This window comes from Hymenobacter mucosus (assembly GCF_900188255.1).
Classification (GTDB): Bacteria; Bacteroidota; Bacteroidia; order Cytophagales; family Hymenobacteraceae; genus Hymenobacter; species Hymenobacter mucosus.
This window is the reverse complement of sequence record NZ_FZNS01000002.1, coordinates 690,525-748,195: the sequence shown is the minus strand read 5'-3', so window position 1 is coordinate 748,195 and position 57,671 is coordinate 690,525. Positions and strand designations below refer to the sequence as shown.

50 protein-coding genes and 1 tRNA gene (1 of these 51 only partly in view) are annotated in these 57,671 nt (G+C 55.1%); 33 read left to right on the top strand and 18 right to left on the bottom strand.

The annotated features are described in order from the left end of the window. Positions 1 to 247 precede the first annotated feature (247 nt). Complete coding sequence (locus CHB83_RS07180) at positions 248 to 649, top strand: SPW repeat domain-containing protein (RefSeq protein ID WP_089332123.1); 402 nt, start codon at positions 248 to 250, stop codon at positions 647 to 649. A gap of 150 nt (positions 650 to 799) precedes the next feature. Continuing rightward, positions 800 to 1,174: a hypothetical protein gene (locus CHB83_RS07175; protein ID WP_089332122.1), complete on the top strand. Its 375-nt coding sequence runs from the start codon at positions 800 to 802 to the stop codon at positions 1,172 to 1,174. 90 nt (positions 1,175 to 1,264) lie between these two features. On the opposite strand, the gene CHB83_RS07170 is transcribed toward CHB83_RS07175, so the two are convergent. The 3 genes from CHB83_RS07170 to CHB83_RS07160 all read right to left on the bottom strand — a co-directional run bounded on the left by CHB83_RS07170 (position 1,265) and on the right by CHB83_RS07160 (position 6,185). Next, positions 1,265 to 2,125 (bottom strand): transporter, encoded by an 861-nt coding sequence (locus CHB83_RS07170; protein ID WP_089332121.1) that lies wholly within the window; start codon positions 2,123 to 2,125, stop codon positions 1,265 to 1,267. Between the two features lie 66 nt (positions 2,126 to 2,191). Further along, entirely contained in the window at positions 2,192 to 4,639 is a 2,448-nt protein-coding gene (locus CHB83_RS07165; protein ID WP_245855296.1) for a TonB-dependent receptor, read from the bottom strand. Positions 4,640 to 4,805: 166 nt separating this feature from the next. After that, positions 4,806 to 6,185, bottom strand: coding sequence for an Nramp family divalent metal transporter (locus CHB83_RS07160; protein WP_089332119.1), 1,380 nt, complete (start codon positions 6,183 to 6,185; stop codon positions 4,806 to 4,808). Positions 6,186 to 6,349: 164 nt separating this feature from the next. Here CHB83_RS07160 and CHB83_RS07155 point away from each other — a divergent pair, with 164 nt between their 5' ends. Next, entirely contained in the window at positions 6,350 to 7,360 is a 1,011-nt protein-coding gene (locus CHB83_RS07155) for a cation diffusion facilitator family transporter (protein WP_089332118.1), read from the top strand. 85 nt (positions 7,361 to 7,445) lie between these two features. Here CHB83_RS07155 and CHB83_RS07150 read toward each other — a convergent pair whose 3' ends face one another. Then, the gene (locus CHB83_RS07150; RefSeq protein WP_089332117.1) at positions 7,446 to 8,858 is read right to left on the bottom strand and encodes a PQQ-dependent sugar dehydrogenase; all 1,413 of its coding nucleotides are present in this window, start codon (positions 8,856 to 8,858) and stop codon (positions 7,446 to 7,448) included. Between the two features lie 119 nt (positions 8,859 to 8,977). Here CHB83_RS07150 and CHB83_RS07145 point away from each other — a divergent pair, with 119 nt between their 5' ends. From CHB83_RS07145 to metK, 5 genes are all read left to right on the top strand, one after another. Continuing rightward, positions 8,978 to 9,412, top strand: coding sequence for a GNAT family N-acetyltransferase (locus CHB83_RS07145; RefSeq protein WP_089332116.1), 435 nt, complete (start codon positions 8,978 to 8,980; stop codon positions 9,410 to 9,412). Between the two features lie 118 nt (positions 9,413 to 9,530). Continuing rightward, positions 9,531 to 10,178, top strand: a complete 648-nt coding sequence (locus tag CHB83_RS07140; RefSeq protein ID WP_045689692.1) for an HD domain-containing protein — start codon at positions 9,531 to 9,533, stop codon at positions 10,176 to 10,178. A gap of 221 nt (positions 10,179 to 10,399) precedes the next feature. Further along, positions 10,400 to 12,853: a S9 family peptidase gene (locus tag CHB83_RS07135; RefSeq protein ID WP_045689691.1), complete on the top strand. Its 2,454-nt coding sequence runs from the start codon at positions 10,400 to 10,402 to the stop codon at positions 12,851 to 12,853. Positions 12,854 to 12,856: 3 nt separating this feature from the next. Then, complete coding sequence (locus tag CHB83_RS07130) at positions 12,857 to 14,116, top strand: hypothetical protein (protein ID WP_143437027.1); 1,260 nt, start codon at positions 12,857 to 12,859, stop codon at positions 14,114 to 14,116. A gap of 191 nt (positions 14,117 to 14,307) precedes the next feature. Beyond that, the gene (gene metK, locus CHB83_RS07125) at positions 14,308 to 15,570 is read left to right on the top strand and encodes a methionine adenosyltransferase (protein WP_045689689.1); all 1,263 of its coding nucleotides are present in this window, start codon (positions 14,308 to 14,310) and stop codon (positions 15,568 to 15,570) included. A 105-nt stretch (positions 15,571 to 15,675) separates the two neighbouring features. Here the strand turns inward: metK and hpf are convergent, their stop codons facing one another. The 4 genes from hpf to CHB83_RS07105 form a co-directional block, all read right to left on the bottom strand. After that, complete coding sequence (hpf, locus tag CHB83_RS07120) at positions 15,676 to 15,975, bottom strand: ribosome hibernation-promoting factor, HPF/YfiA family (protein ID WP_045689688.1); 300 nt, start codon at positions 15,973 to 15,975, stop codon at positions 15,676 to 15,678. Positions 15,976 to 16,005: 30 nt separating this feature from the next. Beyond that, positions 16,006 to 16,893, bottom strand: coding sequence for a tyrosine-type recombinase/integrase (locus tag CHB83_RS07115; protein ID WP_055562519.1), 888 nt, complete (start codon positions 16,891 to 16,893; stop codon positions 16,006 to 16,008). 152 nt (positions 16,894 to 17,045) lie between these two features. After that, entirely contained in the window at positions 17,046 to 17,240 is a 195-nt protein-coding gene (gene rpsU / locus CHB83_RS07110) for a 30S ribosomal protein S21 (protein ID WP_045689686.1), read from the bottom strand. A gap of 167 nt (positions 17,241 to 17,407) precedes the next feature. After that, on the bottom strand, positions 17,408 to 18,547 hold the full coding sequence (locus CHB83_RS07105) for an acyl-CoA dehydrogenase (protein WP_089332114.1): 1,140 nt from the start codon (positions 18,545 to 18,547) through the stop codon (positions 17,408 to 17,410). Between the two features lie 244 nt (positions 18,548 to 18,791). Here CHB83_RS07105 and CHB83_RS07100 point away from each other — a divergent pair, with 244 nt between their 5' ends. From CHB83_RS07100 to CHB83_RS07050, 11 genes are all read left to right on the top strand, one after another. After that, positions 18,792 to 19,733, top strand: coding sequence for a polysaccharide biosynthesis/export family protein (locus CHB83_RS07100; protein WP_089332113.1), 942 nt, complete (start codon positions 18,792 to 18,794; stop codon positions 19,731 to 19,733). A gap of 44 nt (positions 19,734 to 19,777) precedes the next feature. Continuing rightward, positions 19,778 to 22,228 (top strand): GumC family protein, encoded by a 2,451-nt coding sequence (locus CHB83_RS07095; RefSeq protein ID WP_089332112.1) that lies wholly within the window; start codon positions 19,778 to 19,780, stop codon positions 22,226 to 22,228. Positions 22,229 to 22,249: 21 nt separating this feature from the next. Beyond that, positions 22,250 to 23,014, top strand: coding sequence for a tyrosine-protein phosphatase (locus tag CHB83_RS07090; RefSeq protein ID WP_089332111.1), 765 nt, complete (start codon positions 22,250 to 22,252; stop codon positions 23,012 to 23,014). Positions 23,015 to 23,097: 83 nt separating this feature from the next. Further along, positions 23,098 to 24,108 (top strand): NAD-dependent epimerase/dehydratase family protein, encoded by a 1,011-nt coding sequence (locus CHB83_RS07085; RefSeq protein ID WP_089332110.1) that lies wholly within the window; start codon positions 23,098 to 23,100, stop codon positions 24,106 to 24,108. 213 nt (positions 24,109 to 24,321) lie between these two features. Further along, positions 24,322 to 25,719: a tetratricopeptide repeat protein gene (locus tag CHB83_RS07080; RefSeq protein WP_045689681.1), complete on the top strand. Its 1,398-nt coding sequence runs from the start codon at positions 24,322 to 24,324 to the stop codon at positions 25,717 to 25,719. A 222-nt stretch (positions 25,720 to 25,941) separates the two neighbouring features. Then, complete coding sequence (locus CHB83_RS07075) at positions 25,942 to 26,772, top strand: phosphosulfolactate synthase (protein ID WP_045689680.1); 831 nt, start codon at positions 25,942 to 25,944, stop codon at positions 26,770 to 26,772. Between the two features lie 196 nt (positions 26,773 to 26,968). Continuing rightward, entirely contained in the window at positions 26,969 to 28,309 is a 1,341-nt protein-coding gene (locus tag CHB83_RS07070; protein ID WP_089332109.1) for a PQQ-dependent sugar dehydrogenase, read from the top strand. 157 nt (positions 28,310 to 28,466) lie between these two features. After that, positions 28,467 to 29,378 carry a TraB/GumN family protein gene (locus CHB83_RS07065; protein WP_179225475.1) on the top strand — a complete coding sequence of 304 codons (912 nt, stop codon included), beginning with the start codon at positions 28,467 to 28,469 and terminating at the stop codon, positions 29,376 to 29,378. A gap of 51 nt (positions 29,379 to 29,429) precedes the next feature. Then, a complete protein-coding gene (locus CHB83_RS07060) occupies positions 29,430 to 30,125 on the top strand; it encodes a spermidine synthase (RefSeq protein ID WP_089332107.1) in 696 nt (231 codons plus the stop codon). 53 nt (positions 30,126 to 30,178) lie between these two features. Continuing rightward, positions 30,179 to 30,826, top strand: coding sequence for a DedA family protein (locus tag CHB83_RS07055; RefSeq protein ID WP_045689676.1), 648 nt, complete (start codon positions 30,179 to 30,181; stop codon positions 30,824 to 30,826). Between the two features lie 111 nt (positions 30,827 to 30,937). After that, entirely contained in the window at positions 30,938 to 31,690 is a 753-nt protein-coding gene (locus tag CHB83_RS07050; protein WP_089332150.1) for a shikimate dehydrogenase family protein, read from the top strand. A gap of 63 nt (positions 31,691 to 31,753) precedes the next feature. On the opposite strand, the gene CHB83_RS07045 is transcribed toward CHB83_RS07050, so the two are convergent. Next, positions 31,754 to 34,243, bottom strand: coding sequence for a TonB-dependent receptor domain-containing protein (locus tag CHB83_RS07045; RefSeq protein ID WP_179225474.1), 2,490 nt, complete (start codon positions 34,241 to 34,243; stop codon positions 31,754 to 31,756). Positions 34,244 to 34,632: 389 nt separating this feature from the next. Here CHB83_RS07045 and CHB83_RS07040 point away from each other — a divergent pair, with 389 nt between their 5' ends. Both CHB83_RS07040 and CHB83_RS07035 read left to right on the top strand, forming a co-directional pair. After that, positions 34,633 to 35,769 carry a sensor histidine kinase gene (locus tag CHB83_RS07040; protein ID WP_089332105.1) on the top strand — a complete coding sequence of 379 codons (1,137 nt, stop codon included), beginning with the start codon at positions 34,633 to 34,635 and terminating at the stop codon, positions 35,767 to 35,769. A gap of 84 nt (positions 35,770 to 35,853) precedes the next feature. Next, positions 35,854 to 36,621 carry a LytR/AlgR family response regulator transcription factor gene (locus CHB83_RS07035; RefSeq protein WP_089332104.1) on the top strand — a complete coding sequence of 256 codons (768 nt, stop codon included), beginning with the start codon at positions 35,854 to 35,856 and terminating at the stop codon, positions 36,619 to 36,621. Positions 36,622 to 36,710: 89 nt separating this feature from the next. Here CHB83_RS07035 and CHB83_RS07030 read toward each other — a convergent pair whose 3' ends face one another. The 3 genes from CHB83_RS07030 to CHB83_RS07020 form a co-directional block, all read right to left on the bottom strand. After that, entirely contained in the window at positions 36,711 to 39,281 is a 2,571-nt protein-coding gene (locus CHB83_RS07030) for a TonB-dependent receptor domain-containing protein (protein WP_089332103.1), read from the bottom strand. 187 nt (positions 39,282 to 39,468) lie between these two features. Then, a complete protein-coding gene (locus CHB83_RS07025) occupies positions 39,469 to 40,299 on the bottom strand; it encodes an ABC transporter permease (RefSeq protein ID WP_089332102.1) in 831 nt (276 codons plus the stop codon). Continuing rightward, entirely contained in the window at positions 40,296 to 41,225 is a 930-nt protein-coding gene (locus CHB83_RS07020) for an ABC transporter ATP-binding protein (protein ID WP_245855295.1), read from the bottom strand. Before CHB83_RS07020 ends, CHB83_RS07025 begins: the two co-directional genes overlap by 4 nt. Before the next feature lie 242 nt (positions 41,226 to 41,467). Here CHB83_RS07020 and CHB83_RS07015 point away from each other — a divergent pair, with 242 nt between their 5' ends. Together CHB83_RS07015 and CHB83_RS07010 are read left to right on the top strand one after the other, a co-directional pair. Then, entirely contained in the window at positions 41,468 to 42,643 is a 1,176-nt protein-coding gene (locus CHB83_RS07015; protein WP_143437026.1) for a sensor histidine kinase, read from the top strand. 51 nt (positions 42,644 to 42,694) lie between these two features. Further along, positions 42,695 to 43,429 (top strand): LytR/AlgR family response regulator transcription factor, encoded by a 735-nt coding sequence (locus tag CHB83_RS07010; protein WP_089332100.1) that lies wholly within the window; start codon positions 42,695 to 42,697, stop codon positions 43,427 to 43,429. A gap of 110 nt (positions 43,430 to 43,539) precedes the next feature. On the opposite strand, the gene wrbA is transcribed toward CHB83_RS07010, so the two are convergent. Continuing rightward, on the bottom strand, positions 43,540 to 44,151 hold the full coding sequence (gene wrbA, locus CHB83_RS07005; protein ID WP_045688408.1) for an NAD(P)H:quinone oxidoreductase: 612 nt from the start codon (positions 44,149 to 44,151) through the stop codon (positions 43,540 to 43,542). A gap of 514 nt (positions 44,152 to 44,665) precedes the next feature. Between wrbA and CHB83_RS07000 the strand changes: the two genes are divergently transcribed. The 5 genes from CHB83_RS07000 (at position 44,666) to uvrB (ending at position 49,959) form a co-directional block, all read left to right on the top strand. Continuing rightward, positions 44,666 to 45,250 (top strand): RNA polymerase sigma factor, encoded by a 585-nt coding sequence (locus tag CHB83_RS07000; protein ID WP_245855294.1) that lies wholly within the window; start codon positions 44,666 to 44,668, stop codon positions 45,248 to 45,250. Further along, the gene (locus CHB83_RS06995; protein WP_089332099.1) at positions 45,231 to 46,892 is read left to right on the top strand and encodes a hypothetical protein; all 1,662 of its coding nucleotides are present in this window, start codon (positions 45,231 to 45,233) and stop codon (positions 46,890 to 46,892) included. The genes CHB83_RS07000 and CHB83_RS06995 overlap by 20 nt, the downstream gene beginning before the upstream one ends. A gap of 48 nt (positions 46,893 to 46,940) precedes the next feature. Next, the gene (locus CHB83_RS06990) at positions 46,941 to 47,306 is read left to right on the top strand and encodes a DUF6970 domain-containing protein (protein ID WP_052695189.1); all 366 of its coding nucleotides are present in this window, start codon (positions 46,941 to 46,943) and stop codon (positions 47,304 to 47,306) included. 46 nt (positions 47,307 to 47,352) lie between these two features. Continuing rightward, the gene (locus tag CHB83_RS06985; protein WP_045688410.1) at positions 47,353 to 47,775 is read left to right on the top strand and encodes a hypothetical protein; all 423 of its coding nucleotides are present in this window, start codon (positions 47,353 to 47,355) and stop codon (positions 47,773 to 47,775) included. A gap of 147 nt (positions 47,776 to 47,922) precedes the next feature. Beyond that, positions 47,923 to 49,959, top strand: coding sequence for an excinuclease ABC subunit UvrB (gene uvrB, locus CHB83_RS06980; protein WP_089332098.1), 2,037 nt, complete (start codon positions 47,923 to 47,925; stop codon positions 49,957 to 49,959). Between the two features lie 96 nt (positions 49,960 to 50,055). Here the strand turns inward: uvrB and CHB83_RS06975 are convergent, their stop codons facing one another. Both CHB83_RS06975 and CHB83_RS06970 read right to left on the bottom strand, forming a co-directional pair. Beyond that, the gene (locus tag CHB83_RS06975; RefSeq protein ID WP_045688412.1) at positions 50,056 to 50,364 is read right to left on the bottom strand and encodes a hypothetical protein; all 309 of its coding nucleotides are present in this window, start codon (positions 50,362 to 50,364) and stop codon (positions 50,056 to 50,058) included. 186 nt (positions 50,365 to 50,550) lie between these two features. Then, positions 50,551 to 50,623: transfer RNA gene (locus tag CHB83_RS06970), tRNA-Gly, on the bottom strand. An 85-nt stretch (positions 50,624 to 50,708) separates the two neighbouring features. On the opposite strand from CHB83_RS06970, the gene CHB83_RS06965 reads away from it, so the two are divergent. From CHB83_RS06965 to CHB83_RS06950, 4 genes are all read left to right on the top strand, one after another. Then, on the top strand, positions 50,709 to 50,957 hold the full coding sequence (locus CHB83_RS06965; RefSeq protein ID WP_089332097.1) for an NAD(P)-dependent oxidoreductase: 249 nt from the start codon (positions 50,709 to 50,711) through the stop codon (positions 50,955 to 50,957). A 113-nt stretch (positions 50,958 to 51,070) separates the two neighbouring features. Continuing rightward, positions 51,071 to 51,313 carry a hypothetical protein gene (locus tag CHB83_RS06960; protein WP_143437024.1) on the top strand — a complete coding sequence of 81 codons (243 nt, stop codon included), beginning with the start codon at positions 51,071 to 51,073 and terminating at the stop codon, positions 51,311 to 51,313. A gap of 39 nt (positions 51,314 to 51,352) precedes the next feature. Beyond that, complete coding sequence (locus CHB83_RS06955) at positions 51,353 to 51,889, top strand: GNAT family N-acetyltransferase (protein ID WP_045688414.1); 537 nt, start codon at positions 51,353 to 51,355, stop codon at positions 51,887 to 51,889. Positions 51,890 to 51,966: 77 nt separating this feature from the next. Further along, complete coding sequence (locus CHB83_RS06950) at positions 51,967 to 53,109, top strand: hypothetical protein (protein WP_089332096.1); 1,143 nt, start codon at positions 51,967 to 51,969, stop codon at positions 53,107 to 53,109. A 30-nt stretch (positions 53,110 to 53,139) separates the two neighbouring features. On the opposite strand, the gene CHB83_RS06945 is transcribed toward CHB83_RS06950, so the two are convergent. Continuing rightward, a complete protein-coding gene (locus CHB83_RS06945) occupies positions 53,140 to 55,431 on the bottom strand; it encodes a B12-binding domain-containing radical SAM protein (RefSeq protein ID WP_089332148.1) in 2,292 nt (763 codons plus the stop codon). Positions 55,432 to 55,751: 320 nt separating this feature from the next. Then, the gene (locus tag CHB83_RS06940; protein ID WP_055562655.1) at positions 55,752 to 56,324 is read right to left on the bottom strand and encodes a helix-turn-helix domain-containing protein; all 573 of its coding nucleotides are present in this window, start codon (positions 56,322 to 56,324) and stop codon (positions 55,752 to 55,754) included. Positions 56,325 to 56,889: 565 nt separating this feature from the next. Between CHB83_RS06940 and CHB83_RS06930 the strand changes: the two genes are divergently transcribed. After that, complete coding sequence (locus tag CHB83_RS06930) at positions 56,890 to 57,165, top strand: hypothetical protein (protein ID WP_045688418.1); 276 nt, start codon at positions 56,890 to 56,892, stop codon at positions 57,163 to 57,165. Between the two features lie 100 nt (positions 57,166 to 57,265). On the opposite strand, the gene CHB83_RS06925 is transcribed toward CHB83_RS06930, so the two are convergent. Next, positions 57,266 to 57,671 carry the final stretch of a YncE family protein gene (locus CHB83_RS06925; protein ID WP_045688419.1) on the bottom strand. The gene runs 686 nt beyond the window's last position, so 406 of the gene's 1,092 nt are visible here — the last part of the coding sequence; the start codon falls outside the window, past its right edge; its stop codon occupies positions 57,266 to 57,268.

Here is a 57,671-nt window from a genome sequence, read left to right as displayed (position 1 = left end):
AGGGGCATTTACGCTACCTGAGTAGGTGCCTGTGCTGTGCCATGTGGCGTGGGTAATTCGCGCTGGCAATACAGCCTTTTTAGCTACAGGTATGCTACTTCTAAAAGTAGGTTAAAAGATAGATACTGCTGAGGTAAACAGCTCAACTATAACTAATTAATTGAGTAAAAAATTGAAACTCAGCAATATCCTTTGTCATGCATGCGCGTAAGGAAAGGCATCATTCTCCACATAATGTCTTTTACCCATGAAAGTAATATCACCCCGCGTGCACGGCATGCTCGACTATGGCACCATTGCCTTGTTTGCCTTAGCTCCTACGCTGTTCAATTTTGATGGTCCGTACGCTACGGCCTGCTACGTGCTGGCTGCCGGCTACCTGCTTATCACCCTGATGACGGATTTTCCTCTTGGTATCTTCCGCATGATTCCCTTCCCCATGCACGGTGGCCTTGAGCTTGTGAGCGGCTTAGCCCTGCTGGCAGTGCCGTTCTTGTTCGGCTTCCACGATGACAACCACGAAGCACGTAACTTCTTCATGGGAATGGGTATTCTGTTTCTGGGTTCGTGGCTGCTGACCGACTGGCGAGCTGATACGCATACCCACACCAACCCTCGCAACTCAATGATGCCAAACCACCAGCACTAAGTGCTGGCAGATAGGCCAACGAAACGCCTGGTAGCTTCGTGCTGCCAGGTGTTTTTTATGAGGTGGAAGTTGCTGATTACGAGAAGGTCGACAGTATCCTTGCTGCGGCTGAGCCGTATCAAAGGATATCCACCTTAACACTGTCTAGCTATGAAATTCCTTTCCCCCGCCGCACATGGCGTTGTTGATGTTCTGTTTATTACCATCTTGGCAATGGCGCCTATCATGTTCGATTTGCAGCCTGCTATAGATGTAGCCTGCTACGTATTGGCCGGCGGCTATTTGGTCATTACTCTGCTTACCGATTTTAAGCTAGGCCTGTTCCGGGTGATTCCGTTTCCCGTGCACGGCTGGCTCGACTTGCTTACTGGTATTGCCCTATTGGCCGCGCCCCTGCTGTTTCAGTTTCCGGCTGCCAGCTCCGAGCGAAACTTGTTCTGGGTGCTCGGGCTGGTTTCGGTAGTCACTTGGTTTATCACCGACTGGAAAAAACAGTCGCGCAGCCTTATGACCGACGAAGGCTAAGCTGACGGCAGTAGCTACCTTACGCGCACGGCCCGCTGTTCACTCTGGAACAGCGGGCCGTGCGGTTTCTGGCGGTACGTGGTCTGAGCCTTACCGTCGGAAGGAAAAACCAATGAAGAATTCCTGGTCCATTTCCTTGCTGAGAGCTAGGTGGGTACCAAAGTCAAACTGCAGGTTCTCCGTGACGGTGAAGATGGGGGCCACGTTGATGGAGGAGCGCCAACCCGTATGCTCGGCATCCCAGCGCGTTACGCCTTCTACCAGGAAGCTGAATACATTGGTAAACTCGTGGTCGATGGCAATGGAAGGCATCACTTGCAGGTAGTGCTTGCCCTGCTCTCGGTCGTAGTTCATATCCGATTCTACCTGCAAATCTAGGTTCCACTTGTGGGGCAGTTCCAAATTCACGGGCACAATCAGGCCGCCTTCCACGGCCCCGCTGCCGGCTTTGCCGCCCGTGGGCAAGCGCGTGTAAGCTACTACGGCCATAGCAATCGGGCCATCTTGGTCGTCGCCGAGGAAGTTGTGCTTCAACCGCACATTCACGTCCCCGAAACCCCGGCTACGCTGCCAGTTGGTCTCGCCCGCTTGGCGTTCCTTGGTTACTTTGTATAGGGGTACTTCCAGCTGCAAATCGGTGCGGCGCGTCAAACCCAGCTTGAAGGTAGTGTAGGCAGCTTTCCACTCTCGATTGTGGGTACCTTCTTCGCGGCTATTAATAAGGCGCAGGGCATCCGATTCCATCTGAAAGTGGCCCGCATCTACGGTAAACGGGCTTTCCGTTACGCCGGGGCGGTCGGGGCGGAGTGGGCGGAGCCGGTTGCGCGGTACTGGATGAAACAAGTCAAAGTGAGCCGAGTCGTAGGGACTAGGCTTGGGGGCATCTTGGGCCGCTAGCTGCAATGGCAGCAGCAAGCACGGCAATAGCAAACGTGCGTAAGAAGGGAGCATAGCATGAGGGGAAAAGGAGAGTAAAAGAGCGTATTTCGCCCCCTACGGAAACGCGCGTAAGCCGGCCTAGAACAGTAGGTTGATTTTTGCGTTGAAGTTGCGCCCTTGGTTGTAAATGCCTCGCCGCCCAGTAGGAGAGCTGGCGTAGTACTCAAAGTATTTCAGCCGGTTAAGGTGAGATTGGTAGGTGGTGTTGAAGGCGTTATCGAGCTGCAAAAAAAGTTGTAGCCACTCGCGCTGGCTGGGGCCTTTCACTAGTCCTACCCCCGTACCTAAGCCCAGCAACGCGTATCCTGCGGTGCGAGTTTCGGTATTGTCTACGGCGTAAAACCGGTTTTGCGGAGCATGGTAGTCGAGCACGGCCCGCACGTAAGGCTGGGTGAAGCGGCGCCACCTGCGTTGGCTGGTCAGGCGCACTTCGGAGCGGGTATGTAAGGGCGGAATCAGAGGCAGGTACTTGGCGGCTGCGCCGTTTGCTTCCAGCAGGGCTGCTTCCTTATTTACCCCCGTTACGTAGGCCAAGCTATTGTTGAACGCCAACGCGGGCCAAGCGCGCGGGTGCAGATTTACGGTGACTTCGGCCCCGTAGAGCTGGGCGCGCCCCTGCTGGTATTGGTAGGTAGCATTGCCGGGCACCACTACCACGGGCTGCCCATCGGGGCCGGTGAGGCGGGCTTGGTAGATGTAATTGTCGATGTTGTTGAGGAAACCACTGACGCTTACTTCCGCATCGGGAAGGTAAGCGCTAAGGCCTAGGTCTTCCTGCAAGCCGAACTCAGGCCCAAACGTGCGGTTGCCGAGGTACACAATGTGGGCGCCGGGGTCCAGGCCATTGGAGCCCACTTCCGTGATGTTGGGGGCCCGGTAGCCGCGGGCTACGTTGGCGCGCAGCAGCAGACGCTCAGAAAGGTTGTAGGTAGCGCCCACGCTGGCGGAGATGCCGCGGTACGTGGTGCGGAAGGCGGCGAACTGCGGGTCGGCTCCTGTGCTAGTCGCCACCTGTTGGGCCCAGCCCGTGGTGGAGTCGAGGCGCACGTAGAAATCGGGCCAGCGTAGCACCCGGGTGTCGTACCGCACTCCTCCCGAGAGGTCCAACTTGCCAAACGTCTTTTTCAGGAACACATAACCACCCACGTCAAATAAGGAGTAGTTGGGGATAGGGAAATCGGTGGCGTCGCGGTTTGTATTGGTTTGATACATTCCATTCAAGCCCACGGTAGTTTCCAGGCCCAGCCACGTGGGCGCGGCGTAGCGCACGTCGTAGGTATAGGTGTTCAGGGCTACTGCCAGGCCCGCTTGCTGCGGTGCCAGCGGGTGGTTGTACTCCCGGCGTAGGTTGTGCTGAATGCCAAACAGCGTGTGCAACTCCCCATTCCCTAAATGCCAGCGCGTGCGGCTTAGGAGGCGGTAGTGTTGGATGTGCTGATGCAACGGATTGATGCGGTACATAGCCAAGTCGGGGGCCGAAACCAGCGGCCGGTTCTTTAGGTCATCCTGGTCGCCTTCGGCTACCTGCCGGGTAAAGCGCCGGCTTAAGGAGTCGCGGCTGCCGTCGGGTATTTCCTGGAGGTTGTCGTAGAGGGTGGCAGTAAGTTGTGTAGACCCCCACCGCTTTTCTACCCCAACTGTGGCCGTGGCATGTAGCTCCCGGAAGGCGGTGCCGTACACCCGGCCTTCCAAGGCATTGCGGTAGGCTTGCGCCAAGCGGTAGGAGCCGCGGGCCCCGTACTGCCAGCCATTGTGCGCATAGCGCAGGCCCACGGAGGTCCCTAGTAAGTGGTTATTGGTTTGGTACTCCATCAGCGCATCGCCGTGCACGTGGCCGTCGGCCTCCGAGGACAGGCGCGGCAACATGTTTATAACTCCCGCCACCGCATCAGAACCGTACATCAGGCTAGCCGGTCCCTTCACCACCTCAATCCGGTCGATGTCGTATTGGTCGATTTCAATGCCGTGCTCATCGCCCCACTGCTGCCCTTCTTGGCGCAGGCCGTTGTAGAGAGTGAGTACGCGGTTGTAGCCCAGCCCCCGAATGAAAGGCTTGGAAATATTGGGGCCCGTGGTAACGGCACTAAGGCCCGGTACACCTTTCACCGCCGCGTCAATCACGTTGCCAGTGCTGTTGAGGTTCACTTCGCGGCGCGTGAGGACGGCAATGGGCACGGGGCTGCGCCGGATTTCTGTCGCCCGCGACACGCCCGTAACCACTACTTCGCTCAGAGCGGCAGGGGTAGCCACTAGGCGGGCGTTGATTTCCGTGGCCTGCCCGGCTCGTACGGCCACGCGTTGCCGCTGAGCTTGGTACCCCATGCTGGAAAACACTAGCTCGTGTGTACCGGCGGGCACTTCCCGCAACTCGAAATAGCCTTGTGCCGTCGTGGCCGTTCCGAGGGCGGTGCCCGGTAGAGCCACCGTCGCTAACTCTAACGGCTTGCCATCGGCCAGCACTTGCCCCCGAATACTACCCGTTGCCGCTACTTGTGCCGAGACAACTAGACTTCTCAGAACCAGCATACATATCACTGCAATACAGTACGTGAGCCTCATGGATAATTGGATTTGGGGTGGAAGACGGAGGACAGAAGCAGAGAGGATTTAAACGAGGAGAAAAAAATATTTAGCCTCATCTAAAAGCATAGCCACAAAAAAGCGCCGCCCAGCTGGGTACGGCGCTTTTTACTTAGCCAAAAAACGTTTGGTACAGCAGATACAGGTTCAGTACGATGATGATGCCGGACACTACCCAGGCCGCCGCTTGCAGCCATGGCTTGTTCACGAACACTCCCATTTTTGCCTTACTACCAGTGAATACTACCAAAGGCACCACGGCAAAGCTAAGCTGCAAAGACAGGATTACTTGGCTGAGCACTAGCAACTCGCCCGTACCCTGCTCTCCGTATTTCAGCGCCACTATAAAGGCTGGAACTACGGCAATACCTCGGGTAATGAGTCGGCGTAGCCAGGGCTTGAGGTGAAGATCTAAGAAGCCTTCCATTACGATCTGGCCGGCAAGAGTGCCCGTGAGGGTAGAGTTCTGACCGGAAGCCAGCAGGGCAATGGCAAACACGGCAGAGGCAGCTCCGGCGCCCAGCACGGGGGCCAACAGCTTATGCGCGTCGCTGATGTCGGCTATATCGTGGTGCCCGTTCTGGTGAAACGCCGCCGCTGATGTTACCAGAATAGCCGCATTCACAAAGAAGGCCAGAAACAGCGCTACCGTGCTGTCGATGGTAGCAAACTTGATAGCCATACGCTTACCCGACTCAGTCTGCTCGATGGCGCGCGTTTGCACAATGCTGGAGTGCAGGTACAGGTTGTGCGGCATCACTGTGGCCCCCAAAATGCCAATGGCAATGTACAGCATGCGGGGCGTGGTAACGATTTCAGGCTGCGGTACTAGCCCACCTAGAATACCAAACCAGTCGGGCTTCGACACAATGATTTCGTATAGAAAGCACCCGAAGATGACCACAATAAGGCCCGCCACAATACTTTCCAGCACCCGGAAGCCCTTGCTTTGGAATAATAGCACCACCAGTACATCTAGGATAGTAAGGGTTACGCCCCAGGTAAGCGGTAGCCCAAACAGTAGATTTAGGGCAATGGCTGAACCGATGACTTCAGCTAGGTCGCAGGCTGCAATGGCTACCTCGCACAGCAACCATAGCACCCGTCCAACGGGCTTGGAGTAATGGTCGCGGCAAGCTTGGGCCAGGTCGCGCCCCGTCACGATGCCCAGCTTGGCTGCCAGGTGCTGGAGTAGCATGGCGAACAAGTTGGAAATCAGAATGACAGAAAGTAGCGTATACCCAAAGCGCGAGCCGCCTTCAAGGTCTGTGGCCCAGTTGCCAGGGTCCATGTAGCCCACGGCCACCATCAGCCCTGGGCCCCAGAAGGCCATCAGCTTGCGCCAAAAGGAAGCCGACTGTGCTGGCACGCGTACGGATGCAAATACTTCTTGTAACGAAGGCGCCGTACGAGCACGACGCCAGCCCGCAGGAGGAGGCGCGTTGGCCTCCGATACGGGAGTAGAAGGAGGTGATTTCAGAGCAGAAGGCATTGATTCAGTAGGAGTAGTATGCACAAGGTACGCAGATTTTAGGCTAGTCTAAATTTATTTTTAACGCAGTTTAACTACTGCGTTTGTTGTAAAAGGTTTCGGCCCCATAGTTGAAAGCCAGTTTTTTACTGGAATTTTGCCCCCCGCATCACGGTTTAGGCCCTATGTTTTCACCTCCCCTCAAAACTCGCTACGGCCTGCTTTCCCTAGTGGTTAGCGTGATACTGGTTGGCATTAAGTTTTACGCCTACCTGCTCACACGCTCCCAGGCCGTGCTTACGGATGCTCTAGAGTCCATTATTAACGTTGTGACCAGCGGGTTCGCCCTCTACAGCATTTACCTGGCTAGCCTTCCTAAGGACGAAAATCATCCATACGGCCACGGCAAGATTGAGTATCTGTCTATTGGCTTCGAAGGCGCTTTAATTTTGTCGGCCGGTGTATTTATTTTCCGTTCGGCAGTTACTGCCCTCATGCACCCGCACACGGTAGAGCGCCCCGACTGGGGTATGGGCTTGCTTGCCTTTACGGCCGTAGTCAACTTGGTGGTAGGCTTTGTGCTGGTGCGGGCTGGTCGCCGGCACAACTCAGTAGCACTGGTGGGCGACGGGCAGCATCTCTATCTAGACTCGGTTAGTACCTTAGTTTCGTGTCTGGCGCTGCTACTGGTAGTGTTTACCAATAACCCCGTGTATGACGCCGGGGCTGCATTGTTTCTGGGGGTATTTATTGTGGTGAATGGGTACCGCATGCTTCGCCGCTCCGTGTCGGGCCTGATGGATGAGTCGGACGTATCGACGGTGCAGCAGGTCATTGGTGAGCTGCAAGCGCACCGGCAGCCCGCGTGGATTGACGTGCACAACCTGCGGGTGCTGCGCTACGGTGCCGATTTGCACGTGGATTGCCACGTGACCATGCCCTACTACTTCACCCTAGAAGAAACCCACAACCAAGTGCATCGCATTGAGGAGTTTGTGCGGGAGCATTTTGAAGTAGTAGAGGTAGAAATGTTTGTGCACGCCGACCCCTGTACCTATGCCGCGTGCTCGCACTGCCACATGCCCGAGTGCCCGGTCCGGCAGCATCCCTTCGCCCAGGAAATCCCCTGGACGCTGGCTAACACCGTCAAGAACGAGCGTCACCTCTTAGTGAGTGAGGAGGTAGGTAGCAGCTAGCAGCCAATGCGAGCGAGTTCACATAGAAAAGGGCCGCTCCATTGGGGCGGCCCTTTTCTATGTGAACTCGCGTTGCCGGTAGGTATTAGTGTTCTAGTACTACGCGCTGCACAAAATGGCCGTCGGTGGTGGCTACTTGGGTGGAGTAGATGCCGGCTGGCAGGTTGGTGAGGGGTAGGGTAGTGGTGGTAGTACCTACTGCCATCTGGGTGGTGTACACTAACCGGCCTAGCGCATCGCGGAGTTCGGCCGTGGCAACTCTGCTGAGTGCCTTGGGTAGTTGGAGCGTTACGCTGTGCTGAGCTGGATTGGGCCACAGGCGCAACGGCATAGTTTTTTGCGCTACCGTTGCAGTAGGTACAAAGGCCAAGTTTTCCAGCACTAGAATTCGGTCGTCGGTAGGGCCAGGGGTAGCGCGGCCATCTTGATTGCTGGTGCCCACGTACACGCGCCCCTGCGGCGAGACGCAGATGGCCCGTAGTCGTCCAAAGGTGGTAAGGAAGGTTTGCTCGGGGCCCGCAACGGCATCCCCGGCGGCAGTGAGCGTGAGTTGCGTTAGCCGGGAAGCCTTAAGTGAAAGCATCAGCAGACTACCCTGCCAGGCAGGAATAGCTGATGAAGTATAGTAGGCCAGGCCGGATACACCCAAGGTGGGCGTCCAAACGGACAGGGGCTCGCGCACGTTGTTGGCGCTGCAAAACGCTTGCTCGGCCGACAGGTTGCAGAGGCCTTCTACCGTAGGCCAGCCGTAGTTGCGGTTGGCTTCAATCAGGTTCAGCTCGTCGTCGTTGTTGGGGCCGTGTTCCGAGCTGTACAGGCGGCCACTGGGGCTGCGCACTAGCCCTTGCGGGTTGCGGTGCCCCAGCGTATACACTGGGCTACCGGCCACGGGGTTGTCGGCCGGAATGGTGCCATCCAGGTTCAGACGCAAAATCTTTCCGTTGAGCGAAGCGCGGTTTTGCGCTTCCGGCTGCTGTTGGGCATCGCCCGTGGTCATGAGCAGGGTGCGGTCGGGGAGAATGAGTAGGCGAGATCCGCTATGCGTGCTGGTTGCGGGAATATTGCCCAGCAGCACAAGCGGTTGGCTGAGCGTGCCATTGGCGTATGTGAGGCGCACAAGCTTTTCTTTATAGCCATTATCGTTGTAATTGTACACCACATACACGTAGGGCGAGGTAGTAAAGTCGGGGTGCAAAGCCATGCCAAGCAAGCCCCCTTCGGAGCTAGTCACCACATCTGCCAGCGTAGTAAGGGGCGTAACGGCGCCCGTTGTGGGGTTGACGCGGCTAATGCGGCCTCCCCGCTCCGTCATCCAAATAAAGTTGTCGGGGCCCCATACAAGCTCCCAAGGCACTTGCAGGTTAGTTGTCAGGGCTGAAACCGTAACGGTGGTAGAGCCGGCTGCAAAAGTGCCCAGCACTGGCAGCGTTTGCGCAGAGGCTGCCCAAGCGCCTGTCAGTAAGATGGCCCCCAGTACTGCTGTAAACAGGTGTTTCATACGGATAAGAGGTTGAGATAAAAGACAAAAGGTAAACGAATTATTCGGGCGTACGGATGAGCGGCGCATGTAGGAAGTAGCCGTATCTTGCTTGGGTTGTCGACCCTTTGCTTTCTGTCATGTTTACCATCAGTACCGACCCAGCCCGCCTGGATGTAGCTACTATTCACCGCTACCTCTCCTACGATTCGTACTGGGCTCAGAACATTCCACTCGCCACCGTAGAACGGGCTATTGCTAATTCCCTCAATTTCGGTGCGTATACCGCCGACGGGCGCCAGGCTGCCTTTGCCCGCGTTGTTACGGACCGGGCTACGTTTGCCTGGCTGTGCGACGTATTTGTACTACCCGAATTTCAAGGCCAAGGCCTGAGTAAGCAGTTGATGGGCGCTGTATGGAGCCACCCTGAGCTGCAAGGATTGCGTCGTCATTTGCTAGCCACGTTAGACGCTCACAGCTTGTACCGGCAGTTCGGGTTTCAGGACTTGGCTACTCCAGAGCGCTACCTAGAGGTTAGGCGGGCTAACCCTTACGGTGTTCCTACTAAGAATTAGGACTCTTTATGAAGGTAGTTCGCTCGAGATAAGAACCAAATAGGAGTGGGTAACCTTACTTTTGTAGCCTATACCTAGATGCCAAGCGGCTTCCTTATTCGCTAGTCTCGTTGTTTGTATGAATACCACGTTGGTTACCCGCTGGCACCGCCTCACTACTTCCTTACTACCCGACGATACCCGGCGCACTACCACCTACCAACAGCTAGCGGCCGCCTACGATGGCTCCGACCGGCACTATCATTCCCTAAAGCACGTGCGCGCCCTGCTAGACAGCGCCGACCGGCATAAGGCCCTGCTGAAGGACGCAGAGGTCGTGCGCTTGGCCATTTGGTTTCATGATGCCGTGTACAGTACTCTGCGCGATGACAACGAAGCCCGCAGCGCGGCGTGGGCGTTAGAGTTCTTGGCTCACACCACGCTTTCGGAGGAGCGGCGCCAGCGCGTGGCCTTCTTTATTGAGCGCACCAAAGACCACACCCAGCCCCAGCCCGCTACCGACTCAGATTTGCTGTTCTTCTTAGATGCCGATCTGCAAATTTTAGGCGCTCCGGAGGCCGACTACTGGCAATATGCCCGCCAAGTGCGCCAGGAATACCGACTTGTGCCCGATTTCATGTACCGTCGCGGCCGCCGCAAGGTGCTGGAGAAGCTGCTGGCCGCTGCTACTTTATATCATACTCCCATCTTTCATGATAAGCTTGACACCCAAGCCCGCCGCAACCTCCAAGCGGAGCTACTGGCCTGGGAAAAAGGAGGGCTATAAAGGGTAGCTTGTCAATACTTCGTCAACTGGTTAGGCCTGAAAGGCAGGGGTAGAGGCATTGGCTAACTAAGAAGAAGGGGCAGCGCAGGCGTACTCCGTAGAGAGGTAGCATTGCCTACATCTTGCATACGCCAGGTGCCCGCTGTGCAACGCAGTAGTTAGGGCACTGTCCATTGGTTGCTGTGGCGTAAGTTGCGGCTCATACCACTATTCGTGCTTCTATGCAGAAACCTGTTCTCTTGCTGCTGGCCGCTGGTTCAGTGCTGCTGAGTGAAGTAGCCCAGGCCCAACAGTTGGCCCCGCTTACCGTCGATAAAATCATGCGCGACCCGGCGCAGTGGCTGGGCACATCTCCGTCCAACATCTATTGGGGCGAAGATGGAAAGCGTATTTACTTCAGTTGGAACCCCGAGAAAGCCCGGCGGGATTCTCTCTACAGCCTCAGCCCCGGCGGTGGTACTGCCCGGAAGGTGAGCGGGCGCGACCAGCGTGAGCTACCCGCTGCCACTGGCGAGTATGACCAGCGCTACACGCGGAAGGTGTACGAAAAGGACGGTGACATTTACGTGCTCGACCTGAAGACCCAACGCGTCCGGCGCGTGACCAATACGGCCGAGCGGGAGGCAGAGCCCCTTTTCGTATTGCAGGATCAGCTCATTAGCTACTCGCGTGGGGGCAACCTGTTCACCTGGAACCCAACTACTGGTGAGACAGTACAACGCACGGATTTTCGGAAGGGCTACAAGCCGGCCGATGCCGCTGCCGACAAAGCAGATAAGTTTCTGCGGGCCCAGCAGCTGGCTTTGTTTGACATCATTAAGCTGAAAGACCAAGATGCCAAGGCCCGGCAGCGCCAGCAAAAAGCCCTGGCTCGTTTGCGGCCTAAAGCCATTTGGTTGGGCCAGCAAACCGTGCGCAACCTGCGTCTAGCGCCTGATGGGCGCTACGTGACGTACACCCTGGTGCAAGAGCCCACCGCCGAGAAAGTAGCCTTGGTGCCCAACTTTGTTACGGCCTCGGGCTTCACCGAAGACATCAGCACGCGCACCAAGGTAGGCGCCGCCCAAACAGCTTACCAGCTAGGTCTGTACGACATTGGGCGCGACACCACTTTTGTGCTAGGCTACCGGGAACTGAAAGGCTTGGACGAACAACCCGCCTACCGCAAGGAGTACCAGCTAAAAGCCAAGGCCCCCGCCCCGGCCGATTCTGCAAAAGCCGCTACTGCCGCCAAAAAGGAAAAGCCGGCCAGTGAGCTACGGCGCGTGGTGCCCTTTGGGCCATTCTGGTCGGAAGATGGTCAACGGGCTTTCCTCGTCATTCGCTCCGCAGATAACAAGGACCGGTGGATTGTGGGCTTGGACCCCGCTACCCAAAAAATAACCCTCCTCGACCGCCAGCACGACGATGCCTGGATTAACGGCCCTGGTATTGGCTACGATGAAGGCAGCGTAGGCTGGCTGCCCGATAACCGCCGGATCTGGTTTCAGAGCGAAGAAACGGGCTACTCTCACTTGTACACGGTGGACGTAGTCAACAACCAAAAGAAGGCCCTGACCAGCGGCAAGTATGAGGTGCAGAAGGTGCAGCTCAGCCGAGACAAAAAGACGTGGTACCTCACGGCCAATAAAACGCACCCCGGTGAGCAGCACTTCTACCGGATGCCAGTAGCCGGCGGCACCATGACGCAGATTACAACCCTGCCCGGTGCCAGTGAAGTGACCCTCTCGCCCGACGAGAAAACGCTGGCCGTACGCTATAGCACGTCTAACACGCCCTGGGAACTGTACGTGATGGATAACAAGCCCGGCGCCAAAATGCGTCGCCTGACGCACAGCACTACCCCTGAGTTTGAAAGCTACGCGTGGCGTGCCCCGGAGGTCATTACTATTAAGGCCCGCGACGGTGCGGATGTGTACGCGCGCCTATACCGCCCGGCTACTCCGCAGGCGCAAGGTCCGGCTGTTGTGTTTGTGCACGGTGCGGGCTACCTCCAGAATGCGCACAAGTGGTGGAGCTCTTATTTCCGCGAGTACATGTTCCACAATCTACTGGTAGACAAAGGCTATACCGTGCTCGATATTGACTACCGTGGCTCGGCAGGCTACGGCCGCGACGTGCGCACGGGCATCTACCGCTACATGGGGGGCAAAGACCTCACCGACCAAGTAGATGGAGCCAAGCTATTGACGGATAAATACGGTGTCAGCCCCCAGCGCATCGGTATTTACGGCGGTAGCTACGGGGGCTTCATCACGCTGATGGCCATGTTCACGCAGCCAGATGTATTCAAGGCCGGTGCCGCCCTGCGCTCTGTCACGGACTGGGCGCACTACAACCACGGCTATACCGACAATATTCTCAACGAACCCTACAACGACAGCATAGCTTACGCCCGTTCGTCGCCCATCTACTACGCCAATGGTTTAAAAGGCCACCTGCTCATGTGCCACGGCATGGTCGATACCAATGTGCACTTCCAAGACATCGTGCGCCTTTCGCAACGTCTTATTGAGTTGAAAAAGGAAAACTGGGAGTTAGCCGTATATCCCGTGGAAAACCATGGCTTCGAGGAGCCCTCTTCTTGGACGGACGAATACAAGCGCATTCTCAAGCTATTCGAAACCAACCTAAACCCCCAGACTACAACGCCAACAAGTGCAGGTGGGCAGTAGATCATGACAATGCCACTTCGGAGGGTGCTGCGGCAGGCCGTAGGCTGTACGCTGCTCATTCTGCTAGCTACAACTTCCTTTCTATTCTCACCGTCTCCGCAAACCGAGACTGAGTACTGCGGGACTTATCTGCACCTTTCCTCCTTTGCCGGCTTCACGGCCAACTGCGACGGTTTTGTGTACATGGAGGATGCCCGGCAGCCTATTCACTTGCTAGAGCCCAGAGAAGTTCGGCAGTCGCGCCCGTTGTTTATCCTGCTGGGTACTGCTGTGGGCTACCCTTGCACTTGGCTAGTTCAGGGTCTCACGGCCAGTGGGCTACTACCTCCGCAAACAGTAGCCCACTTACCGGCTAAGTATCAACCATTGCTAGGTTTCTACATTGGGTATGTACTGCTGAACTACGTGGTGCTACTAGCTAGTATGCTCTTGTTCAGTAACCTCTATCGGCGTCTGACGCAGGGGCAGGGCAGCCAGTTAGTGCTTGGTGCATTATTGGTGTTTCTGGCGTCCAACCAAGTTACCAAGGCCTTCTTCTGGACGGTGCACCAGCAGATGTTCACGTTTTTAGTGCCACTACTTTGTTTGTACATCCTGTTGGCTTTGCGGGGCCGTACTACATGGCTCCAGCTTTGCTGCTTCGCCCTGCTTGGGGGCGGGCTAGCCCTGGTGTACGGTAGCTTTGTGCTGGTGCTGCCTTGCTTGCTATATCTGGCTTGGCAGCAAGGCAAAAAGCAGCCGCTTTATAGGAAAGCATTCTTTACAGTAGGGCTCACGTTACTTTTTGCCTTACCTACTGGACTCTGGATTGCTATTCTGGGGTTGCGGGGTGTCCGCTACTACAATCACGAGGCCGAAGCTTACAACCAACTAGTTTGGCTGCTAGAAGCCGCTCGGCTACCGTGGTGGGCCTTCTGGCGCGAGGTAGGAACACGCCTTGAGCACTTCGTGAGCACGTGGCCGGCCATTGGCCTATTTGTGGGAGTTGCGCTGGTACTAGCTTGGCAGCTAGCGCGCCGAGGAGAGTTGCGCAACGAGCCATTGCCTACCATCCTGGCTCTGTTGGTGGGGTTTGTAGCTTTTTTTGCCGTGCTCGGCTATTATCGGGAGCGGCTCACCTTTACGCTAGTGCCCCTGCTGCTTTGTTTTGTAGCGGCGGCTCTCTACCGGCTTCCTGCCTATCCGAGGGTACGGTGGCTGGCGGTTGCGGGCGCCTTAGGTTGGCATATTTGGCAGGTATGTTCCTACGGCCCGTTTTCCTGAACTAGGCAACCTACCTACACGCTGTGCGGAAGCTAACGGAGAACCTAGTTGAACCAGGGTTTTTAGACTGTTTGGAACTGCAGTAATTCATCCATTTATAAAACTCGTAGCTTTGCAGCCCTTGCCTGGCAGCATAGCCCTAGCAGGGCAGGGGCTGCCGGCCCCTCGCGTACTTATACCTTTACAAGCTGATGCCGTACCTGTTCACCTCCGAATCCGTTTCGGAAGGCCACCCTGATAAAGTAGCCGACCAGATTTCTGACGCCATCCTCGACGAATACCTGCGTCAGGACCCAACTGCCAAAGTGGCCTGCGAGACTCTGGTTACCACAGACTTCGCCTTGGTCGCTGGCGAAATCAAGTCATCGGCCCATGTTGAGGCTGAGCCCATCATCCGGGAGGTGATTCGTCGCATTGGCTATAACAAGCCAGAGTATCTCTTCAACGCAGACACCTGCGAGGTGATGAACCGCTTGCATGAGCAGTCGGCAGATATCAATCAAGGGGTAGAGCGAGCTAAGCCGGAGGAGCAAGGTGCCGGCGACCAAGGTATGATGTTCGGCTACGCTACCCGCGAAACCGAGAACTATATGCCTTTGGCTCTCGACTTGTCGCACCGGTTGCTGCGCGAACTGTCAGCCATTCGCAAAGCCGGTCAGGAAATGACCTACCTGCGTCCTGATGCGAAAAGCCAAGTAACCATTCGCTACAATGATGATAACACGCCCGTTGCCATCGAAACAATTGTAGTGAGCACCCAGCATGATGAGTTTGCTGCCGAAGAGCAAGTAATGCTGAAGCAGATTGAGCAGGACATCAAGAACATCTTGGTGCCGCGCGTAAAAGCGCAGTTGAGCGAAGACGTGCAGGCGCTTTTCACCGACGAGATTAAGTACCACATCAACCCCACGGGCAAATTTGTCATTGGTGGTCCGCATGGTGACTCCGGGCTCACTGGCCGTAAAATCATTGTGGATACCTACGGCGGCAAAGGAGCGCATGGTGGCGGCGCTTTCTCCGGTAAGGACTCTTCCAAAGTAGACCGTTCGGCAGCCTATGCCGCCCGTCATATTGCCAAGAACCTAGTAGCTGCTGGTGTAGCCGATCAGGCTCTTGTACAAGTAGCCTATGCCATTGGTGTAGCCGAGCCCGTAGGAATATTTGTAACCACCTACGGTACTACCAAGGCAAATGGCGCTTTCGGCCACCAGCTCACAGATGGTGAAGTAGCCCAGAAAGTACAGAAACTGTTCGATCTGCGTCCGTATGCTATCGTGCAGCGGTTGGGGCTGCAAAACCCCATTTTCGCTGAGTCCGCAGCGTACGGCCACATGGGCCGCCAGCCCGGCACCAAAGAAGTAGTGCAGGCAGATGGTAGCACTAAGACTGTCGAGACCTTCACCTGGGAAAAGCTCGACTACGTAGACGCCATTAAGGCAGAATTTGGGTTATAATACCCGAGTGCGAATTCTCCGATAGATAATTAGAAAAGCCCCGTCTGTCTTATCAGGCGGGGCTTTTCTAATTATCTATCGGAGGTTACTAGCCTATGCTCGGGCTCAGTGGCTTACTAGCTTTTCCTTGTATTTAGTAATCTGACGCTTCAGGTTATCCGTTGCAGCGTCGGTAGCAGCTTCAAACGTACCAGCATCTTCCTGCGAAAACAGAGTGCTACCTGGTACGAAGAGTTTGATTTCTACAGTTTTGTTTGCGATTCCGTCCTTATTGTTCAGGCGCAGAATTACTTCTCCTTCAGTTACACGGTCATAGAAGGTTTCGAGTTTGTCGAGACGCTTCTGGATGAAGTCGAGCAGTTTTTGGTCGGCGTCGAAGTGCACCGATTGCATCTGTACTTTCATCGGATGTGGGGTTAAGGGTAAAACGAAAAATCAGGCCTTTGGGTGGGCCTTTTCAAATACGGATTTCAGCTTGTCAATACTCAAGTGCGTGTACACCTGCGTAGCTGCTAGGTTAGCATGGCCCAGCAGCTCTTTAATAGCGTTTAAGTCAGCACCTTTGCCCAGCAAGTGCGTGGCAAAAGAATGGCGCAGCACGTGAGGGTGCTGCTGGCCGGATGCAGTTGTAATCTGACTTAAATAGTGCTTTACAGTGCGGTATACGAACTTTTCATAGAGCGGCTCTCCCTTATCCGTAACGAGGAGGGCTGGGTGCGCGTTGCTGCCTGACGCAAATTCCCGTTGCTTTCGCTCTATATAGCGTTCTATCACTATTGCAAGAGTAGGGTTCAGAGGCACGATGCGTTGCTTGTTTCCCTTGCCCGTCACACGTACGGTTCGGCCTGGTATGCTCACATCATCATGGCGGATACCAATGAGTTCCGAAAGGCGAATGCCCGTGCCATAAAGAAGCTCCAAAACTAACTGGTCGCGTACTCCGCCCAGCGTGTCCTCAAAGGCAAATGAATTAAGTAGGCCGTTCAAAGAATCCTCCGGCACGAAGTCAGGTAGCTTCTTGGCTACTTTCGGCGAAGTGATGCGCAGCATGGGGTTTTTCTGAACGGCACCTGTGCGCAGCAAAAACTTGTAGTAAGAGCGCAAGCACGCAATCTTCCGGTTAACCGTACGCGGATCCATCTGCTGTTGCATGAGTGTTACCACCCAAGAGCGGATCAGAGTATGATCAGCCTGGCTTGGGTCTGCTAGCTCATACGTGCTTAAGAGGTAGTCCGAGAACTGCCGCAAATCTGTTTGGTAAGAAAGCACTGTGTGCGGGCTAAAGCGCCGTTCAAACCGCAGGTAGTCAAAAAATAATTCCATAGGCTAAGGCCCTGTCAAGGCAAGACCGGACAACCAATGTAGATAATTCAACGCAAGAAAAAAATGCAAAGTACGGACGTGAAAAAGCCGGCTACCATGCCACTAGGGCAGGATAGCCGGCTTTTTCAAACCTGTTAAAACGAGTAGGTCTACTAGTTAGCGTCGGTACCGTAGGTAGCCAGCTTGTAGATAGCCTTCTGCTTTTGCTTGCGGTTGGTGATGGAAGGCTTCTGGAAGAACGTACGACGACGCAGTTCTTTCAGAACGCCCGTGCGCTCGAATTTCTTCTTAAAGCGCTTCAGCGCACGGTCAACCGACTCGTTTTCTTTGATTTGTACGATGATCATATCTTCAGTGAGGTTGAAATCCCGGGTTGGAGGGGCCGCAAAGATAATAAAGTATGAGTGGCAGATGCAAATGATTTGTAGATTAACTAGGATTCAATCATTTGGGGTCTGCCATATACCTCTGTCCTTACACAGCGCAGCCACCTACTCTGGCTTTTCCGAAAGGCCTATTTGAGTAATGTACGGGCAATAACGAGCTTCTGAATCTCAGAAGTGCCTTCGCCAATAGTGCAAAGCTTGGCGTCGCGGTAATACTTTTCAGCGGGGTAGTCTTTGGTATACCCGTAGCCACCGAAAATTTGCACCCCCTCGTTTGCCACTCGCACCGACACCTCAGAAGCATACAACTTCGCCATTGCCGACTCGCGGTTGACGTTCAGTCCCCGGTCTTTCATATCGGCTGCGCGGTAAGTGAGCAGAGAAGCGGCTTCAATTTCCGTAGCCATATCAGCTAGCTTAAAGCCAATACCCTGAAAGTTGCTGATTGGCTGATTGAACTGGTGGCGCTCTTTAGAATACTGTAACGCCGCCTCATACGCTCCCTGTGCAATACCCAAGCTAAGCGCAGCAATGCTGATACGGCCGCCGTCAAGCACCTTAAGAGACTGTACGAAGCCGTCACCCACCTTGCCAATCACATTTTCTTTTGGCACGCGGCAATCAGTGAAAATCATTTCAGTTGTTTCCGAAGCCCGCATGCCTAGCTTGTCTTCCTTTCTGCCGCCTTCAAAACCAGGAGTACCTCGCTCCACAATGAAAGCAGTCATACCATGGGAGTCACCTACTTCACCAGTGCGGGCAATAACTACTGCTACGTTGCCGCTCTTACCGTGAGTGATGAAATTCTTGGCTCCGTTGATGACATAAAAGTCACCATCTTCCACGGCCACCGTGCGCATATTGCCTGCATCAGATCCTGTATTTGGCTCTGTCAGGCCCCAGGCACCGATCCATTCACCCGAGGCTAGTTTTGGTAGGTACTTGCGTTTTTGCTCCTGGGAAGCGTGCTGTAGAATGTGGCCCGTGCACAAGGAATTATGGGCGGCCATACTCAGGCCAATGCTGCCGTCAATTTTGGACAATTCTGCAATGGCAGTTACGTATTCCACGTAACCAAAGCCAGCCCCGCCGAATTCTTCCGGCACAAGCACACCCATTAAGCCTAGTTCACCAAGCTTGTGAAAAACGTCTATGGGGAACTCCTGCGTTTCATCCCACTGGCGCATGTGGGGTTTAATATGGTGCGCGGCAAAGTCGCGCACCATCTGGGCAATCATTGTCTGGTTTTCAGTGGTTACCAGTTCCATAAGTGGGTGGGGATAGATGAGGGTGAGAACGGAGTATGAGAAAAACCAGTGGGGGCTGGTTTTGGGTCCACGAAAGTACGATTTCAAGTGAGGAGAAGTGAGTGCATCATTCGGTGGTGCTTGGCTCGGATTTTGAAAGGGCGCGCTAATTCGGTTACTTTGAGGGTTTTTTAGAAAAAATACTGCCTCGCAAAAACGAGCGTTTATAGTTTTCTACCTCACATACCTGGTCATCCTGGTCTGCATGCAAATTACCCCTATCTGCCGCATTTTCCGTCTTTGGCTGCTATGTGCGCCGTTTCTGCTGCTTACCTTCTCTTGTACTACTTCGCGCTTACGTCAGCAAAACGTTTTGCTACGAACAGACGGTGCTGGTGCTCTTGATACGGCTCGTTTGCGAGATGTGGTAAATCGTGCAGAACGGAACTACATAATCCAGCCGAACGACTACTTGGAAGTGCGAGTGAATACCAATAAAGGGGAGCGGATTTTAGACCCTAATGGAGAGTTGATGTTTGGTACTCCTGGCGGTCAGGGAGGTAACAGGCAAACTGTTCAGCGTAATACCTCGGGCCGTGGGCAGCAACAGCAGCAACAGCAGCAGGGATATGGCCTGAATGAATTCTTGGTGCAGCATGATGGTATCATCACGTTGCCCATGATAGCTCCGGTTAAGCTGGCTGGTTACACTTTACTTCAGGCTGATAGCATCTTGGCTCAACGATACAGTGAGTATTATAAAGACGTATTCGTCGTAACAAGGGTCAACAACAATCGCATTGTGGTATTGGGGGCAGTAGCTGGTGGATCAGGCCAGGTCATCTATATGTACAATGACAATATGAATTTGTTGGAGGTGCTAGCGCAAGCAGGAGGCATTACCGGCGGTTACGTGGGTACAGGTGGCAATGCAGGAGGGGCACAGGCTGGTAGGGCTGATAATATCCGCCTTATCAGGGGGAATTTGAAAAATCCGCAAGTACAAATAATCAACTTGACCACTATCGAAGGAATGCGGCGCGCTAGTTTGCAAGTTGAGCCTAATGATATTATTTACGTCGAGCCCATTCGTCGGCCTGTGTACGAAACTCTAACTGATATCCAGCCTTATTTTGGTATAGTAGGTAGCATAGCGGGCATCATCACTACTTTCTTGCTGGTACGGAATGCTGTTATAGGCAACTAATAGCAGATCTGTATACTTTTTACTCCTCCTGAGCACCTGCCTACATGGCTGTAAACGAAGAAGTTGAATTAGAAGATCTGGTCCGCAATGCTGGCGGAGAAGCAGATGAAGATGATGGTGGAGGATTGGACCTAACCACCCTCATCATGGTTGCCCGTAAAAGCTTGCCTTGGGTGCTTTTACTGGTAATGCTTGGTCTACTGACCTCTTGGTTATTTCTGCGCTATACTCGTCCAGTTTATCAATCCTCTTCCGTTCTCAAAATAGACGAGAAAACGGAAGCAGGTGTATTGGGGCTAGAAGGGCTAGGTAAAATGGTTGAGCAGAAGCAGACTGTCACTCAACTGTCGGGGGAGATGGAACTGATTAACTCTGACCTGATTTATCGCCGTCTCCGCGATTCGCTAGAATTGGAAGTTGCCTATTATGCGGAGGGTACTGTACTTGAGACAGAGCTGTACAAGACCTCCCCTTTTAAAGTAGAATACGAGAGTAAAAACGGTAGTCTATTTAATACTCGTTTCAATTTGAAGTTTCTGAGCCCAAACCGGGTACAGCTAACTTACTTGGAGGGCGGTCAAGAAGTGGTTAAGGAAACCGGTTTCGACGCTCCAGTTGAAACCACTGGATTTCGTTTGCGCTTATACCGTACTGCTTTTTACCAGCCCAGCGACCTAGAGCGTAACTTATTCTTTATTATTCATGACGAGGGTACAATCAATGGCTACTTAAGCCAGAATCTGCAAGTGCAGGTTGTAAATCCTGATGCAAATACAATCAGCATTGGATTTACTGATTATAATCCTCTTAAGGCGCATGATATTGTTAATAAGGTAGATACGGCCTATTTAGTAGAGAAAATTCAGCGCAAGCAGGAGCAATCTGCCAAAACCCTGCGCTACTTGGCTGAGCAGTCTGAGGAAAATAGAAGACTATTGCGCCAAGCGGAAGAGCAATTGCAGGACTTCATGAAGCGTAATAATCTCTTCGATGCGGAGTCAGAGTTGGGTACTGTAACATCAGCAATAACTACTCAGCAGGAAGAGCGGCAGGAACTACAGGAGCAAATTAATCTGCTGCGTAACCTAAGTAATCAGATTGAGAGTAATCAATTCGTAGCACGGGAAGATGTATCTGCTGAACAAAGTATCCCTGCCCTAGCAGAGATAAAAGCTCCTGAGTTAACAGAACGAATAGGGGAGCTCTATGGATTACAGCTCGATTTAAATCGAGCCTCAGTAGGCTATAAACCTACTACTACAGCTATCCAAGTCATTCAAGACCAGATAGCTTTTACGAAGCGTAGCATTCGTCAGCTGCTGGTTCAGAATCAACAGCTACTACAGCGTCAGTTGGCTGAAATGGATGCCAAGCAAGGTGCTCTACAAGGCCGCTTGCAGGAGCTACCTGAGCTTAAGACTCAGATTGAGCGGCTTAAGCGTCCTCGTGAGTTGTACGAGAAATACAGCTTGCTGATGATGGACAAGACCCTGGAGTACAACATAGCGCGGGCCGGCATTACGGCCGATTTTCAAGTATTATCGCCCGCTACGTTGCCCAGCGCACCTATCTCACCAGTTCGACTTATGGTGTATGCCATTGGCTTAGCGGCTGGTTTAGTACTAGGGATTGGTCTAATTGCTGTCCGTTACTTACTACACAACACTGTAACGAATGTTGGTGAACTAGAGCGGAATACATCGGTGCCGGTGCTGGGCGTAATCCCGACGTATGATAAGGAGAAGATGGCAGTCTCGAAGCTGGTAGTGGACCGTAACCCCAAAGCAGCTATATCAGAAGCCATCCGTTCTATTCGAACCAACTTGGAGTTCATAGCCTCTTCAAAGAAGAAGCGTCTAATTTCTGTTACCTCTACTATCAGTGGGGAAGGCAAGACGTTCGTAACAGTGAACTTGGCCGGGATTATTGCTGCTTCCGATCAGAAGGTGGTAATTCTGGACCTAGACATGCGCAAGCCCAAAGTAAACTTGGCATTCGGAGCTGAGAACGTAAAAGGCGTTAGTACTATTCTAATTGAGCGGCACACTTGGCAAGAATGCATTCAGCATACCGCTATTCCACTACTGGATTTTATTTCTGCTGGCCCTACCCCGCCTAATCCGTCAGAACTCATTCTAAGCCCCCGTTTCGATGAGATGCTGGCGTCTCTTTTTCAGACCTATGATGTAGTGATGATAGATACACCACCCGTAGGACTCGTGACGGATGGTATTCTCATCATGCGGAAGGCAGACGTGCCTATCTACATTGTACGAGCTAATTACTCTAAGAAGTCTTTCCTTAAGAACATAAGTAAGTTGGTTCGCTCGAACGGCTTTACTAAGCTAACCACCATTCTCAACGACGCGAAGGCTGGTGGTGCGTATGGCTACGGCTACGGCTATGGCTACGGCTATGGCTACGGACAAGGCTATTATGAAGAGACAAAGCCAACAAGAGGAGTGTTGAATAAGCTGCGGAAACGCTTTTCTTAGCGCAGTACGCTATTCTTCTCCATGGCTTCTTTCTTCCAGAAATTATTTGGGTCAGGTAACGATGCTGCGCCAACGGCCACCTTGGAAGCACTGGGTACTGATATGCACTCCCATGTGCTGCCCGGGCTGGATGATGGAGCTGAGACAGTTGAACAATCGGTAGAGCTACTGCGGGCCTTGCAGAAATTGGGGTATCGGAAGCTAATAATGACCCCACACGTAATGGGCGACTTCTACCGCAATACCCCGGAAGGAATCTGCGGTGCCCTGGAAAGCTTACGGAGCGCCGCAATACAAGCTGGTGTAACCGAAGTGGCCCTCGAATGTGCCGCTGAGTATTACTTAGATGAGTGGTTTAGTCAACGTTTGGAGCGGCAGGATCCTCTACTCACGTTTGGAGGAGCGCAGCGCTATATCCTGGTAGAAACCTCCTACATCAATGAGCCGCTGAACTTCGCGGAAACGATGTTTAATCTGCAGGCGGCCGGCTACCGGCCCGTACTAGCTCACCCTGAGCGCTATACTTATCTGTACGGCCGGTTTGCGGATTTGGAGAAGATTCGTCAGGATGGTATCCTTCTGCAACTAAACTTAAACTCCCTAACTGGCTACTACTCAAGCGGAGCAAAGAAGGTGGCCGAAAAGCTGATTGACGCTGGGTTAGTAGACCTAGTAGGCACGGATGCTCACCATATCAAGCACACCGACTCCATTCAAACAAAAGTGCTGACTAGTGCTTATTTACAGAAGTTATTGGCGTTGCCTTTGCTCAACGCTACCTTGTAGATAACACAGTATAGATTGAATTAGGCGCGTGCTTCAATAAGCGCGTGTCGCTACCAACCTTCTACGCTCTAACCCCCAATACCATGATTTTTGTGACCGGTGGAAGCGGGTTGGTGGGGAGCTTTCTTATTGCTGAACTAGTGGCTCGTGGATTACCCGTCCGCGCGCTATATCGAGAGCAAGTGCCGGCCGTGTCCGGAGCCGACCAGGTAGAGTGGATAGAAGGTGATGTGCGAGATGCCATTGGCTTACGAGCAGCGCTAGAAGGCGTAACCCACGTGTTTCATTGTGCGGGGTTAGTATCGTACGCACCGCAGGATGAGGAAGCGCTGCAGCAAACGAACGTAGAGGGTACCGCCAACATCGTAGATGCTTGCCTGGAACGGCATGGAATACGATTGGGCTACGTTTCTTCGGTAGCAGCGCTGGACAGCCGAAAGGCCGACACTGAAGAGGAACAAGCGCCACTAGTAATCGACGAAACTGCAAAGTGGGATTTGGGCGCGGCGCACAATGCGTACGCAACGTCGAAGTACCTAGGTGAACTGGAAGTATGGCGAGGGGTGTCGGAAGGCCTTAGAGCTGTAATAGTAAACCCATCAGTGATACTCGGGCCGGCAGATTGGGACCGGAGCAGCACCCGGCTCTTTCGGTATGCTTACAATCAGCACCGCTTTTACACTCCTGGCCGCATCAACTTAGTGGACGTGCGCGATGTAGTACATGCCCTGCGTCAGCTGACCTTGGACACCGAAATAAGCGGTGAGCGGTATGTACTGAGTGCTGGTAGTCTTCCGCTACACCAGTTCTTTGCCGAAGCAGCAACGTGCTTCGGTAAGCGGCCTCCCACAACGGAAGTGCCTAACTGGCTGGCCGAATCTATCTGGCGCCTTGAGCATGTCCGGTCCCTGCTAACGGGCGCACGGCCGCTCATCACCAAGGATACCGCCCGCGCTGGGCGCCAGCCTACCGAATACAAGGCCGATAAAGTGCGGCAGACCTTGCACATGGAGTTCCGGCCTTTATCTGAAACGATTCGGTGGTGCTGTGATGAGCTCGTTATGCTCGCAGCTGCTAGCCCAGCAACTCGGTAAAAAACGTTATCGACGCGGAGGAAAGCACTAGCAGCGTACCTTCGATACAAGAATTACGAAGTTTTAAATCTACGCTACGCGCGCCTGAACCTGTGGGTCTGCGGTGCGGTTGTTGTATATTCAGGATAGAGGCGAATTCACTAGAATTTAGCTTTGATCCACCCCGGAAAGCTGCCATGTTGGCGGCTTTTGGCTGATTGTAGCAGCATGAGAATGAACGAAAATTTTGAAGACCGGGAGGAAGTACTGGATACTGTGCGCCGCTTTGAGCGGATGGTAGCCCAAAATGAACCCGTGTTTTTTGATTTGGCCGATTTTGAAAACATCATCGACCATTATACTACGAACACCCAGTACGAAAAGGCCTTACAGGCTTGTGAGGCGGCTATTGCCCAATATCCATTCAGCACGGAGCTGCTCATTGATCGGTCGCAAGTATTGGCAATGAAGGGCGAATATGTGGCGGCTGCTCAGCAGATTGAGGATGTGGCGCAGCTCGACCCAGATAATCCAGATGTAGCGGTAACGCGGGGCATTATTGCTACCCAGCGCGGCGACTTTGCTGAAGCTGTGGCTTTTTTTCACCAAGCAGCCGAGCGTGCGCAGGACCGCGACGACATCTTCTTCAACTTAGGCCTGGCGTACCAGAGCTGGCAGAAGTTTAAGAGTGCCGCTAAGTACTACAAGCAAAGCCTGCGCCTCAACCCCGACAATGACGTGGCAGTGCAGGAGTTGTTGTACTGTCTGGAGGTAAGCGAACGGCTGGAAAACAACCTTGATTTCTTCCGCCGCTTCACTGATGACGACCCTTACTCTGCGGTAGCTTGGTACAACTTAGGACAGGCGTACTTGCGGGCTGGCAAGTTCGACGATGCTATTAGCGCCTTCGACTACGCTATTCTCATTGATGCTAAGTTCTACGAAGCTCATGGCTTCTTGGCGAGTACCTACGTTAGCTTAGAGCAGTATCGTCGTGCGATTAGTGAGTTTGAGCTGAGTTACCCAGAGGGTGAGCCTACTGCCGAAGCCTTGTGCAACATTGGCGAGTGTTACGAAAAGCTAGCCGAGTGGGACAATGCCCGCCGCTTCTACCAGCGCTCCATCGACCTAGACCCTACCTTGGATGAGGCGTGGTTTGGCATTGGCATCGTGATGAACGTGCAGGAACGCTACTTCGAGGCCATTCATTTCTTTCGGAAGGCCGTGAGCCTCTACGACGAAAGCATTGAATACTGGTTGGCCCTGGCCGCTGCCGAATACCAAATTGGCAACGTGGTATCGTCTATCGAGTGTTACGAGAAGGCAACTGAAGTAGCTCCTGACAACAAAGATGCGTGGCTTAACTGGAGTATTATTCTCTATGAGCAAGGCAACTTCGACGGGGCCATTGATTTGATGCGTAATGCCGTAGAAATTCAGCCCATGGAGGCCGAATTGCATTACCGCCTATGCGCCTACCTGCTGGCAGCCGGCCGCTACCGTGAGGCCTACGAAACGCTGGAAGGTGCTTTAACGCTGGACTTTGATAAGCACCGGCTGTTGTTTGAATACTTCCCCGAGCTGGAGTCGCAACGGGCGCTGGCCCGCCTGATTGACCAGTATCGGAAGTAACTAATGAAAGTTCCGGGGCTCGGGAGGGTAACGCCAAGGAGGAGTTCTATACCGTAAAATAGAGCTACTTAGTGCGATGCCGCTCCCGGGCCCCGGTCGCATTTCAAGCTGTTATAGAATTCGGGCGTACTTTTGGGCGCGGCGCCGGGCGCACCCCTTTGGTTCAGGTTGCCGCATCTTCTAGTCCACCACTTTCCGAAAAGAACCCTAAGACCACCAAGAATGAATTACAATCTCAATCAACTCCCCGACCGCACCTCCAAACCTCGCGAGCAAGGCTACACCATGGTAATGGACAAAGGCCTCAGCGTACGTGAAGTGGAAGACTTCCTTGAGGTTGGGGCGGAGTACACCGACATCGTGAAGCTGGGCTGGGCTACCTCATACGTAACCCCCAACCTGAAGCGTAAGCTGGCCGCTTATAAGGAAGCAGGCATTCCGGTGTACTTCGGCGGAACGTTGTTTGAGGCCTTTATCATCCGCAACCAGTTTGATGACTACCGCCGCCTGCTTTCCGAGTTTGGCATGGAATACGCCGAAGTATCGGATGGCTCTATTGACTTGAATCACGACCGGAAGCTAGAATACATTCGGGAACTGGCTAAGGAAGTGAAGGTGCTGAGCGAAGTAGGCTCCAAGGACGCCGAAAAAATTATTCCTCCCTACAAGTGGATTTCGCAGATGCGCACCGAACTGGAAGCCGGTGCTATCAAAGTAATTGGTGAGGCCCGTGAAGCCGGCAACGTGGGCTTGTTTCGCAGCACCGGCGAGGTGCGCTCGGGTCTGGTAGAAGAGATTCTAACCCAAATTCCCTTCGAGAAAATTCTGTGGGAAGCACCTCAGAAAGCCCAGCAGGTATGGTTTATCAAGCTGCTCGGTGCCAACGTAAACTTGGGCAACATTGCCCCGAATGAGATTGTAAGCCTCGAAACCATTCGGTTGGGCTTGCGTGGCGACACCTTCACTCACTTCATTGACATGGACAATGTAGATGAAGCTTTCCGCCCCGAGAAGCCCACGGGCAAGCCTGGCACCTCCATGCCCCGCGGCTAGTATTGGAGTCTCTGCTTAGTACAACGCCCGGTGTCACCCTGATAGCACCGGGCGTTGTGCGTTACCTGCCAGCCTTGGCAAGCGCAATACGGTTGAGCGTAACAAAGTTGAGTAGATGAAGTAGGAGTAAGGCGGGCAGCACCCGTTGTATAGCTAGTGCTGCCCAGTATTCCTGCTTCTAACTCACTACTTTATAATGAGAAAATCATTTTTTCACTTGCCACTGCTGGGGTTAGGCTTGCTAGCCGCCTGTGGTGGTCCTTCCAAAGAAGAAAAAGCGGAGGCCGCCGCTACTACCCCAGCCGATACGGTAGCTACGGCCACCACCGCAGTGAAATTACCTGAGCCCTATGCTTCCGAATCGGTGACGAAGCGGAGCGAAGTGATAGGCTGGCCTACTGGCAAAACCCCTGTCGTACCGGCTGGCTTCTCCATCAGTGAGTATGCGGGCGACTTTGAGAGTCCGCGTTGGGCCTACGTAACACCCTCCGGCGACGTGCTGATAGCCGAGGCTAATACTGTACCGACGAATCCTAAGAAGAAAATAGCCGCGGCCCTGAAGCTGGACCCTTCCAAATCGTTGCGCCCAACGAGTGCCAACCGTATTACGCTGCTGCGCGATACCAACAAGGACGGTAAGCCCGATGTGCGGGAAACTTTCCTGAGCAACCTCAATCAGCCCCTCGGTATGCTGGTGCTGGGCAACTACTTCTACGTCGGCAATACCGATGGTGTATGGCGCTACCCTTACCAAAGCGGCCAAACCAAAATCACGGCGAAGGGCGAAAAAATCCTGGACCTACCGGCTGGTGGCTACAATAACCACTGGACGCGCAACTTACTGGCTGGGCCCGATGGAAAGAAAATATACGTGTCGGTAGGCTCGGGCTCCAACGTGGCGGAGCACGGCATAGAAAACGAGAAGCGCCGGGCCAATATTCTCGAAATCAACCCTGATGGCTCGGGTGAGAAGATATACGCGGCGGGCTTGCGCAACCCCGTGGGCATGGATTGGGCTCCTAGCACGGGCAAACTCTGGACGGCCGTGAATGAGCGCGACGAGCTGGGCGATGACTTAGTGCCCGACTACCTCACTAGCGTGCAGGAAGGCGCTTTCTACGGCTGGCCCTATTCCTATTTCGGTCAGCACGAAGATCCCCGGCGTAAGGGTGAGCGTCCGGACCTCGTGAAAAAGTCAATAGTGCCCGAAGTTCCTCTTGGGCCGCACACTGCATCATTGGGGCTAGCTATTTACGATGGGCAGGCTTTCCCTACCAAATACCGCGGTGGCGCTTTTATTGGGCAGCACGGCTCCTGGAACCGCTCGTCGTTCACGGGCTACAAAGTGGTATTTGTACCCTTTCAGAACGGCAAACCAGCCGGGCCTATGGAAGACTTCGTAACGGGCTTCGTGGCCGATGAAGGCAAAAAACAGGTATACGGTCGTCCGGTAGGCATCACCGAAATGCCCGATGGCTCTCTGTTAGTGGCCGACGATGCCGCTGGCAAGGTATGGCGTGTGGTAGCTAGCAGCTAGCCTACACCCTTATAATTTCAAAAACCGCCTGCTATCCTCTCATCCAGGAGGGCAGGCGGTTTTATGTTTAGGAGAAATAAAGCTGCGGCAAGCTGTAATGAATTGGGTGGGCCGACGACCTATGTGTTATCCTTGTACCTCCATCCCTTTTTGCCTGATGAGCTTCCTCCGAAACACGGCCCTTGCCGCCACGCTACTCCTCACCTCGCTTGCTACCCAAGCCCAGAAAGCTGCTGTCAAGCCAGTCAAGGCAGCTACAGCCGCTAGCCCGGCTGCTACTAATGCACTCCTGTGGGAAATAACGGGCAAGGGACTAGCGGCCCCTTCTTACGTATATGGCACGGTTCATCTGATTTGCCCAACCGATCTGGTGGTGACTGAGCCGGTGAAGCAGTCCTTTGGGAAGGCCAAGCAAGTAGTCTTGGAGCTGGACATGGATAGCCCCACTATGATGCAGGAAATGCAAGCAAGCATGATGATGGATGGCGGCCAGAACTTGCAGCAGCTACTTTCACCCACCGACTATACCAGCGTGGGCAAGTATCTGCAAAGTAAGGCCGGCGTACCAATCGACCGGGTAGGCACGCTCAAGCCGTTTATTCTGAGCTCCATGCTCTACCCTGCCTTGCTAGGCTGCGCGCCCGCCAGCTACGAGGCTACGTTTGTGCAAATGGCCCAGGAGCAGAAAAAAGAAGTGCTGGGGCTGGAAACCGTGCAACAGCAGATGGGCTTCTTCGAGAAGATTCCCTACAAAGCCCAGGGCCAAATGCTAGTTGACATGGTAAACAAAGAAGCGGAAGCCCGCCAGGAAGTGCAGCAAATGGTGACGCTCTACAAAGCACAAAACGTAGAAGAGCTGCGTAACATGACCACCAAGAGCCTGTTTGGCTTTCAGGAATACGAAGACGTACTCGTAAACTCTCGCAACCAAAGCTGGATTAGCTCCATCACGAAGATGGCTGCTACCCAACCCACATTCTTTGCGGTGGGAGCGGCTCATCTTGGCGGGCCCAAAGGCGTGTTGGCTCTTCTGCGCCAAGAAGGCTACCAAGTGCGGCCGTTGCGCTAGTCGGTCAGCATATCCCGTGCTACTACGCTGCCAGCACTACCTTCGCACCCCATGAATAAGCTGCTGACTGCTCTCCGCCACGTGGCTAGCTACTTGTTGCCCATCAAGCGCCGTGTGCAGTCTGTGCACAGTGGGGTGGTAGAGGTAGTATTGCACGAGGGGCGCAAGGTGCTGGATACAGCCCACGCCAACTACTCCTACGGGTCTTTGCAGCGGGTGCTGCGCTACGGCCTGCTATTCACCGAGCCCGCGGCCACGGGCCCCATTCTGGTTTTGGGGTTGGGTGGGGGCTCGGTGGTAGAAACCCTGCGCCGAGAGCACCAAGCTACGGGCCCCATTACGGCGGTAGAACTCGACCCAGTGCTAATTCAAGTTGCCGACGCGGAGTTTGGTATTCGGGCCGGGGCCGGACTGGATATTGTGTGTGCCGATGCATTTGCATGGGTTCCAACTGCGCCGACAGCCGGATTTCGGCTGGTCATAATCGACCTGTTCATTGATCTGGACTTGCCCGCGGGCTTGCAGGCACCGGCCTTTTGGCAGCACATATGGCGCCTTTTGCAGCCGGGTGGGTACGTACTATTCAATACCCTCACCAAAGATTCCTTGGTAGTAGCTGGCCAGGATGTGGCGGCGTACCTACCCACAGTGGGCTTTGCGGTAAAAGAAGTGGAAGTAGAACAATACAACCGGTTGCTGGTGCTGCATAAGGCTACAGGAAATGAAGGAGCCACATTCCGTGGCTGAGGTAGGGTTTTGCTGGGCAAGTGCTTTCTTTGCAGGCTCAACCTCTACTCCTTATGGAAATCATAAAGCACCTGCTGGACTTCGTTCTGCACCTGGATAAGCACCTGACCGAGTTAGTTCAGGATTACGGAGTCTGGACCTATGCCATCCTGTTCCTAATCATCTTCGTGGAAACTGGGGTGGTAGTGCTACCCTTCCTGCCCGGCGACTCGCTGCTGTTTGCCGCCGGTACCTTGGCCGCATTGCCTGGCTCTCCGCTCAATATATGGGCTATGATTGGGCTGCTGATCTTGGCCGCTGTGCTCGGCGACACGCTCAATTACCACATTGGCGACTATCTGGGGCCACGGGTGTTTCGCGAAAACTCACGATTTCTAAAGCGTGAGCACCTCGAAAAAACGCAGGCCTTCTATCAGAAACATGGCGCTAAAACAATTATCATAGCCCGCTTTATTCCCATTATTCGCACGTTTGCCCCCTTTGTGGCCGGGGTAGGCACCATGAGCTACACGAAGTTTCTGTCGTACAATCTGGTAGGGGCCGTACTATGGGTAATTCTGCTTACTGGTGCGGGCTACTTCCTGGGAAGCATACCCTGGATTCAGCATAACTTTGGACTGTTCACGATAGGCATCATTGTGGTATCGGTGCTGCCAGCCGTATTTGAGTTCTTGAAATCTCGTCGTGCTCCGGTAGCGTAGCCGTGGCAACCGTACGTGGCGTACAGCAGTACTACCTAAACCGTCCCGGCCGATCTTGTGGTCGGGGCGGTTTTTTCGTTGCATTATAGTAGACCAAAAATGCCCGTTGCTATGCGTGAATTTGGCCTTATCGGACGCACTCTGAGTCACTCTTTCTCTCAGACCTATTTCTCCCAGAAGTTTCACAACCTGGGGCTGTCTGATCACCAGTATGAGTTGTTCGAGCTAGCTGCCGTTCAAGATCTGCCTGTACTACTCCAGCAACATCCTGAGTTGTACGGCCTCAACGTCACTATCCCGTACAAAGAGCAGGTGTGGCCTTTCTTGGACGAAATAGCGCCCTCGGCCGCGCGGGTGGGCGCCGTCAACGTCATTCAATTTGCCTCGGATGGCCGCCTGATTGGGCATAACACCGATATGATTGGCTTCCGGGATTCCTTGCAGACGTTTGTGCCCGCTGGTTTCGATGGCCGGGCGCTGGTGCTAGGTAGCGGCGGGGCTTCCAAAGCCGTGGAAGTAGCCCTGCGCGACTTAGGTATTGGCTACTGGGTAGTGTCGCGCAACCCGCTGGGTAGTGGCCTTACCTACGAGGAGCTAACGCCCCGCCTTGTGCAAGAACACTTGCTCATCATCAATACTACTCCGCTAGGCACTCACCCCAATGTGCAGGAGTGCCCCGCTATTCCCTACGGCTCCCTCACGGCCAGTCACTACCTCTACGACCTGATCTACAACCCCCGCGAAACCGAGTTTATGCAGCGCGGCCAAGCTGTTGGGGCCCAAACCAAAAACGGATTTGAGATGCTATGCCTCCAAGCGGAAGCTGCCTGGCAGATCTGGAATGAAGAGCCCCTAGACCAGTAAAGCACAAGTAGAAGCAGAATGCGACATTGTTGGGCTTCTGGCAGTAGCCTATGGGCTGCTAAGCTACTGCCCGCCGCCTTGCTGGCCGCTGCCGCCACCTTTGGAGTCGTCGTTGCGGATGGTGCGGCGTTGACGCTGTCCACCCTCTAGCTTGCCGAAGCGGTAATTGAAGGAAAGGCGAAAGGAGCGCTGGTAGGAGTAGAAAATGCCTTGGTTGATGAAATCGGGGGTAGTAGTGGTGCTGCGGAACTCGCGGCCGGGGGCCAAGAAGTTGTTTGCACCCAAGGTAATGTCGGCCTTCTCCGCAAGCAATAGCTTCTTCACACTCAGGCCGTAGTACAGGCCGCCCGAGTAGCGGGTTTGCAGCTCCACGCCGCCCGTCCAGAAACCGCCGTAGCCTTGTAAGGTGTAAGCCTTACCCAGCTTGAGCGAGGAATTGATGTTCATATATATGCTGGCGCGGCGGTTGGGGCGGTTCAGCAGGGCGCTGCGCAGGTTGGTATAGTCGCCGCTGAGGTTGCTGCTCAAGTCCCAATCCTTAAGTGGCTTCCAGGAGCCGTACAGGTTTACTCCGTAAATGGTGGTAGTAGACAGGTTGCCGTAGGTAGTTTCGTTGCGAGCTAGCTCCTCGTTATAGTCGCTGAATCGTTCAATAGAATTGCCCGTGCGCCGCACAAAAGCAGAAGCGTTGAAGGATGTTTTTTCCGCGAAGGTGCCGTACGTCAGTTCCGCCAGTTGGGCCATCTCGGGGCGCAGCTTGGGGTTTCCAAAGCTCACCGAGTTAGGGGTTACCTGGTTTACGTAGGGGTTCAAGAAGTAAATTTGGGGGCGCTGAATGCGGCGGGAATAGCTGAGCCGTAGCGTTTGGCCATCTTTCTTGAGCGTGCGGGTGGCGCTGAGGTTGGGCAGTACATTCAAGTAGTCGTTGGAAAAGCGGCCAGCTTCGTTTTGAAACTCGCCCTGAATGTCTGTGCGCTCCAGGCGGGTACCCAAGCTAAAGGCGTACTTCTTACCGAGGGAAAAATTATAGGTGCCATAAGCCGCCAGCACGTTTTGGTGGTAGTCGAAGCGGTTGGAGCGGAGGGGACTGCGCACAAACCCCGTCTGCTCACTGGTTAGCAGCGTGTCCAGGGTATAGTCGCTACTCACTTGGCGACGAATGTGCTTGGCTCCAACTTCCAGCGTATTCTTCTCCCCGAAAGGCTGAGTGTAATCGGTTTGGAAGGTGGTTTCGAGGTTGCGGGCCAGGTTGCGGCTAGCCTCCTGATATTCAATGGGGCCGCGTAGCTCGCTAGTCGGGAACTGGTCGAGGCGGTACTGCTCGCGGCTACGGTTGCTGGTATGCTGGGCCAGTACGCTCCACTCGCGGCGGGGCTGCTTCTCGCCAAAGGTGCGGGTATACCCCGCGTTCAAATCAAAATTCCGGCTTTGGTCCTGCCGGTTGATATCGCGCGAGTACAGGGTGTCAAGCTTGGGCTCGCCCTGATATTGGTTGAATAGCTCCTGTGGGGTGCGGTTGTTGTACAGGTTGCCGTTGCCGCTGATAGTGAAGCTATGTAGCGGGGAAGGGTCATAGGTCAGCTCTACCTGTCCGTAGCCACCCTGGCCTTGGTTGCGGGAGGTAGTGCGCTCATTGAGCTGGCCAACTGCGCCGTTGGGCAAAAAGCTGGTTCGGGTGGTACTGCTGCGAAAGGGGTAGCGGTTGCGGAATCCGCTGAGCTTTGTGTTCACGCCTACTACGCCCCGCTTAGCGTTTAGGCTCCCATTCAGCCCCTGGTTGCGGTTGCCGCCGCTGGCTCCTACGCTCCCGTTCATGCCCTGCAAGCTGTTCTTCTTCAGCACAATATTGATGACCCCGCCGGAGCCTTCGCCATCGTACTTGGCCGAAGGGGCCGTAACTACTTCAATCGCCTTAATCTGGTCGGCTGGAATTTGCTTGAGTGCTTCGGCAAGGTTGCCAGATAGGAGAGCCGAGGGCTTGTTGTTGATGAGGATGCGTACGTTGCTGGTGCCGCGCAGCTGCACGTTGCCTTCACCATCTAAGTTGACCAGGGGTGTTTTGCGCAGAATGTCGGCCGCGGTGCCGCCGGTGTTGCTCGCGTCTTGGTCGGCGTTATACACCAGGCGGTCGGGCTTGGTTTCCACCACGGGCCGCTCACCAGTTACTGTCACGCCAGCCAGATTTTGGGCGGCACTAGCAAGGGTAAGAGCCCCCACCTCGGTAGCACTGCTAGTAACGGTGACGGGCTCAAAGCGGGTAGTGTACCCCACAAAGCTGAGCTGCAACCGGTAGGAACCGGCCGGCAAATCCTTAAGCTCGAACCGGCCATCGGCGTCGCATGCCGTTCCAGTAAGGGGCGTAGTGCCGGTGGCCGGCAGTAGCGCCACAGTGGCATATTCAACGGGCTTTTTGGTGGTGGCATCTACCACGCGGCCCGTAAGGCGGCCCGTGCCTTTGAGGCTGGCGGTGGTAGCAGGAGCAGTAGTGGTTTGGGCCCAGGCCGCTGGCGCGGCCAGCAGGGCTAATAGTGCTAGCGTAAAAGCTTGCTTCATATACGGGTGGGAAAGGATAGACTGTAGGAAGGATAGTAGTAGCCACGGGTAAGAGCCCAATCGGCGGTAATTGGTGGCACAACGCTGCAAACGTATCGGGTATTTCATCAGCCCAATGCTATAATTCAACAAACGCTATTTTCTGGTGCTACCAATTACCGCCTCGTCTCAACCAGCACGGCTACAGCTGCATTGCGCCGGCATTTCACTAGCACAGCAAGCTGGCAACAGGCAGTTACAGGCCGCTAGTAGGTTCTGCTTAGGCATTCATAGAAACCAGCCGGGCTTTGATTGATGCACGAGTAGCTACTGGTTGATTACTCGGCAGCGGGAGCGAGCCAATTAGCTATTTTCGCCCGTTGGTGGCCCGTGGTGGCAGCCGTTCTTGTATGTCGCTCTCCTCTTCTGCTGCCCGCCGCCCCTTTGCTTGGCCCGCCCTCCTGAAGCGCCTGCCATGGCCACATTTGGTGTGGCTGGGGTTGCTGCTGTACTTCGATATTCAGCTGCGCCTACTGCGGGTGGGGCCTTTTCTACCCATGCTGGAAGACAACTTCTGGCTGAATGCTTTCCTGACCGACGTGCTCGACTCGGGGCTGTTTTACCTGAACTGGCTGCTGATGCCGCGCTTGTTTGTACGCACGCGTTTGCCAGCGTATTTTCTGGTGCTTGGCCTGGGGCTGGCCGCCTTCGCGGCCTTACGCATTGGCCTGAGCTATGCCCTGGAGGAAGTGAAGATTCAGGGAGTGCCCCAAACGCTGGCCTACTACGTGCAGGTGCTGCAAGCCTACTACTTGCTGCTGGGCGGGCAGATTGTGTTGCTAAGCTTTTTCCTGCGCCTAGCGGGCGACTACCTGCGCGAGCGGGAAGACCGGCGCGAGCTGGAAAAGCAGCATTTGCGTACCGAACTGGCGTTGTTGAAAACCCAGCTGCACCCGCATTTTCTGTTCAACACGCTCAACAATATCTATTCGCTCACGCTCAACTGTTCGCCTCAGGCCCCGGAAGCAGTGCTGCGCCTGTCGGAGTTGATGCGTTACCAGCTCTACGACAGCGCCGACGATACCGTGCCCCTGGCGCGCGAAATCAGCCACTTGCAGAGCTTTCTTACCCTGCAACACTTACGCCTGCCGCCAGACGAAGCCGACGAGGCTATTCAGTTCTCTATTCTGCTGCCGCCCGGTGCCGAGTACGCCTACCAGTTGCCGCCCATGCTCTTGCTGCCGCTGGTAGAAAACGCTTTCAAGCACGGCGACTTAACTGCCCGCCCCCACGTAGTTCGGCTGACCCTGCACCTCACCGAGGATAGCCAGCTGCACTTCTCCGTCCGCAACCGGCAGGCTCCCCACGCTACGCCCGAGGCGCCGGGCGGCGTAGGCCTAGCCAACCTGCGGCGGCGTTTGGCGCTACTCTACCCCCGCCAACACGACTTAGTAGTGGTAGCCAACGCCGAGGAGTATTCCGTTCGCATGACCCTGCATTTGGCCCGGCAGGAGAGCAGGCGGCGTACAGCCGAAAGCCTTCGGTAGCTTATTGGTATAACCCGCGTAGGGGCGCTGGAAGATTATTTTTACGTAGTTCTAGTTTCGTTTCTCTTACTCCTTTTTCCTCCGATGGAGCCCACGTCCTCTGTTCGCCGTCCGTTGAGTTGCGTTATCATCGATGACGAACACCTGGCCCTTCATGTGCTGGCGGAATATTGCGCGCAGGTTCCGTTTTTAGAGCTCAAAGGTCAGTTTCATGATGCACTGGCTGCGGTAGCTTTTCTACAGGACACACCCGTAGATGTCGTTTTTCTGGATATTCAGATGCCCCGCCTGACGGGTCTGCAGCTGGCACAGCTGCTACCCCAGCCGGGGCCGCGTATTATCTTCACCACGGCCCACGCCAACTACGCCGTGCAGAGCTACGAGCTGCCCGCCTTAGACTACCTGCTCAAGCCTATCTCTTTCGAGCGGTTTGTACAGGCGGCCCACCGGGCCCGGGCCGCCCTGAGCCAGCCGACGCCAGCGGCCACGCCCGCTACCCCCGAGGCTCCCGAAATGGGTGGGGCAGTGGGAGAGGAAGCCCTTTTTGTGCGCCACGACAACCGCCTGCGCCGGGTACTGGTAGCCGATATTTACTACGTAGAAGGCCAAAAGGAATACTTGATGCTGTACACAGGCGGCGGCAAAATTCTTACCCTGCAATCCTTCCGCAAGCTGGAGGAACTGTTGCCTCCCGGTCGCTTCGCCCGCATTCACAAGTCCTACCTGATCAATCTGCGCCACCTCGAGTACGTAGAGCGCACTCGCGTGCAAGTGCACGGCACCTCCTTGCCTATTGGTGAAACCTACCGCGACGCGTTTATGGAGCTGTTGCGCTACCATAAGTTTGTGTAGTCAATAGGCAGCACAAGCACCTTCATACACAAAGAGGTCCTGCTACGTTTGCCGTAGCAGGACCTTTCTTTTTATCTTAGCACAGGAGCCTACTGCTGGCCCTGGCTGCTTTCGCCTTGCTTGGTGTCATCGTTCTGGATGCCCCGGCGGCGCTTCTGCGGCTGGGTAGAGGCTTTGCCAAAGCGGTAGTTGAAAGCCAAGCGTACCCCGCGCAGGTAAATGTAGTTGTTGTTAATCTGGCGGAACTGGTCGGTGTCGAGCGTGGTGCGCAGGTTGCGGGTCGCCGAGAGGAAGTTGTCGGCGTTCAGAGTGAGGTCGGCCTTGTCCTTGAGCAGATTTTTGCGCAGCCCTATGGAGTAGAACGTCCAGGCGGCTTGCTTGCCCTGGAGCTGAATGCGTGGGGAATTGAGCCCACCAAAGAACTGTACACTCAGGCCCTTTTCAAATTTGTAACCCGAGTTTAGGTTCAGGTTATACATTACCCCATCATTGCTCAGATCCAGAGAAGGGCTTTTCAGCGAAACATAGTACACGTTCACGTTGCCGCTTACATCCCACTTCGGCACGGGCTTTACCGAGCCGAACAGGGAGATGCCATAGGTAGCATTGCGCCCGATGTTGCGGAAAGTTTGATTATTAACGCCGTTTTCGTCGATGAAACGGTACGTTTCAATGGCATTGCCCGTGCGGCGGGCGTAGGTAGAAATGTTCAGGACCGAGCTCTTGATGAACGTCGTGAAGTTCAGCTCATAGCTATCCGTAAGCTCGGGACGCAGCTGTGGTTCACCGTAGCTGATGTTGAGCGTATCGGTGGCATTGACGAAGGGGTTGAGGTAGAAGATCTGGGGGCGCTGAATACGCCGGGAATACGCCAACCGAATCGATTGGCCCGGCTTCTTAGGGTTGCCCGGCTGGAAGCTTAAGCTCACGTTGGGCAGCACGTTGGTGTACTTCTGGTTTACGCCCGAGTTTTCGCTCTGCTCTTGCGCAAAGCTGCCGTCAATGCGGGTGTGCTCTAGGCGGGTACCTAAGCGGGTGCTCAGCTTCTTGCTTAGGTTAAAGCCGTAGGTACCGTAGGCCGCCAGCACATCCTGGTTGTAGTCAAACAGGTTGGACCGCACATCACTACGAATCAGTGGCCCGTTGCCTAGTCGATCTTCCGACACGTCGTAGTCGCTACTTACCCGGCGCAGAATCGCCTTGGCCCCGGTTTCCAGGGTAGCAGTTTCCGAGAAAGGATGTGTGTAGTCGGTCTGAACGGTGGTTTCCAGGTTTTTGGCCAGGTTCAAGCTTTCCTCACGGTAGTCTATGCCCGTGTTGCGCTCCATGCCGCGGCCTTCGTTGTTGTACTGGTCGAGGCTATAATCCTGGTTGTTGCGGTTGCGAGTGTGCTGGGCTAGCACACTCCACTCGCGGCGCTTTTCCTCAAATGTGCGGGTGTAGCTGCCGCTCACGTCGTAGCTCTGGGTATTGAACATGCGGTCCGAATACCGAGTAAACTCCGAGTTGCGAATTAGTGGGTTGCCAGTGGGGTTGAACGGCGCATTGAAATTATACAGCGTGTTGTCGCCGCTGTTGCGGAATAAGTTACCCTGCAAGCTCAACGTCAGGTTGTGGTACTTCGCCGGGTCATAGTCCAGGCTCATCCGCCCGAATCCACCCCCACCAATGGTATTGCCGCTTCCGTTCTGCGTGAGCGTTAGGGCCTCGTTGCCGTTGGCATCGGGCTGATAGCGGCGTAAGTCGGAGCGGTTGGGGCTGTAGAAAATAAAGCCACTTACTGAGCTGCTCAGGCCTACCTTGCCTTTGCGGTAGTTTACGGTGGTGTTGCCGTTGGAGCTACGCGTACCGCCCGCTAAGCCCACCGAGCCATTGAGGCCCTCCAGGTTGTTCTTCTTAAGGATAATATTGATGATGCCTCCCGTGCCCTCCGCATCGTACTTGGCCGAAGGAGTGGTAATTACCTCCACGCTCTTAATTTGGTCGGCCGGAATCTGCTTCATGGCATCGGCCACCGACGAGGCCACAATACCAGAGGGCTTGTTGTTGATGAGCACGCGCACATTACTGGTGCCCCGGAGTTCCACGTTGCCGTCGGGATCCACATTCACCAGCGGCACTTTGCGCAGTACATCCGCTGCTGTACCCCCGGAGTTCGTGAGGTCCTTATCGGCGTTGTAGACAATGCGGTCGGGCTTGGTTTCTACCACGTCCCGCTCCCCGGTTACCGTTACCTCGCCCAGCTTTTGCGCCGAGGAGGCAAGGGTGAGCGAACCAATATCGGTAGCACCATCCGTGACGGTCACCGTTTCGGTGCGGCTGGTATACCCCAGAAAACTTACCTGCACCCGGTAGGAGCCGGCTGCCAAATCGCGTAGCGTGAACCGGCCCCGGTCGTCGCATACTGTCCCATCAATAGGCGTGTTGCCCGTAGCCGGTAGAAGTGCCACCGTGGCATATTCCACGGGCTTTTTAGTGGTAGCATCAAGGATAAGTCCGGTAAGGCGGCCCGTGCCCTTGGGCGTGGCGGGCAGTACCGCGCGGGCTGGCGCCTGACTGGTGGTGCCGCTGGGACGGGCACCAGCGGGGGGCGTAGTTTGGGCCAGGGCTGGGGCCGCCAGTAGGCCGGTTAACAATAAGGGTAGATATGGGTGTTTCATTAGGTGAATAGCGGGAAGGAGTAGCAAAGAGAAGGAGGCGGCGGGAAACTCGCCAAGTAAAAATGTGTGGGCTGTTCAAATCATATCTTGAAGCGTAGCAAAGGGCTGTTGAGCAGCTATAAGCTCGACGAGGACATAGGCACCACCACAATGGGGTAGGTTGCAGTTCAGGGCCAGAAACGGGAGATTAATCGGCGCGACGCATGCGCAATAGCCAGTACCCTAGTAGCAGGGAGCCAGCAAACCAGGCCAAGCTGTACCACTCGGCGGGCATCATGTGGGGGTTCACAGTTAAGGTACCTTTGCCCCCTAAGGCACCAAGTACGCGGGTAGTGGCGGCGTATGGAATCAAGTCAATGTGTTCCCAGCGTAGCAGTGTGAGCCCCGTGACGATGCCCGCAATACCTAACCCTAGCGGGCCTACCATACCTCGCCACCACAAGGCCGCTACGTATTGCACACCTAGCATGCCCAGGGTGGCTATGAAGGTGTGCCCCAGCATGGTGGCCACGGGTAATAGATCAGGATGGTTGGCCTGGAAGCCCAGGCCCGGTCGCAGCCAGCCCAGCAGCCCGCCCGCACCTAGGAGCAGTACTACGTAGAGCGTTTCGGCCAGCAGCGTAAGTTGCAGCAGGATCAGCAGCTTGCTACTATACACTGCCCAGCGCCCAACAGGTAGGGCATGCACGTGTTTCCAGCCACTGGCTCGGTGTTCCACATTGGTTAGCAAACCGGTTAGCAGCACCATGAAAAGGGGCAGCAGAAGAATAGAGGAGGTTTGCCAACTCATGCTCACGTACTGGGGCCACGGGTTTTGCCCCGGCTTTATGATGTACTGCCCTTTCGAGTAGAAGATGCAGAAGTTCAGCAGGACGGGTAGGGCACCGCCACCTACTGCAAGCCACAAGGCCACGGTGCGGCGTAGCTTCTGGTAGTCGGCCGTCAAGCAGCGGTGGAGTTGAGTGAGGAGGCCTGGGGCAGCGGGCAAGGCAAACGAAGGAGCGAGGGCAGTGCTCATAGGGCGGCGCTGGTTTCGGTGAGGTGAAGGAAGGTGTCTTCGAGGCTGGGTTGCTCCGCCCGCAGGCTGTAGATAGGTTGGCCCGCCGCTACCAGCGCCTCGGCCAGGGTTGCTACTTGGTTCTGCGAAGTGAAGGGTAGCTGCAGCGTGCTGGCTCCCGTTAGCATGGCCCCACCCAGCAGGTGTGGTAGCAAGTTCCGGCACGTATCGGCGCTGGCGGTTTCCAGCATCACCTGGGCCCTACCGGCGTGTAGTTGCTGCAGCTCCGGTAGCCGGCCCTGAAACACCAGCCGGCCCTGCTGAATGACACCTACGTGGGTAGCTACTTTCTCAATCTCACTGATAAGATGGCTTGATAGCAGAATGGTTTTGCCGTGTTCCTGCCGTAGCCGTTGCAGCAGCCCGCGCATCTCCATAATGCCATTGGGGTCAAGCCCGTTGGTCGGCTCGTCGAGAAGAAGAAGGTCCGGGTCGGGGAGCAGGGCCAGGGCCAATCCGAGGCGTTGGCGCATGCCCAAGGAGTACTCCTTGGCCGGCCGATTGGCGGAATTTGTCAGGCCCACAATTTCCAGAACTTCTGCCGTGCGCGCGGGTGATACGCCGTGCAGCCGGCGCGTGACGTCCACATTCTCGCGGCCCGTGAGGTGGTCGTAGAGGGAGGGATTTTCGATGAGCGCACCTACCCGACTCAACAGGGCCACCCGGTGCTGGGCTAGGTCGTGCCCAAATAGCTGAATGCGGCCTGCCGCCGGCCGCAACAACCCCAGGAGCAGGCGCATGGTCGTGCTTTTACCGGCTCCGTTCGGGCCCAGAAATCCGTAGATGCTACCCGGCGCCACCTGCAAGTTAATGTCTTGTAGAATAGCGCGTTTGCCGAAGCGGAAGTGGAGGCCTTGGGTTTCCAGCAGGAGCGGTGTTGTTGTCATAGCGCAGAAAGAACAGTGGGAACGGCGCAAACCTACTGGCTCCCCTATACCTACTGGTGAGTATTCAACCAACCCGCCGGGGCGGTGCTACAAAGCCCTCTTTCGGGTACCGAACACGGTTTGCGGGGCTCTGTGGGGTAGCCATCTTAGTTTCAGGCCCATGCAACTGCCGTTGGTGCGCTGGGCTGGGGTGTTGGTTGAAACCCAGCAACAGATAGGGGCGGTGCGTGGTATCTTCCAGCGTGGAAACTGTCTTGCCTTCTAGCTCAACTAGCGCCGCTGCAGATGTGGCTCCGTCGCCTACTCGCAGTCGGCGCGCCCGTTTGCGCGCCTTTTCCCGGCTCGACTGGTGGCCGCGCACCGATGAGGTAGCATCGGTGCCTCTGTGGGTGCACATCCTGTTCTGGGGTGTGCTGTTTCTGCTAGACGGCCTCATGCTATTCTACAACCAGGCCAACCCCAAAAACCGCCAGCCCCAGGAAATGCTACTGCTGCGGGCCCTGCTCACCGACTTGCTTTCGGCTAGCGTATTCTATACTAACTGGGTGCTCCTGATACCACGCACGCTGGGACGGGGGCGGCTCGGGCCGTATATCGGAGGTGTAGTGCTGCTGCTTCTTGTGTATATACCCTTGCGCTTTGGCGCATCCTGGGTAGTAGGCGGTGCTGCGGAAGATGTGCGAGCAAAAGGTCAGGCCCTGGAAATGATAATTCCCTATGGTATCATGGGCCTGATGACCATTTTTTTCAGTTCGGGCCTTCGCGTGACCGGCGACTACCTGGGTGGCCTGCGCAACCGCCGGGAGCTAGAGCATCAGCAGTTGCTCACGGAGCTAGCCATGCTCAAAACCCAAATTAACCCGCACTTTCTCTTCAACACGCTCAATAATATCTATTCGCTTACGAGCCGGAAGTCGGACAAGGCGCCCGAAGCGGTGCTGCGCCTCTCCGAAATCATGCGCTACCTGCTGTACGAAAGCAGCACCGATACCGTGCCCCTCAGCCAGGAGTTGGCCCATTTACAATCCTTTCTGGACTTGCAGCGCCTCCGTCTGCCTGCGTCCGCCCCCGATGCCATTCGCTTTGATAGTGAAAGTACCTCCCCCGACTGCGCCCACCCCATTGCCCCGCTGCTCTTGCTGCCGCTGGTAGAAAATGCCTTCAAGCACGGCGACTTAGCGGCCCGCCCGGTGGCGGTGCACATTTCCCTTGTCTTGCAGCCAAGCGGCCGCCTCACTTTTCGGGTGCTGAATCACGTGGCGCCCCCCGATGAGTTGCGTCAGCTGCCTGAGCAGCCGGGTGGGGTAGGCCTCAGCAATTTGCGCCGCCGCTTGGCACTGCTCTACCCCAACCGCTACGTATTGGACGTGCAGAGTACTCCCGGCCAACACGTCGTTACGCTTACCTTGTTGAGCTAAACCGCTGCTTGCCTCCGTAACTCCCTGTATCACTTTAGCCTTGCTGCCCTCATGACCTGCGCTATCCTTGATGATGAGCCTCTGGCCTTAGACCTCTTGGCCGACTACTGTGCCCAGGTGCCGGGGCTAGAACTGAAAGGTCAGTTTGATGATGCACTGGCTGGGCTAGCGTTTCTGCAGGATAACCCCGTTGATATCGTTTTTCTGGATATTCACATGCCCCGTCTCACGGGGGTGCAACTGGCACAACTGCTGCCTAAGCCGGGGCCTCGCATCATTTTCACCACTGCCTACGACCAGTACGCCGTGCGTAGCTACGAGCTGAACGCGGCCGACTACCTGCTCAAGCCCATTGCCTTCGAACGGTTTATGCAAGCCGTGCAAAAGGTGCGGCACCAGCTACCCGCCGTTGGGTCAGTAGGGGCTCCGCCCGCAGTTGCCCCAGCCGATGCCACGCCCACTGCCCCCGATGCCATGTTCGTGAAAAACGAACACCGCTTGCAGCGCGTCGCCTTCGATGATATTCTGTACATCGAAGGCATGAAGGAATACCTTATGATTTATACCACGTCGGGCAAGGTGCTCACGCTACAGTCGTTTCGGCGGGTGGAAGAGGTGCTGCCTCCCGAGCGGTTTGCTCGCATCCATAAGTCATTTCTGGTGGCCCTCAGCCGTATTGAACACGTAGAACGCGGCAAGGTGCAGGTAGCGGGGCGCCTGCTGCCCATCGGCGACACTTACCGGGAAGCCTTCACCAACCTCATTCGTGCCTATAACCAACTCTGAGTTGGTCTGGCCGATACAATAAGAGAAGGACGCTCTTCCCACCCAACGCTCCTGGGAGTCGTGGGGTAGGAGAAGCGTCCTTCTCTGTGTAGTGAGACCTATGAAGCTGATTACTTCGCGAGTTTGCTAGCAATTTCAGCGGTATGACGGCCCTGGAAACGGGCGCCTTCCAGTTCGTTCTCGCTCGGCTGCCGCTCACCCTGGCCACCAGCCACGGTGCTGGCGCCATACGGCGTGCCACCCGTTACATCCTCATGGCCCATCTGGCCCTGCCAAGCATAGGGCAGGCCTACTATCACAAAACCGTGGTGGAGCAGCTCCGTGTGAAAAGCGCGCAGGGTAGTTTCCTGGCCACCGTGCTGGGTAGCGGTGCTCACGAAAGCGCCTCCAACCTTACCAACCAGTGCGCCTTTGGCCCATAAACCGCCGGTGCTGTCCATAAACGCCTGCATCTGTCCGCACAGGTTGCCGTAGCGCGTAGGCGTACCAAAGATGATTGCGTCGTATTCGGCCAGTTCATTTGGGGTAGCTACGGGAATGTGCTCAAAAGCCTTCTGTGCTTGAGTAGCGCCGGTTTGGTCCAAAATGGCCTGCGACAGCGTCTCGGGTACTCGCTTAATGGTTACCTCGTTGCCGGCTACTTGGCGTGCACCTTCGGCCACAGCCTCTGCCAGTTTGTAGACATGACCATAGGTTGAGTAAAACAGGATGAGCGTTTTCATGGGATGGGGTAAAGTGAAAGAAGACTAATAGCTGGGGACCAGCCGCGCCTACACCTACGCGGCGTGACAGCGGAGGTTGCGCCTGATGTGTGTATGTACATTCAACTCGCTAGGTTACTTATTCTTTTCTGTATTTTTAGAAGTAATAGATTGATTGATAATAAAAAATGAGCAGTGGCTCATGTTTTTTTTAGGCTTGTGCAACCTCTGTTGGCCTTGCTGCCCTCTTACCTGTGAAGCCGCTTACCTGCCTCCAGGAAATGGCTTTTATTATAAGCGTGTTATTCAACTTTTTGCAGCGTATGCAGCATCCTTACGGTAGCGGTACTGAGTCTCCGAGAGAGGGGCGGGCCGTTTGTGAGCGACTAACCACCGGCCAGCTGGGTCGGCGTGCCCAATGAGCACTTTATCGGCTGCTTTGGGAGCTGGGGGTGGGCTACGCAGCCTACTACCCGGTAGCGGAGGGGCCGCTGCTGCCCGCCCGGATTCCCTATCCTCGTCGTCATCCGCTCCTGTGCGTACTCTTACCCCGCCTTCGCAGCTCTCCGATTCGGAGCTGATTGACGGCTGCTTAGCTGGCAGCCGCCTGATGCAGAAATACCTCTACGAACGTTTTGCTGGCCGTATGATGGCCGTGTGTATGCGCTATGCGCAAACCACTTTCGAGGCGGAAGACGTGCTGCAGGATGGATTCCTAACCGTATTCAAGAGCCTTGGGAACTTCCGCCGGGAGTGCCCGTTGGAGTTCTGGATTCGCCGCATCATGGTGAATGCCGCCCTGCGCCAGCACCGCCGCAACGCCCCCCTAGTGGCGGTAAGCGACGGAGGTGAGTATCCGGAAGACTTGGCAGGTGAAGAGTTTACCCTATCGAATTACAATTTTGAAGAGCTGCTAGGTATGATTCAGGACCTGGCACCGCGCTACCGCATGGTGTTCAACCTGTTTGCTATCGAGGGGTATGGGCATAAGGAAATCGGCGACATGCTGGGTATTTCTGAAGGCACCAGCAAATCACAGTACTCCCGCGCACGGGCTATTTTGAAAAGTAAATTAGAGCGTATTGACGCTCAACGCACGCATGGCAGCTTCCGCTCCTAACACTCCTACTCCCCAAGACCCGCGCCCCACCGGTGACCTGGAATATCTGTTCCAGCAAACCTTTGCGGAGGCCGAGGTAGCTCCGCGCAGCAACCTTTGGGAACAACTCGACCTAGAAATGGTGTCCGAGCAAAACAACACGTTCCGCCGGCGCCTAGTGGTACACCGCTGGGTAGCGGCTGCTTGCTTGTTGCTCGCTCTCGGGTTTGGTGGCTGGGCAGCACTACGCCAGTTCGGCTCCAGCCAATCAGAAGAAATAGCGGCCAACTACCCTGCTCCAAGCACTGCTGGACGTGGCGCTGCCAACGGTATGTTGTCCCAGGCTAGCCGAACTGCTTCCGGTACGGCCGTAGCGCCAGATGGTCTGCTAGAAGGTGGCTCCGCGGGGTCGGCTTATGCCCAAGCCACTACTACTCCCAATAGGACAAGAGCAGGCGCCGCCGACCGTAGCCTGTCGGAAACGCTAGCAGACGCCTACCAAACGGCGCGGGCCGCAATGGGTCAGGCTGCCGGCATGGAAATCGGTACTGGTGCTACTACTGTTGCTTCCGCCGAGTACTGGGGTTCTCGTGGGGGCACTGGCTACAGGGCAGGCTCTCAAAGCGGGGCGGGTGGTGCTTTTGGTGCTTCTATGGCCTCTACGTTTTCCTTGACCTCCAACTCAACAGGATTGGCCTCCACAACAGGCTTGGGTTCAGAAGAAGCTTCGGGCTTGGCGGCTCTGCAGGCTCGCCTCCGCAGTGCCCTTGGCTTGCGCCTACCCGATACACTGAAGCCTTCGTTGCTGGCAATGCCGGCCATGAAGAGAGCTATGTTGGCTGCTAACGAACCCACGGTAGAAGAAAAGCAACCCACCAAGCTGTGGCACCGCCTGCGTGTAGGGGGCAGCTATAGTGCCGGTGCCTACAATCCTAATATCAACTTCTCCCAGGCAGACGGTAGAATAAAGGCGGATCCGCTCACGCTGGCCTTGAACGACTACTACCAAGAAGACGCCGAAACGGAGTACCGTCGCAACTTGCGGGCAGGTCTTAGCCAGCGTCTCGCCGTTACTGTAGATTATGCGCTAAACCGCAAGTTGAGTGTACGCACGGGAGCTGAGGTAGCCGAGCAACGTGCCACTTCAGCTACTTCCTACGGCTTTGTTGATGGCAAGCAAGTAGGTCTCACCGCTGCTAATGCCCTTTTTAGCCCTCGGCCTAGCTTCGCTTCGCGGGCTCCACAGGCAGCGCGTACTACTACGTACCGCTACCGTACGGCGGGTATTCCGGTGGAGGTGCGCTATGCCTCTAGCCGGCCGGGTGTATCGCTTTACGCCAAAGTAGGAGCTGCCGTAAACCTGCTGCTAGGTAGCCGCTCAGAGCTGGGCGGTGCTCCAGAAGCTACCCGCACCTATACCCTCACTACCGCCGAATCTCCCTACCGCCAAGTGTTGGTTTCTGGGCGCGGCGGAGCGGGCATGCGCTACCAGCCGGCAGCGGCTTCCTGGAGCGTGTCGGTAGGGCCTACTGCTGATGCGGGTTTTAACACCATGAATGCGCGACCCGCGCAGTCAATGAGAAATCAAAGCCGCCCATATAGTGTAGGAATTGAGGCAAGCGTAGAATTTGGTGCCAACCGGCCTGTAGCACCCATTCACTAAGTTATTTTACGCGCTATATTCAGAGTTGATTTCGCTTTTCAACATATCATGAACCGCCTTCTTAGCCTCCTGGGGCTGCTACTGCTATGGACCAGTATGGTTGCCTGCAGCAGTGAGTTAGATTCCCTGGGTAATAATGCCTGTCCCGCTAATTTTTCTAATACCCTAATTGAACAGCTCCAACAAAAGCCCAAGCAGACGCCCGCTGCCGAAGTAACCCAGTACACTTACCACGGCCAAACGGTGTACCTTGTTACGGGGGGCTGCTGCAACAACTACAACTACTTATTCGACGGGTGCGGCAACATACTGTGTGCGGCCAGCGGCGGTACCGCCAACCAAGGCGACGGCCGATGCAGCGACTTTGCTGCTGCCGCAACCAACCCTGTACTAGTCTGGCGCGACCCTCGTTAACCTAAGCAAGGAGCTTGTTCTGCTTCGTTGTTCTAAGATCTGCTAGATGATGAAAACGTTACTAGTCCTTGTGCTTTTCTGGGCTGCGTTGGGCCTAGTGCAATGCCAAAAAAACGACGTCACGCCTGTCATCGATGGCACAGTAAAACTCCGGGCTAGTCAGAGTGCTACTGTTAAAACCGCTGGTAAATCGGTGCTGCTGCGAGTCGCCAAGCTTTCTGATTCGCGTTGCCCCACCAACATGCAGTGCATTTGGCAAGGGCAAGCTTTGGCCGAGGTGGAATTGCGGGGTGCAACCGGAGACGCACAACTTACCTCGCTGTGCCTAGGCGCTTGCCAGAATGACTCAGCCGCCGTGGTAATAGAGGCCGTGCCGTACTGGCTTGTGTTAGCTTCCGTCGATCCGTATCCAAGTGCTGCTACCGCTAGTAAGCCCTCAACGGCTACGTTACGCCTTACTCCACGCTAGCTAGGAGGTAGTGGTTGCGCAACACCTGTCCGCATCGCGGGCAGGTTTTTTTGTTTCCCAAGAAACCTACACTTTGCTAATGCAGTTATCCTAGGCTGGCCTGTTGACCGATGATCCAGGCGGTTTCGTCATACCTTCTCTTCCTGCATGCAATATCAACTGACCTCAGAATTCAAACCCACCGGCGACCAGCCCCAGGCCATTGCCCAACTGGTAGAGGGTGTGAACAATGGTGAGCCGGCGCAGGTGCTGCTTGGGGCCACGGGCACGGGCAAAACCTTTACAATGGCCAACGTTATTGCCGAAACAGGCCGGCCCGCCCTTGTGCTGTGCCACAACAAAACGCTGGCGGCCCAACTTTACGGCGAGTTCAAGCAGTTCTTCCCCAACAACGCCGTCGAGTACTACATCAGTTACTACGACTACTACCAGCCCGAGGCCTACATTGCCAGCACCGACGTCTTTATTGAGAAAGATTTGGCCATCAACCAAGAGATTGAGAAGCTGCGGCTGCACTGCACCTCCACGCTCCTGAGTGGGCGGCGCGATGTAATTGTAGTAGCTTCCGTCTCGTGCATCTACGGCATTGGCAATCCAGAAGAGTTCGGCAAAAACGTGATTTACCTGGCGCCGGGCCTGCGGTACTCGCGCAACAACTTGCTGTATTCCTTTGTGCAGATTCTGTACTCCCGCACCGAAGCAGAATTCACGCGCGGTACCTTCCGTGTGAAGGGCGACACTGTAGACCTGTTTCCGGCCTATGCCGACCACGCGTACCGTATCTTCTTTTACGGCGACGAGATAGAAGCCATCCATAAGATTGACCCAGCCAGCGGCAAAAAGCTCGGCGACGAAAAGTCAGTGACCCTCTACCCGGCCAACTTGTTTGTGACGGGCAAAGACACCCTGAACCAGGCAATCAAGGAAATTCAGTACGACATGGTGCAGCAGCACGCCTACTTCGAAAAAGAGGGACGCGATTCTGAGGCCAAACGCATCATGGAGCGCACGGAATTTGACTTGGAAATGATTCGCGAGCTAGGCTACTGCTCCGGCATCGAGAACTACTCGCGCTACTTCGACGGCCGCCAGCCCGGCTCGCGTCCCTTCTGCCTACTCGACTACTTTCCCGATGACTTCCTACTTGTAGTGGACGAGAGCCACGCTACTATGCCTCAGATTCGGGCTATGTGGGGTGGCGACCGGAGCCGCAAGGCTGCCCTTATTGAGTACGGCTTCCGCTTACCTTCTGCTTTCGACAACCGCCCCCTAACGTTCAATGAGTTTGAAAGCATGTACCGGCAGGCCGTGTTTGTATCGGCTACCCCGGCCGACTATGAATTAACCCAAGCCAATGGGGTAGTAGTAGAACAGATCATTCGGCCTACTGGCCTGCTTGACCCGGAAATCGACATCCGACCCAGCATCAATCAAATTGACGACCTGCTGGACGAAGTAGACAACCGCGTGAAGCAAGGTGATCGGGTGCTGGTGACTACTCTGACCAAGCGCATGGCCGAGGAGCTGCAGAAATACATGGAGCGCCTCGGTATCAAGTCGAGCTACGTGCACTCCGATGTAAAAACTTTGGACCGGGTAGAAATTCTGCGGCAGCTTCGCCTCGGCGAAATTGACGTACTCATTGGCGTGAACCTGCTCCGGGAAGGACTCGACTTGCCTGAGGTGAGCCTGGTAGCCATTCTTGACGCTGATAAGGAAGGCTTCTTGCGTGACCAGCGCAGCCTTATCCAGACCATGGGCCGCGCCGCGCGTAATGACCGGGGCAAGGTTATTATGTACGCCGACCGTATTACGGGTTCCATGCAGCGGGCCATTGACGAAACAAATCGCCGCCGCGCTACACAGATTTCCTACAACGAGGAGCACAACATCACGCCGCGTACCGTGCGCAAATCCCGCGAAGCCATTATGGAGCAAACCTCGTTGTCGGACTACCGCATCACGGAACCCCAAGGGTATGCTGGCCCTTCCGATGATGTGACCCTGGCTATTGCCGCCGAGCCCGTAGTATCCGTCATGAGCAAGCCAGACCTGGAGAAGCTAATTAAGCAAACGGAAAAGCAAATGGAAGCTGCTGCCAAAGACCTTGACTTCCTAACCGCTGCCAAACTCCGCGATGAACTGGCTGCCCTGAAGCAAGTGCTCAAAACCAAGCGCGACTAGCCAATTTAGTGCTGCAAGTATAAGTTAGCTGAGAGGCCAAAGAAAAGGCCGGCCGCACACTGTGCGGCCGGCCTTTTCTTTGGCCTCTCAGCTAACTTAGTCGTTAGGGTTAGCTTTTACTTTCGACTTGCGACGCTTGTCTTTGGCTTTCACGTTGGTCGGGGTATTCGTGTTCATTGTGCCTTGTGAAACACCTGTGCCCGACTGCGTACCTACTGTGGTAGTGGCAGGGTCGGTGGTAGTCGTCGTGGTAGTAGAGTTAATGGTGCCCGTAGTAGCAGGTGCTGGCTGCACGGTAGTCGTCTGTGGCTGAGTCGTGGTTGTGGTAGTGCTCTGGGTGGTTTGAGCAGTAGCAGCCGAAATACCAGCTACACACAGGACGGCAAAGGCGAGGATCTTTTTCATGGAAAGAAGGATTAGAGCGTGAACAGATACTGCTAAGCTTAGCAGTAAATTAATTCGCCTCTAACGGAGTAAGTAGCCGTTATGTTATCCCGTAGTCAAACCAAGAAGGCTCAACGCCCAGAGCCAACGATTAATAACCAACAAAAAGGCCACTTGCTACGAAAAGCAAGTGGCCAATTCATACTGAGCGAGAAACGAGGTTCGAACTCGCGACCCTCAGCTTGGGAAGCTGATGCTCTACCAACTGAGCTACTCTCGCGGGGCTGGTGAAACAAAAATACACCGACAAAATCAATTTACAATCTATTTGCGTAACGGACTGTACCTGTATTTCAATCCGCCTTATGCAGCTTCTTATGTTTGGAGGTACTGGTGGCACTGGCCGGGAATTGGTGCAACAAGCTCTAGATCAGCAGTTCGATGTAACGGCTTTTGTGCGTAACCCCGCTAAGCTACAGATGCAACATCAGCGGCTGAAGATTGTACAAGGTAACGTGCACGAACCGGCCCAGGTAGCAGCAGTAATAGCCGGGCACGACGTCATCTTATCAGCTTTAGGGACGAATCAAAACTGCACGTGCCGACGTTGCTGATTTTATGTTGCGCCAACTCACCACCGACGTTTTTGTGGAGAAAGCCGTTAATATTTCCTACTAAGTTTCCCATCCGGCTACTACCGGTCTCACCTACTTACCTGCTGCACCGTATGCCTTGGCCGCTTCCTCCTGCCACACGCCGCCTCGTTGGAATGTTGTTTTTACTTTCGGGCACTTTGTTGCTGATAGGTGTAGGATTGCGCCTCACTATCATTTACTACGAGTTTCAGCGGCTCGGCGAAGCAGCCATCAATTCTACAAGACTTATTCTGAGTTTGGTTATGCTGGTAACGGCCGTTTTGATGCTACGCTACGGCTGGCGTGAGCGAACCGGCAACCATACCATCGATTAGCTAGGCTGGGCCTGCTACCTTTGAGTTTTATTTGCTTGTATGTCTTCTCCGCTCCGCATTACGGTGGCAAAACGCACGGCCGCTACTGCCGCTCAGCTTGCCGAAATAGGTCGTCGTACCTTTCACGATACATTTGCTGCTCAAAACAGGCCCGAAGATATGGAGGCTTACCTAGCAGCTACGTTCAGTCCTGAAATTCAACTGGCTGAGTTGCAAGACCCCAATGTCGTTTTTCTGCTCGCCCAAATGGTGCAGGAGGTAGTGGGCTACGCCAAGCTGGATTTACAGTCTACTCTGGGACTAGAACCGGGCAAAACGCCGGAGCTACGCTTGGAGGTTGCCCGCCTCTACGTAGAAGAAGACTGGATAGGTACTGGCTTAGGAGCTGCACTTATGCGCCGGGCTATTGAGGAGGCCCGACAGCAGGGAAGCCGGGCGGTAGTACTGGGGGTATGGGAAAAAAATCAGCACGCCCTTGCATTCTACCAGCGTTTTGGGTTCAAAATCATTGGGGAACATACGTTCATGCTGGGAGAAGACAAGCAGAACGATCTGATCCTGCGTAAGGGGCTGTAATAAGTAGCAAGCGGCTGCCCGGCTCTATTCAACTTGTGCCCTTACCTTTGTTTGGTCTTCATCAAAGCTAGTTGTCCTTGAAATCAGCCGCCGGGTACAACCAATCTGCAAACTTCGCAACCGCTGCGTTAGCAAACCGCTGGCAACCTTGGCTAGTGGTAGTCGCGCTGGTGTTAGCTGCCTGCTCGTCGGATGCTACCCGAGATGCCACTACCATACCGCTACCTACGGGCCACTACGAAGGTCCCATTAGCTACCTAGGTACAGAAGTGCGGGTGGCGCTAGACCTCCGTGAGGTTACTCCCGGCCAGTTACAGGCCGATGTCAGCTTCCCTACTATGCCTGGGCTAGAATTTGCGGCGGCCCAATTGCGCTATCAAGAGCCCCAACTGCGAATAGAGCAACATGCCCACGCTAACGGCGGCATCAGTATACAGGCGGTGCGGGAAGGAGACTTTTTGCGAGGCGTGTTGACTTGGGACAGCCTGCGTACTGATTTTGTATGGGTGCGCCGGGGCGATGCAGCTTCGCGGGGGTACCGTGAGCAATCGGTTCGGCTTGGGCTACCTGGGTATTCGCAGCCACTCGCCATACTTTTTCCGGACGACACGCTAGCCAAGCACCCCGCTATTGCTTTGGTACCTCCCCTGGCAGCCACCGCCAGAGCCACGACGCAAGCAGCTCGCCTGGCCCGTCAAGGATACGTGACGGTAGTAGTACCCGTAACAGCTCCATCGCCTGTGGCTGCGGGCACTGATTCGGTGGCTACTCAAGTGGCAAGCGCTGCCCTCACGTTGCTACGCACCCAAACCGGGGTAGACTCCAGCCGTGTGGGCATTTGGGGAAGTGGGGTGGCATCTTCAGCAGTGGCCTTAGCCGCTGCTACCAGCCAACCCCAAGCGGCTTTCGTAGTGCTGGAAGCTGCCCCAGCTACTACTGCGGCTGAAGCTCGCCAGTACCGAGTACTGGGCGAGCAGCACTTGTCTACCCTCGGAATCTATGCCGCACTTGATACCAGCGTCAATGTACAGGAAAGCTCCCGTCGGCTACGGACAGCCTTGGGTAACAAGGGTGCTATGCAAGTGCGTACTATTCCACAGGTTTCCTCCACGTTTGTGCTGCCTGGCCGGGCTAGTGAAGATGGTCAGTGGCAGTGGCCTCGTCCGGCTCCCAATTACTGGGAGGGGGTACTAGCGTGGCTGAAGAGCGTAAATCAATAAGGAGCACAGACTAGCTACCACAGCGCATTGCTACAGCAAAAGCAACCCCTTTTCGCGTAGCAGCTGCCACGTGGGCGACACCACGAATTGCTCGAAAGCTTGGCCTGCCGGAAAAGAACTTGCTACTTCTTTCAACGTGAGCTTCGTGTTATAGTCCTCGGTAAGCCGCGTAAGCAGCTGGTGGAGCCAAGGCCCCAATACTACTGGCACGTTCACCTCAAAGTCTTCTGCTTGCTCGAAGAAGGTTAAGATGGCTCGACGGCCCTTGCGGCCTTCTTCGTACCGTAGCTCTGGGGAGTTGCCTAGCCAAAACAGGCGTTGGTGTTGCTTGGCAATATCGGCTTTGCCAGGTTCTTGCAACGCTTGCTGGATGAGGTGGCGAGCAACGGTAGTACGGGGCGTTTTGAAGTCAAACCAGAAGCTCAGCGGCTCATCTAGTGCCACGCCGTGCATGTAGTTGTAGAGGGCCTTGGCAAGGCCAGGCCCAAACTTCTCGTGGTTAGCGCCAGTAGGGTCTTCGTGCCACAGGTCGTTCCAGGCAAACGGGCCCGGCTCCGGACCTACGGCCACTACTTGGTACTTGGCGGGGTTTTTTCCTACCGGCGAATGAGCCGTCATAGAAAACCGGTGCCAATACCCACTCTGCACAATGCCGGCCCCAAACAGTTGGCGCACTACTTCCAGCGAATCAACGGTTTCCTGGGCTGTTTCGGTGGGGAAGCCATACATGAGGTAGGCGTGCACCATAATTCCGGCCTGAGTGAACCCATCGGTTACGCGAGCTACCTGCGCAATGGTGACGCCCTTCTCCATCAACCCCAGTAGGCGGTCGGAGGCTACTTCTAGCCCGCCGCTCACGGCTATGCAGCCCGATGCGGCCAGCAAACGGCACAAGTCTGGGGTAAAGGTTTTCTCGAAGCGAATATTGCCCCACCATGTGATGCTCACTCGCCGCTGTAGCAGTTCAATGGCCAAGTCGCGGAGGGCAAGGGGAGGAGCGGCTTCGTCTACGAAGTGAAAACCAGTTTGGCCCGTTTGCGCAATGATTTGCTCTATACGGTCGACGAGTAGAGTGCTGGGAGCCGTTTCGTAGCGCGAGATATAATCGAGGGTCACGTCGCAAAAGGAGCAACGCTTCCAGTAGCACCCGTGGGCAACGGTAAGCTTGTTCCAACGCCCGTCGCTCCAGAGGCGGTGCATGGGGTTCAGCACCTCAATCACCGACAGATACTCGGTTAGCGGTAAGTCGGAATAGTCGGGCGTGCCTACTTCTGGATGCGGAATATCGGCAAAGGGCTGATTAATGTATTCTACTTCGCCCGCATGGTTGCGCAAAAATGTCCGCTGCAGCGGTAAAGCAGCGGCAAGCTGCACGTCGGCCGCTACTGCGCTGGGGGAGTATTGAGTTGCTGCCAATACTTCTGGCAGCACAGCAGCATAAGCTGGCTGAGCAGAAGCGTAGCTGCCTCGTTCTTGCTCCAGGTACTCAAGCAGCCGCAGCCAAGGACCCTCGCCATCGTCCAATGTCAGGTAATCGATGTAGTCAAAAAAGCGCGGCTCCCGGAGCTGGCGCAACTCAGTATTAGGGTAGCCGCCACCCATGAGTGTTTTAGTGCCTGGGTTGATTTCTTTGACGCGCCCGGCCAACCGCAGAGCCCCATATAGATTGCCAGGGAAAGGCACCGTAAATCCTACCACGTCGGGCTGCACTTGATCCATCCGCTCATCCAGCAACTCCAGCAGCATGCGGTCCAGCAAATTGGGAGTTGCTTGCAGTGCCTCGTGCAAGCCATCAAACGTAGTAGCCGACATAGCCAGTTTCTCGGCGTACCGCGAAAAGCCAAATTGTGGCCCTACCGTTTCCTTAATTAGGTCGCCCAGGTCCTCTAAATAGAGGGTAGCCAAGTGGCGCGCTTGGTCGGTAAGGCCCATAGTACCGAACGCGCTTTCTAGGTCAGCTACGTTGTCGAACCGGCTGGCTTCGGGTAGGAACCGGCTGTGGCAGATGCGCGACGAAAGCGTCGTGTCCTTGTTTTGCAGAAAGCGAATAACGGGACCAATGGTGCGCAAGTAGCTGTCTCGCAGGCGTAGCATCCGGCGAGTATTGTCGCTTAAGGAAAAATCGCCCGCTTCAATTTCGGCAAATACTCGCGTGAGGCCTTCCGCCGAAAACAGCTTTAGCACTAGCTCTAGTCCCAAGTCGGCTTGCGTGATGGCGTATCCTCGGCCTCTCAAAAAGCCCTTAATGTAGGCCGTGGCCGGATAAGGCGTATTGAGCTGCGTGAGCGGCGGAGTAATGAGCAGGATGCGAAGAGTAGACACGGCAGCAACAACCACAGACGTACAGCAAAGGTGCCGCAAAGATAACCTCTGCCACCCGGTATCCCCTACGGTAGTAAATGCGGGCACTCACCTGTAGCCTCGATCCAACACACTTACCTACCGCTTACGAGTAGGGAACACGCTTTCCTTACCCAATTTTGTGGTAATGTACGGAGGCAAGACCCCTAAAGCTACTTAGGCTACCGCGCAAAAAAGCGGGGTTGAAGACGCAACGTGTGCAGTCATTCAACCCCGCTTTTAAAAAATATAATTTACCAGCTACCATCCGGAGAAGCTCCAAATCGGCTGCATTAAGGTGGCTAGGCTAGTTGATCTAGCGACAAGCGCTTGGGGAGCAAATCACGGCGGAATTCGCTTACTGAGCGTCCTGTTACTTGGCGGAACTGGTTGCTGAGGTGCTGGCCGCTGCTATAGCGCATATGTTCAGCTATTTCGCTAAGCGTCATTTCGTTGTAGCTCAGCATTTCTTTTACACGCTCAATTTTGAGGCGAATGAGGTATTTCTCAATGGTCAGATTTGCTGTTCGAGAAAACACCTTGCTGAGGTGGGAGTAGGTAGCGGCAAACCGGTCGGTGAGGAAGGCCGAAGTAGTAAGGGGCATACGAGCAGTACGCAGGTGCTCCAAATATTCTACCAGGGCGCTTTTAATTTGCTCAGTGAGTTGTTCACCGCGGCCCATCAACACGTCAAAACCGGCCTCCCGCAGCAAAGGCGCTACAGAAATAGGATCAGCAGGGGTGCTTTGGTCGAGTTGGGCCTGACCAAGCTGCACATCGGTGGGATGATAGCCAGCTTGTTCGAGGAGGCTGCGCACGGCATCAATGCAGCGTGGGCAAACCATGTTTTTGATGTGGAGAAGCGTCGTTTTCACGGGTGATTAGTTGAGTCCAACCGCGTAGCGGTCCGCGTGGGTTTACGGGTAGAAGGTGTAACTGGCCGAGGGCGCCGGGCCGGTTGCTGAGGAGCGTCGGCCCAGGCTTTACCAAACCAGCTGCCAGCCGCCCATTGTACAAATGGCACTACCCCAAAAAAGGTAACTGCCAGTAGCCAGAAAAATACGAAAAAAGCGCGGAAGAGGCGGCTGAAGAATTGATCCTGAACTCCGAACAGATAGGCTACTAAAGCAAACGCTAGAACTAAGCTTATTGCAGCCAGAAAGCCTGTGCGCCGCAGTAGCGGTTGGTAGGCGACAAGTGGAGAGGAAGAACGATTCATGAGCAGCCAACGATAGGCAACAAATATATCAGGTCTGTTGCTTTACAAGGCAGTCTGGTACGAAAGGCAGGGTAGCAGTAGCGTAATGTGCAGGCATGAGTGCAGACGGTAAAGTGTGGTTGTGGATACCAGAAATAAGCACAGATTACTGATACGCAAAAACCAGCCGGGAGGTCAGCCGTACAGCAGAATAGTTTTTCTTTCTAGCTCCTTCTGTCCTCATGAAAACCTTCTCTTTCTTCCGTCTGGCTGCCGGAGCGTTACTGCTGTCAGCTGCTACCTTCACTACCGCTTGCAGCACTGGCACCGACAGCGGCGACACGAACGTGGAACGCGGCTCTAACAAAGAAATGGCCCCTGTTCCGCAAGCCAATACCGGCGCTGACTCCACTACCGCTGGCCTGACCACAGCTCAGGATACCATGCCTACGGGCCGCCAGCAGTACGAAGCTTCGGGCGATGCTGCCGACCGCAACCGCGACGGTATTGCCGACTAAAAGCACTACTAGTTTTTTAAAAAAGAAAAGGCCGGCTCCCCTAGAAGCCGGCCTTTTCCATAGAATAGTAATTCAACTAAACTAGTGATTCAATAACATATCAATAGAACACGAAACCATTGGGCAGCAAGCCTACATTGAAGGAGTCGATGGCGGCTCCAGTGGCTTGGTAGCGGATGAATTTGCCGGTAGTGGTGAAAGGAGCAACGGAACCGTAAATGGTGTTATCGGCGGGGTCCACGTCAAAGCCGTAGAAGCTGCGCCGGATAAGCGGGGTAGCAGGGAGAGTAGTTGCCGTTGTGTTCATTTCGTACACCGCGCCAGCGTAGCGGTAATACAACTTGGTTTTGGCACCATTGAGGCGGAGGTTGCTGGCCCCGCCGCGCGCGAACGGGAGCACCACCGAAGCCGCTGGCGTGGTTGTATTCAGCTTAATCAGGTTGGCTGGGGTAGATGACAGTACCGGGTAAGGCGGCGTATTGCCGTAGCGCGTGATGCCGCCACAC

Bases quoted from the DNA above. Each gene is read 5' to 3' on its own strand.
- metK (WP_045689689.1), top strand. From the start codon at position 14,308: ATGCCGTACCTGTTCACCTCCGAATCCGTTTCGGAAGGCCACCCTGAT.
- CHB83_RS07145 (WP_089332116.1), top strand. From the start codon at position 8,978: ATGTTTACCATCAGTACCGACCCAGCCCGCCTGGATGTAGCTACTATT.
- CHB83_RS07040 (WP_089332105.1), top strand. From the start codon at position 34,633: ATGTCGCTCTCCTCTTCTGCTGCCCGCCGCCCCTTTGCTTGGCCCGCC.
- CHB83_RS07065 (WP_179225475.1), top strand. From the start codon at position 28,467: ATGAGCTTCCTCCGAAACACGGCCCTTGCCGCCACGCTACTCCTCACC.
- CHB83_RS07170 (WP_089332121.1), bottom strand. From the start codon at position 2,125: ATGCTCCCTTCTTACGCACGTTTGCTATTGCCGTGCTTGCTGCTGCCA.
- CHB83_RS07095 (WP_089332112.1), top strand. From the start codon at position 19,778: ATGGCTGTAAACGAAGAAGTTGAATTAGAAGATCTGGTCCGCAATGCT.
- CHB83_RS06990 (WP_052695189.1), top strand. From the start codon at position 46,941: ATGAACCGCCTTCTTAGCCTCCTGGGGCTGCTACTGCTATGGACCAGT.
- CHB83_RS06985 (WP_045688410.1), top strand. From the start codon at position 47,353: ATGATGAAAACGTTACTAGTCCTTGTGCTTTTCTGGGCTGCGTTGGGC.
- CHB83_RS07155 (WP_089332118.1), top strand. From the start codon at position 6,350: ATGTTTTCACCTCCCCTCAAAACTCGCTACGGCCTGCTTTCCCTAGTG.
- CHB83_RS07025 (WP_089332102.1), bottom strand. From the start codon at position 40,299: ATGAGCACTGCCCTCGCTCCTTCGTTTGCCTTGCCCGCTGCCCCAGGC.
- CHB83_RS06975 (WP_045688412.1), bottom strand. From the start codon at position 50,364: ATGAAAAAGATCCTCGCCTTTGCCGTCCTGTGTGTAGCTGGTATTTCG.
- hpf (WP_045689688.1), bottom strand. From the start codon at position 15,975: ATGAAAGTACAGATGCAATCGGTGCACTTCGACGCCGACCAAAAACTG.
- CHB83_RS07165 (WP_245855296.1), bottom strand. From the start codon at position 4,639: ATGCTGGTTCTGAGAAGTCTAGTTGTCTCGGCACAAGTAGCGGCAACG.
- CHB83_RS07010 (WP_089332100.1), top strand. From the start codon at position 42,695: ATGACCTGCGCTATCCTTGATGATGAGCCTCTGGCCTTAGACCTCTTG.
- CHB83_RS07100 (WP_089332113.1), top strand. From the start codon at position 18,792: ATGCAAATTACCCCTATCTGCCGCATTTTCCGTCTTTGGCTGCTATGT.
- CHB83_RS07080 (WP_045689681.1), top strand. From the start codon at position 24,322: ATGAACGAAAATTTTGAAGACCGGGAGGAAGTACTGGATACTGTGCGC.
- CHB83_RS07180 (WP_089332123.1), top strand. From the start codon at position 248: ATGAAAGTAATATCACCCCGCGTGCACGGCATGCTCGACTATGGCACC.
- CHB83_RS07070 (WP_089332109.1), top strand. From the start codon at position 26,969: ATGAGAAAATCATTTTTTCACTTGCCACTGCTGGGGTTAGGCTTGCTA.
- CHB83_RS06955 (WP_045688414.1), top strand. From the start codon at position 51,353: ATGTCTTCTCCGCTCCGCATTACGGTGGCAAAACGCACGGCCGCTACT.
- CHB83_RS07105 (WP_089332114.1), bottom strand. From the start codon at position 18,547: ATGGAACTGGTAACCACTGAAAACCAGACAATGATTGCCCAGATGGTG.
- CHB83_RS06965 (WP_089332097.1), top strand. From the start codon at position 50,709: ATGCAGCTTCTTATGTTTGGAGGTACTGGTGGCACTGGCCGGGAATTG.
- CHB83_RS07055 (WP_045689676.1), top strand. From the start codon at position 30,179: ATGGAAATCATAAAGCACCTGCTGGACTTCGTTCTGCACCTGGATAAG.
- wrbA (WP_045688408.1), bottom strand. From the start codon at position 44,151: ATGAAAACGCTCATCCTGTTTTACTCAACCTATGGTCATGTCTACAAA.
- CHB83_RS06930 (WP_045688418.1), top strand. From the start codon at position 56,890: ATGAAAACCTTCTCTTTCTTCCGTCTGGCTGCCGGAGCGTTACTGCTG.
- CHB83_RS07030 (WP_089332103.1), bottom strand. From the start codon at position 39,281: ATGAAACACCCATATCTACCCTTATTGTTAACCGGCCTACTGGCGGCC.
- CHB83_RS06995 (WP_089332099.1), top strand. From the start codon at position 45,231: ATGGCAGCTTCCGCTCCTAACACTCCTACTCCCCAAGACCCGCGCCCC.
- uvrB (WP_089332098.1), top strand. From the start codon at position 47,923: ATGCAATATCAACTGACCTCAGAATTCAAACCCACCGGCGACCAGCCC.
- CHB83_RS07035 (WP_089332104.1), top strand. From the start codon at position 35,854: ATGGAGCCCACGTCCTCTGTTCGCCGTCCGTTGAGTTGCGTTATCATC.
- rpsU (WP_045689686.1), bottom strand. From the start codon at position 17,240: ATGATCATCGTACAAATCAAAGAAAACGAGTCGGTTGACCGTGCGCTG.
- CHB83_RS07045 (WP_179225474.1), bottom strand. From the start codon at position 34,243: ATGAAGCAAGCTTTTACGCTAGCACTATTAGCCCTGCTGGCCGCGCCA.
- CHB83_RS07060 (WP_089332107.1), top strand. From the start codon at position 29,430: ATGAATAAGCTGCTGACTGCTCTCCGCCACGTGGCTAGCTACTTGTTG.
- CHB83_RS07050 (WP_089332150.1), top strand. From the start codon at position 30,938: ATGCGTGAATTTGGCCTTATCGGACGCACTCTGAGTCACTCTTTCTCT.
- CHB83_RS07135 (WP_045689691.1), top strand. From the start codon at position 10,400: ATGCAGAAACCTGTTCTCTTGCTGCTGGCCGCTGGTTCAGTGCTGCTG.
- CHB83_RS07140 (WP_045689692.1), top strand. From the start codon at position 9,531: ATGAATACCACGTTGGTTACCCGCTGGCACCGCCTCACTACTTCCTTA.
- CHB83_RS07160 (WP_089332119.1), bottom strand. From the start codon at position 6,185: ATGCCTTCTGCTCTGAAATCACCTCCTTCTACTCCCGTATCGGAGGCC.
- CHB83_RS07075 (WP_045689680.1), top strand. From the start codon at position 25,942: ATGAATTACAATCTCAATCAACTCCCCGACCGCACCTCCAAACCTCGC.
- CHB83_RS07115 (WP_055562519.1), bottom strand. From the start codon at position 16,893: ATGGAATTATTTTTTGACTACCTGCGGTTTGAACGGCGCTTTAGCCCG.
- CHB83_RS07150 (WP_089332117.1), bottom strand. From the start codon at position 8,858: ATGAAACACCTGTTTACAGCAGTACTGGGGGCCATCTTACTGACAGGC.
- CHB83_RS07020 (WP_245855295.1), bottom strand. From the start codon at position 41,225: ATGACAACAACACCGCTCCTGCTGGAAACCCAAGGCCTCCACTTCCGC.
- CHB83_RS07175 (WP_089332122.1), top strand. From the start codon at position 800: ATGAAATTCCTTTCCCCCGCCGCACATGGCGTTGTTGATGTTCTGTTT.
- CHB83_RS06960 (WP_143437024.1), top strand. From the start codon at position 51,071: ATGCCTTGGCCGCTTCCTCCTGCCACACGCCGCCTCGTTGGAATGTTG.
- CHB83_RS07090 (WP_089332111.1), top strand. From the start codon at position 22,250: ATGGCTTCTTTCTTCCAGAAATTATTTGGGTCAGGTAACGATGCTGCG.
- CHB83_RS07085 (WP_089332110.1), top strand. From the start codon at position 23,098: ATGATTTTTGTGACCGGTGGAAGCGGGTTGGTGGGGAGCTTTCTTATT.
- CHB83_RS07130 (WP_143437027.1), top strand. From the start codon at position 12,857: ATGACAATGCCACTTCGGAGGGTGCTGCGGCAGGCCGTAGGCTGTACG.